Annotated in this window: 46 protein-coding genes; 32 read left to right on the forward strand and 14 right to left on the reverse strand. The window is 44.2% G+C overall.

The features are described 5' to 3' along the window. The first annotated feature begins 746 nt into the window (after nt 1-746). The 21 genes from sdhC to RTR63_RS04265 all read left to right on the forward strand — a co-directional run bounded on the left by sdhC (nt 747) and on the right by RTR63_RS04265 (nt 27,987). Entirely contained in the window at nt 747-1,136 is a 390-nt protein-coding gene (sdhC, locus tag RTR63_RS04165; RefSeq protein WP_100274133.1) for a succinate dehydrogenase, cytochrome b556 subunit, read from the forward strand. Then, nucleotides 1,136-1,471 carry a succinate dehydrogenase, hydrophobic membrane anchor protein gene (sdhD, locus tag RTR63_RS04170; RefSeq protein ID WP_036594948.1) on the forward strand — a complete coding sequence of 112 codons (336 nt, stop codon included), beginning with the start codon at nt 1,136-1,138 and terminating at the stop codon, nt 1,469-1,471. Before sdhC ends, sdhD begins: the two co-directional genes overlap by 1 nt. Before the next feature lie 98 nt (nt 1,472-1,569). Further along, complete coding sequence (sdhA, locus tag RTR63_RS04175) at nt 1,570-3,432, forward strand: succinate dehydrogenase flavoprotein subunit (protein WP_312522873.1); 1,863 nt, start codon at nt 1,570-1,572, stop codon at nt 3,430-3,432. A 76-nt stretch (nt 3,433-3,508) separates the two neighbouring features. Further along, the gene (locus RTR63_RS04180; protein ID WP_007115066.1) at nt 3,509-4,219 is read left to right on the forward strand and encodes a succinate dehydrogenase iron-sulfur subunit; all 711 of its coding nucleotides are present in this window, start codon (nt 3,509-3,511) and stop codon (nt 4,217-4,219) included. A 427-nt stretch (nt 4,220-4,646) separates the two neighbouring features. Then, complete coding sequence (locus tag RTR63_RS04185; protein ID WP_312522820.1) at nt 4,647-7,589, forward strand: 2-oxoglutarate dehydrogenase E1 component; 2,943 nt, start codon at nt 4,647-4,649, stop codon at nt 7,587-7,589. Nucleotides 7,590-7,729: 140 nt separating this feature from the next. Further along, a complete protein-coding gene (odhB, locus tag RTR63_RS04190) occupies nt 7,730-8,965 on the forward strand; it encodes a 2-oxoglutarate dehydrogenase complex dihydrolipoyllysine-residue succinyltransferase (protein WP_312522821.1) in 1,236 nt (411 codons plus the stop codon). An 87-nt stretch (nt 8,966-9,052) separates the two neighbouring features. Next, the gene (gene lpdA, locus RTR63_RS04195) at nt 9,053-10,501 is read left to right on the forward strand and encodes a dihydrolipoyl dehydrogenase (RefSeq protein ID WP_312522822.1); all 1,449 of its coding nucleotides are present in this window, start codon (nt 9,053-9,055) and stop codon (nt 10,499-10,501) included. A 157-nt stretch (nt 10,502-10,658) separates the two neighbouring features. Continuing rightward, the gene (gene sucC, locus RTR63_RS04200) at nt 10,659-11,834 is read left to right on the forward strand and encodes an ADP-forming succinate--CoA ligase subunit beta (protein WP_007115062.1); all 1,176 of its coding nucleotides are present in this window, start codon (nt 10,659-10,661) and stop codon (nt 11,832-11,834) included. 87 nt (nt 11,835-11,921) lie between these two features. Beyond that, complete coding sequence (gene sucD, locus RTR63_RS04205) at nt 11,922-12,824, forward strand: succinate--CoA ligase subunit alpha (RefSeq protein ID WP_065253792.1); 903 nt, start codon at nt 11,922-11,924, stop codon at nt 12,822-12,824. Between the two features lie 213 nt (nt 12,825-13,037). Next, nucleotides 13,038-13,925 carry a UTP--glucose-1-phosphate uridylyltransferase gene (locus tag RTR63_RS04210; RefSeq protein WP_312522825.1) on the forward strand — a complete coding sequence of 296 codons (888 nt, stop codon included), beginning with the start codon at nt 13,038-13,040 and terminating at the stop codon, nt 13,923-13,925. 17 nt (nt 13,926-13,942) lie between these two features. After that, nucleotides 13,943-15,589 carry a glucose-6-phosphate isomerase gene (gene pgi / locus RTR63_RS04215; RefSeq protein WP_312522827.1) on the forward strand — a complete coding sequence of 549 codons (1,647 nt, stop codon included), beginning with the start codon at nt 13,943-13,945 and terminating at the stop codon, nt 15,587-15,589. Nucleotides 15,590-15,629: 40 nt separating this feature from the next. Continuing rightward, nucleotides 15,630-16,892, forward strand: a complete 1,263-nt coding sequence (locus RTR63_RS04220; protein WP_312522829.1) for a UDP-glucose 6-dehydrogenase — start codon at nt 15,630-15,632, stop codon at nt 16,890-16,892. 8 nt (nt 16,893-16,900) lie between these two features. Next, complete coding sequence (galE, locus tag RTR63_RS04225; RefSeq protein WP_312522831.1) at nt 16,901-17,935, forward strand: UDP-glucose 4-epimerase GalE; 1,035 nt, start codon at nt 16,901-16,903, stop codon at nt 17,933-17,935. 256 nt (nt 17,936-18,191) lie between these two features. Further along, nucleotides 18,192-19,151: a 16S rRNA (cytosine(1402)-N(4))-methyltransferase RsmH gene (gene rsmH / locus RTR63_RS04230; protein ID WP_312522834.1), complete on the forward strand. Its 960-nt coding sequence runs from the start codon at nt 18,192-18,194 to the stop codon at nt 19,149-19,151. 141 nt (nt 19,152-19,292) lie between these two features. Next, on the forward strand, nt 19,293-19,841 hold the full coding sequence (ftsL, locus tag RTR63_RS04235) for a cell division protein FtsL (RefSeq protein ID WP_312522836.1): 549 nt from the start codon (nt 19,293-19,295) through the stop codon (nt 19,839-19,841). A 12-nt stretch (nt 19,842-19,853) separates the two neighbouring features. Beyond that, nucleotides 19,854-21,923, forward strand: a complete 2,070-nt coding sequence (locus tag RTR63_RS04240; RefSeq protein ID WP_312522838.1) for a peptidoglycan D,D-transpeptidase FtsI family protein — start codon at nt 19,854-19,856, stop codon at nt 21,921-21,923. Between the two features lie 19 nt (nt 21,924-21,942). Continuing rightward, on the forward strand, nt 21,943-23,505 hold the full coding sequence (locus RTR63_RS04245) for a UDP-N-acetylmuramoyl-L-alanyl-D-glutamate--2,6-diaminopimelate ligase (RefSeq protein WP_312522840.1): 1,563 nt from the start codon (nt 21,943-21,945) through the stop codon (nt 23,503-23,505). Nucleotides 23,506-23,519: 14 nt separating this feature from the next. Continuing rightward, the gene (locus tag RTR63_RS04250; protein ID WP_312522842.1) at nt 23,520-24,164 is read left to right on the forward strand and encodes a histidine phosphatase family protein; all 645 of its coding nucleotides are present in this window, start codon (nt 23,520-23,522) and stop codon (nt 24,162-24,164) included. Nucleotides 24,165-24,215: 51 nt separating this feature from the next. Next, nucleotides 24,216-25,697 carry a UDP-N-acetylmuramoyl-tripeptide--D-alanyl-D-alanine ligase gene (locus RTR63_RS04255; RefSeq protein WP_312522844.1) on the forward strand — a complete coding sequence of 494 codons (1,482 nt, stop codon included), beginning with the start codon at nt 24,216-24,218 and terminating at the stop codon, nt 25,695-25,697. Nucleotides 25,698-25,904: 207 nt separating this feature from the next. Next, nucleotides 25,905-27,023: a phospho-N-acetylmuramoyl-pentapeptide-transferase gene (gene mraY, locus RTR63_RS04260; RefSeq protein WP_050324892.1), complete on the forward strand. Its 1,119-nt coding sequence runs from the start codon at nt 25,905-25,907 to the stop codon at nt 27,021-27,023. 67 nt (nt 27,024-27,090) lie between these two features. After that, nucleotides 27,091-27,987: a putative RNA methyltransferase gene (locus tag RTR63_RS04265; RefSeq protein WP_312522845.1), complete on the forward strand. Its 897-nt coding sequence runs from the start codon at nt 27,091-27,093 to the stop codon at nt 27,985-27,987. A gap of 10 nt (nt 27,988-27,997) precedes the next feature. On the opposite strand, the gene xerD is transcribed toward RTR63_RS04265, so the two are convergent. The 6 genes from xerD to recN all read right to left on the reverse strand — a co-directional run bounded on the left by xerD (nt 27,998) and on the right by recN (nt 32,542). Next, the gene (gene xerD / locus RTR63_RS04270; RefSeq protein ID WP_312522846.1) at nt 27,998-28,942 is read right to left on the reverse strand and encodes a site-specific tyrosine recombinase XerD; all 945 of its coding nucleotides are present in this window, start codon (nt 28,940-28,942) and stop codon (nt 27,998-28,000) included. A 36-nt stretch (nt 28,943-28,978) separates the two neighbouring features. After that, nucleotides 28,979-29,251, reverse strand: a complete 273-nt coding sequence (gene tusA / locus RTR63_RS04275; RefSeq protein WP_050324895.1) for a sulfurtransferase TusA — start codon at nt 29,249-29,251, stop codon at nt 28,979-28,981. Continuing rightward, the gene (locus RTR63_RS04280; RefSeq protein ID WP_239743366.1) at nt 29,244-29,711 is read right to left on the reverse strand and encodes a hypothetical protein; all 468 of its coding nucleotides are present in this window, start codon (nt 29,709-29,711) and stop codon (nt 29,244-29,246) included. The genes tusA and RTR63_RS04280 overlap by 8 nt, the downstream gene beginning before the upstream one ends. Beyond that, a complete protein-coding gene (ruvX, locus tag RTR63_RS04285; protein ID WP_312522847.1) occupies nt 29,708-30,193 on the reverse strand; it encodes a Holliday junction resolvase RuvX in 486 nt (161 codons plus the stop codon). Before ruvX ends, RTR63_RS04280 begins: the two co-directional genes overlap by 4 nt. Further along, nucleotides 30,186-30,752 (reverse strand): YqgE/AlgH family protein, encoded by a 567-nt coding sequence (locus RTR63_RS04290; RefSeq protein WP_312115431.1) that lies wholly within the window; start codon nt 30,750-30,752, stop codon nt 30,186-30,188. The genes ruvX and RTR63_RS04290 overlap by 8 nt, the downstream gene beginning before the upstream one ends. An 83-nt stretch (nt 30,753-30,835) precedes the next feature. Next, nucleotides 30,836-32,542, reverse strand: a complete 1,707-nt coding sequence (gene recN, locus RTR63_RS04295; RefSeq protein WP_065253778.1) for a DNA repair protein RecN — start codon at nt 32,540-32,542, stop codon at nt 30,836-30,838. Between the two features lie 587 nt (nt 32,543-33,129). Here recN and ppnP point away from each other — a divergent pair. The 5 genes from ppnP to RTR63_RS04320 all read left to right on the forward strand — a co-directional run bounded on the left by ppnP (nt 33,130) and on the right by RTR63_RS04320 (nt 37,417). Beyond that, on the forward strand, nt 33,130-33,468 hold the full coding sequence (ppnP, locus tag RTR63_RS04300) for a pyrimidine/purine nucleoside phosphorylase (protein ID WP_007115041.1): 339 nt from the start codon (nt 33,130-33,132) through the stop codon (nt 33,466-33,468). Between the two features lie 60 nt (nt 33,469-33,528). Beyond that, nucleotides 33,529-34,305, forward strand: coding sequence for a 23S rRNA (guanosine(2251)-2'-O)-methyltransferase RlmB (gene rlmB, locus RTR63_RS04305; protein ID WP_312522849.1), 777 nt, complete (start codon nt 33,529-33,531; stop codon nt 34,303-34,305). Nucleotides 34,306-34,380: 75 nt separating this feature from the next. Next, nucleotides 34,381-35,040, forward strand: coding sequence for a potassium channel family protein (locus tag RTR63_RS04310; RefSeq protein ID WP_312522850.1), 660 nt, complete (start codon nt 34,381-34,383; stop codon nt 35,038-35,040). A 37-nt stretch (nt 35,041-35,077) separates the two neighbouring features. Further along, nucleotides 35,078-36,475 carry a TrkH family potassium uptake protein gene (locus RTR63_RS04315; protein ID WP_312522852.1) on the forward strand — a complete coding sequence of 466 codons (1,398 nt, stop codon included), beginning with the start codon at nt 35,078-35,080 and terminating at the stop codon, nt 36,473-36,475. 231 nt (nt 36,476-36,706) lie between these two features. Continuing rightward, on the forward strand, nt 36,707-37,417 hold the full coding sequence (locus RTR63_RS04320) for an exonuclease domain-containing protein (RefSeq protein WP_312522854.1): 711 nt from the start codon (nt 36,707-36,709) through the stop codon (nt 37,415-37,417). A gap of 44 nt (nt 37,418-37,461) precedes the next feature. Here the strand turns inward: RTR63_RS04320 and hemJ are convergent, their stop codons facing one another. From hemJ to aciT, 5 genes are all read right to left on the reverse strand, one after another. Continuing rightward, a complete protein-coding gene (hemJ, locus tag RTR63_RS04325) occupies nt 37,462-37,905 on the reverse strand; it encodes a protoporphyrinogen oxidase HemJ (RefSeq protein ID WP_312522856.1) in 444 nt (147 codons plus the stop codon). Nucleotides 37,906-37,996: 91 nt separating this feature from the next. Then, nucleotides 37,997-39,148: an aminotransferase class I/II-fold pyridoxal phosphate-dependent enzyme gene (locus RTR63_RS04330; protein ID WP_312522858.1), complete on the reverse strand. Its 1,152-nt coding sequence runs from the start codon at nt 39,146-39,148 to the stop codon at nt 37,997-37,999. Between the two features lie 72 nt (nt 39,149-39,220). After that, entirely contained in the window at nt 39,221-40,291 is a 1,071-nt protein-coding gene (gene bioB, locus RTR63_RS04335; RefSeq protein ID WP_065253771.1) for a biotin synthase BioB, read from the reverse strand. A gap of 112 nt (nt 40,292-40,403) precedes the next feature. Further along, nucleotides 40,404-41,807: a hypothetical protein gene (locus tag RTR63_RS04340; protein WP_065252165.1), complete on the reverse strand. Its 1,404-nt coding sequence runs from the start codon at nt 41,805-41,807 to the stop codon at nt 40,404-40,406. A gap of 343 nt (nt 41,808-42,150) precedes the next feature. After that, on the reverse strand, nt 42,151-42,585 hold the full coding sequence (gene aciT, locus RTR63_RS04345; RefSeq protein WP_062332289.1) for an AciT family ciprofloxacin tolerance protein: 435 nt from the start codon (nt 42,583-42,585) through the stop codon (nt 42,151-42,153). Nucleotides 42,586-43,167: 582 nt separating this feature from the next. Here aciT and glyQ point away from each other — a divergent pair. The 5 genes from glyQ to RTR63_RS04370 all read left to right on the forward strand — a co-directional run bounded on the left by glyQ (nt 43,168) and on the right by RTR63_RS04370 (nt 50,773). Beyond that, complete coding sequence (glyQ, locus tag RTR63_RS04350; RefSeq protein WP_062334805.1) at nt 43,168-44,106, forward strand: glycine--tRNA ligase subunit alpha; 939 nt, start codon at nt 43,168-43,170, stop codon at nt 44,104-44,106. Nucleotides 44,107-44,375: 269 nt separating this feature from the next. After that, nucleotides 44,376-45,245 carry a sulfite exporter TauE/SafE family protein gene (locus RTR63_RS04355; RefSeq protein WP_312522863.1) on the forward strand — a complete coding sequence of 290 codons (870 nt, stop codon included), beginning with the start codon at nt 44,376-44,378 and terminating at the stop codon, nt 45,243-45,245. A 122-nt stretch (nt 45,246-45,367) separates the two neighbouring features. Further along, nucleotides 45,368-47,470, forward strand: a complete 2,103-nt coding sequence (glyS, locus tag RTR63_RS04360; RefSeq protein ID WP_219332520.1) for a glycine--tRNA ligase subunit beta — start codon at nt 45,368-45,370, stop codon at nt 47,468-47,470. Nucleotides 47,471-47,819: 349 nt separating this feature from the next. Continuing rightward, the gene (locus RTR63_RS04365; RefSeq protein ID WP_312522867.1) at nt 47,820-49,265 is read left to right on the forward strand and encodes a hypothetical protein; all 1,446 of its coding nucleotides are present in this window, start codon (nt 47,820-47,822) and stop codon (nt 49,263-49,265) included. Nucleotides 49,266-49,486: 221 nt separating this feature from the next. After that, the gene (locus RTR63_RS04370; RefSeq protein WP_312522869.1) at nt 49,487-50,773 is read left to right on the forward strand and encodes an O-acetylhomoserine aminocarboxypropyltransferase/cysteine synthase family protein; all 1,287 of its coding nucleotides are present in this window, start codon (nt 49,487-49,489) and stop codon (nt 50,771-50,773) included. Between the two features lie 144 nt (nt 50,774-50,917). Here RTR63_RS04370 and tsf read toward each other — a convergent pair whose 3' ends face one another. From tsf to msrB, 3 genes are all read right to left on the reverse strand, one after another. Then, entirely contained in the window at nt 50,918-51,796 is an 879-nt protein-coding gene (gene tsf, locus RTR63_RS04375) for a translation elongation factor Ts (RefSeq protein ID WP_007115804.1), read from the reverse strand. 229 nt (nt 51,797-52,025) lie between these two features. Continuing rightward, a complete protein-coding gene (gene rpsB / locus RTR63_RS04380; RefSeq protein ID WP_007115803.1) occupies nt 52,026-52,796 on the reverse strand; it encodes a 30S ribosomal protein S2 in 771 nt (256 codons plus the stop codon). 271 nt (nt 52,797-53,067) lie between these two features. Then, entirely contained in the window at nt 53,068-53,538 is a 471-nt protein-coding gene (gene msrB / locus RTR63_RS04385) for a peptide-methionine (R)-S-oxide reductase MsrB (protein WP_312522871.1), read from the reverse strand. A 160-nt stretch (nt 53,539-53,698) separates the two neighbouring features. Here msrB and map point away from each other — a divergent pair, with 160 nt between their 5' ends. Next, nucleotides 53,699-54,484 carry a type I methionyl aminopeptidase gene (map, locus tag RTR63_RS04390; protein WP_050324912.1) on the forward strand — a complete coding sequence of 262 codons (786 nt, stop codon included), beginning with the start codon at nt 53,699-53,701 and terminating at the stop codon, nt 54,482-54,484. Nucleotides 54,485-54,644: the final 160 nt, after the last annotated feature.

Below are 54,644 nucleotides of genomic sequence, written 5' to 3' on the forward strand. Positions count from 1 at the left end.
TATACTTGCTCAAATACATTGGCGCAATGACAAGGATAGGTGAATGCCCAGCCACACAGAGACGTGCAGGGCGACTTTATTAATAGCGAAAAAATAGCGAAAACCCAAAACTAAAACATATCTATATTAACAGCATTTTTGCCAAAAATGAAAGTAAATTTACGCCTTACGCGTACAAACAGTTAGTTATAATTAACAGGAGTTAGCTAAAACTATGCTCTATACTACTGACATTCTATCAACCCTTGATACGGTTAACTATCTAGAAGAGTGGGTGGCAAAACGCTGAATCTTATCAAATTATTTCTGAATTTTAATAGTGCGCTACAGGGGTTTGATAAAAGATGGTTTTTTTTCTGTTTTTGTTTGTATTTGTAATCAAAGACTCTTATAATTATAAAAATTTTACTGGTGGCTAGCTTTGTATTATTAATATTTGCTAAACATAATTTACTTTTTAGCTTTGTAATTTAACAAAATTAAAAAGTAAATTGTGGGTGGCTTTTTGTCGATTATTAGTTGGTAATTTATTAGTTTTTAATTGTGAGATACGATTAGGTTTGCGGCTAATAACTATCTATTATTTAAATAATCCAAAGTACGCTAGCTATTCCTTATCTTCGATTTACCTGTTTTTTGACAGGCTATGTGATTCATCAAATCCTGCAAGTGATTTGAAGTTCGTGCTTGATATTTTGGATATTGGCATAGCGATAACACAGGTAAGTTATAACTGCGAATAAAGGATGCCCGCTGTGAAAAGCAACCGACCGATTGACCTTCCTTTAAGCCAAGTAATTAATGTTAATTCAAAAAACCCAATTGCTTTGGCTTCAATTACCCACCGTGTTTCTGGTGTGGTGCTATTTCTCCTAATTCCTGTGATGTTATGGATTTTTCAAACGTCGCTTGCCAGTGCTGAAGGCTTTGCAGATATTTTTACGAGCCCATTGGTGAAGTTTTTGGCTTGGATTTTTGTGGCTGCATTAGGCTACCATTTTGTGATGGGCTTCAAACATTTATTTGCCGACATGGGCATGAATGAAGAATTAAACAGTGGTCGCACTGCGACATTCATTGGTTTTGTGCTTGCAGCGCTTTGGGTTGTGGGTTCATTTGTATGGGTGATGTTCTAATGAAAAGTGCAACAGGTTTAACAGGCTCAGGCTCTCGCGATTGGGTGGTACAACGTATTAGTGCGGTTGTATTGGCAGTTTATTCATTGGTGATGTTGGGTTGGTTCTTAACCCACCAACCAACGTTTGAATTATGGCAAGGCTTTATGCTAAGCCTACCGATGCGCTTATTTACGCTATTGATGATACTAGCATTAGTGGGTCATGCGTGGGTAGGGATGTGGACTGTATTAACAGACTACGTTAAGTCAAATGGTTTACGTTTTGTGCTGCAATCTGCCATGATTCTTGCAGTCCTGGTTTATTTATTTTGGGGCGTGATGATTTTCTTCTAAACATCCTGTTAGATAAATTTTGTTAACGTATTTATCGATTTTGACATCCATGGCTTTTCAAGTATGTGTATGGATAGAATCGAACCATCATTTAGGAAATTAAAGCAATGGCAACAAAACAAGACAACACCATTAGCAATATTCAAACCTTAACCTTCGATGCGGTTATCGTTGGCGGCGGTGGCTCTGGTATGCGTGCGTCGCTACAATTGGCGCGTGGCGGTATGAATGTTGCGGTATTAACCAAAGTGTTCCCAACGCGTTCTCACACGGTTGCTGCGCAAGGTGGTATTGGCGCAAGTTTGGGTAACATGAGTGATGATAACTGGCACTTTCACTTTTATGACACCATCAAAGGTTCTGACTGGTTAGGTGACCAAGACGCCATCGAGTATATGTGTCGTGAAGCACCAAAAGTGGTATATGAACTTGAGCATATGGGCATGCCATTTGACCGTAACGCGGACGGTACGATTTATCAGCGTCCCTTTGGCGGACATACTGCCAACTACGGTGAAAAAGCGGTACAACGTGCGTGTGCGGCAGCTGACCGTACGGGTCATGCATTGTTGCATACGCTATATCAAAAAAATCTTGAGCAAGGCACAGAGTTTTTTATCGAGTGGATTGCGCTAGATTTGGTCAAAGATAGCAAAGGTGACATTAACGGTGTTATCGCGCTGGAGCAAGAAACAGGTCGTGTTGCCGTATTCCAAGCAAAAACAACTGTGCTAGCAACGGGGGGTGCAGGTCGTATTTTCGCTGCGTCTACTAATGCCTTTATTAACACCGGTGACGGCCTAGGTATGGCAGTGCGTGCCGGTATTCCACTACAAGATATGGAATTTTGGCAATTTCACCCAACAGGCGTCGCAGGTGCGGGCGTATTATTGACCGAAGGTTGTCGTGGTGAAGGTGCGTTACTTCGTAATAAAGATGGCGAAGCCTTTATGGAGCGTTATGCGCCAACCCTAAAAGACTTGGCACCGCGTGACTTTGTATCACGCTCAATGGACCAAGAGATCAAAGAAGGTCGTGGTTGTGGTCCACAGGGCGATTACGTGGTACTTGATATGACCCACTTAGGTGTGGATACCATCATGAAGCGTTTACCATCGGTTTATGAAATTGGTAAAAACTTCGCAAACGTTGACATTACCAAAGAGCCAATTCCAGTTGTACCGACGATCCATTACCAAATGGGCGGTATCCCGACCAATATCCATGGTCAGGTTGTCATGCCAGATCTTGAGGCAGGTACGAATGCGGAAGGTTTATACGCCGAGCAAAAAATCGTGAAAGGCTTATATGCAATCGGCGAATGTTCATGTGTATCGGTTCACGGTGCCAACCGTCTAGGTACAAACTCACTACTTGATTTGGTAGTATTTGGTCGTGCAGCGGGTCAACATATCATCGATGAGTTCCATGCCGCTGACCGTCATGACTATGAGCCACTATCACCGCGTGTCCTTGACAAAACTTTGGCGCGTTTGAATGTGTTACAGCAATCTACGCAAGGCCTCAATGCGCAAGATGTGGCTGACGAAATCCGCCGTACCATGCAGCAACATGCAGGTGTATTCCGTACCCAAGCGTCAATGAATGAAGGCGTACAAAAAATCTTGGCACTTGAAAGCCAGGTCAATAGTCTTCACCTAGCTGATAAATCACAAGTGTTTAATACCGCACGTATTGAAGCGCTTGAAGTGGCTAACCTCTATGAAGTTGCCAAAGCGACAATGATTTCAGCTTCCCTGCGTCAAGAATGTCGTGGCGCGCACACCGTCGTTGACTACGAACGTGCGGCAGATGATGCGTATGCCCCGCTTGGTCGTAATGACCACGAATGGATGAAACATACCCTTTGGTTCTCTGAAGGTAACCGTGTTATCTATAAACCTGTTCGTAAGAGTCCACTGACTGTAGACTATGTTGAGCCAAAAGTACGTACATTCTAATTAATATTTTTTGGTCTTTGCAAACTATTGTAAAGACCCTATAAACCAATACCATAAACGTGTGGAGTTTAGCATTATGAGCAGAGGTACTCGCACCATCGAGATTTTCCGCTACGATCCAGATAAAGACGCAGCACCCCGTATGCAGACATACCAAATTGAGCTTTTAGACTCTGACCGTATGTTATTAGACGTACTTGTCCGTTTGAAAAAAATGGACGAAACCATCAGTTTCCGCCGTTCGTGCCGTGAAGGTATTTGTGGCTCTGACGGTATGAACATCAATGGTAAAAACGGTCTATCATGTCTTATCAACATGAACACGCTACCACAAAAAATTACTTTACGTCCGCTACCTGGTTTACCTGTCGTGCGCGACTTAGTGGTAGATATGAACCAATTTTATGAGCAATATGAAAAAGTTCATCCGTACTTGATTAATGACCAGCCAGCGCCACCGACTGAACGTCTACAATCACCTGAAGACCGCGAAAAGTTAAACGGTCTATATGAATGTATTCTATGTGCGTGTTGCTCAACCAGCTGTCCATCATTTTGGTGGAACCCAGATAAGTTCTTAGGTCCATCTGCGTTGTTGAATGGCTACCGCTTTGTGGCAGATAGCCGTGATACTAGCACACAGGAGCGTTTGGCACGTTTAGACGACCCATTTAGCTTGTTCCGTTGCCGTGGCATCATGAACTGTGTGTCGGTTTGTCCAAAAGGCTTGAATCCTACCAAAGCGATTGGTCACTTACGTAATATGCTGTTAGACCAAGCAGGTTAGTACCACAGTTTAGTGACAAAAAAGCTCTGCATCGACAGGGCTTTTTTTATTGGGATGTGATAAATTCATAGTAACTGGCTATCTATTAATTAAAGTAATAAATCATATCCCAATATCATAATATTTTTTATACCTTTTCAGCCTAATGAATGAGATAAATTATCATTAATTTTGTATAATATACGATAGGTATCTATAGGGAATATTCATTTAGGTTTTCTAAGGAAGGAGAAAACTAACTTTCACATTACTCTTCTTTTACTGCCATTTGATAGCCATTTATATACACGCCAAGCGGCGTGAGTCGCTATATTTAGTAAATGAATGGTAACTATTACCTTAACAAAATTTTTTGTTAATTATAAAAATGCTAGGCTATTCCCTAAAATTTTTATTTCCACCTTTAAATACTACAGTAGAAAGAATCATGGCTAACCAAAACCAAACTTCTGTCTCATCTGCTCAGTTTACCGAACTGTCAGCAGATAACGCAGTCTATCTTGAATCACTCTATGAACAGTATCTTCAAGATCCACAAAGCGTTGATGAAAAATACATTCCTTACTTTGCGCAGTTTGCCAAAGATGATGATAAAAACGCCCTTCACCATACTATCCAAGACCAATTTTTGCTATTAGCTCGCAATACCACTGCCCACAAAGTTACTGGTCAATCAGCTGCAGGCGCTGTCAGCCCTTCTGAAATTCGCGAATTTGCGGACAACCAAATGGGCGTGCAAAAACTGATTACCAGTTACCGCCGTCGTGGTCATCGTATTGCTAATCTAGATCCCCTAGGACTGATGCCACGTCCAGAAGTTGAAGAATTGACTTTGGCGTATTATGGTCTTTCTGAAGCGGATTTAGACACGGTATACCCTGTCAGTGACCTAAATATCGGTAAAGACAAAGCCACACTGCGTGAAATCATCCAAGTGTTAGAGCGAGTTTATTGTAGCAGCATTGGTGCAGAATATTTCCATGTGACCACTGCCAAAGAAAAACGCTGGATTGAAAAATACCTAGAGCAAAATCTTGGCTATGTCAAATTTGACAATGAAAAACGTAAATCTATCCTTGAGCGTTTGACAGCAGCGGAAGGATTAGAAAAATACTTAGCGCGTAAATATACCGGTGTGAAACGTTTTGGTCTTGAGGGTGGTGAAAGCTTTATCCCGATGGTCAATGAGATAATTCAGCGTGCGGGTGAAAACGGTACCAAAGAAATGGTTATCGGTATGGCGCACCGTGGACGTTTAAACTTATTAGTAAATATCTTAGGTAAAAACCCTAAAGATTTGTTTGATGAGTTTGATGGTAAAAAACAACCGACCGTGGGTTCAGGTGACGTAAAATACCACAATGGTTATTCATCTAACGTAATGACACCGGGCGGCGAAGCACACTTAGCCTTGGCATTTAACCCCTCGCATCTTGAGATTGTATCGCCTGTATTGATTGGTTCAGTGCGTGCCCGCCAAGTACGCCGTCAAGATAAAACCGGTGATGCCGTTTTGCCAATCGTGGTACACGGTGATGCTGCGTTCGCCGGTCAAGGTGTCAACCAAGAAACTTTCCAAATGTCACAAACCCGTGCCTACTCAACAGGTGGTACGCTGCATATTATTATCAATAACCAAGTCGGTTTTACCACCAGCCGCTTAGAAGATGCGCGTTCAACTGAATACTGTACCGACATTGCTAAAATGGTACACGCACCGATTTTTCATGTAAACGGTGACGATCCAGAAGCGGTAGTATTTATGGCGCAGCTTGCCCACGACTATCGCCAAACTTTCCATAAAGATATCGTGATTGATATGTACTGTTACCGTCGTAACGGTCACAATGAAGCCGATGAACCTTCCGCCACTCAGCCACTTATGTATTCGGTCATCAAAAAACTGCCAAGTACTCGTGAGCTATTTGCCAATAAATTGGTTGCTGAAGGCGTTATTAGCAAAGCTGAAAGTGTGGCATTTGAAGATGACTACCGTGAGTCGCTCGATAAAGGCGAATATGTTGCTAGCGCCCTGGTGCGTGAGCCAAATAAAACGCTGTATGTAGATTGGACACCTTATATTGGTCATAAGCTTGAAGACAATTGGGATACGGGCGTTGATATCAATCAATTAAAAGCTTATGGTGAAAAAATGGCGCAAATGCCAGAAGGCTATGAGCTACAACGCCAAGTGCAAAAAGTGGTAGAACAGCGCAAAGCCATGCAAACCGGTCAAGAGCCATTGAACTGGGGCGCGGCAGAAACCTTGGCTTATGCGTCACTGGTAGAAGAAGGCTACCCTGTCCGTATTACGGGTGAAGACGTGGGTCGTGGTACTTTCTCGCACCGCCATTCAGAACTGTTCAACATGAAAGACGGCAGCATGTATGTACCGCTTGCCAACATGAGCCCTAACCAAGCACGCTTTGATACCTTTAACTCATTGTTGTCAGAAGAAGCAGTATTAGCGTTTGAATATGGTTACGCAACGACAGTACCCAATGCGCTAGTGATTTGGGAAGCGCAGTTTGGTGACTTTGCCAATGGCGCACAAGTAGTTATTGACCAATTTATTTCATCAGGTGAAACCAAATGGCAACGTCTTTGTGGTTTGACCATGCTATTACCACACGGCTATGAAGGTCAAGGTCCTGAGCACTCATCAGCGCGCCTAGAGCGTTTCTTACAGCTATGTGCTGAAGACAACATGCAAGTGATGACCCCAACTACACCTGCACAGATTTTCCATGCCCTGCGTCGTCAAGTGGTTCGCCCAGCGCGTAAACCGCTGATTGTGATGTCACCAAAATCATTGCTACGTCATAAATTGGCAGTGTCAACGCTTGAAGAGCTTGCGCAAGGTCAGTTCCAAACCGTGATTCCAGAGATTGACCAACTTGATAATAACCAAGTGACGCGTTTAGTGTTGTGTGGCGGTAAAGTATATTATGACTTGCTTGAAAAACGTCGTGAATTGGGTCTTAACCATGTGGCGATTGTGCGTATCGAGCAGCTTTATCCATTACCTGAAGCACGTATTTTGGAAGAAGTGGCAAAATATCCAAACCTTGAAGGTATTGTTTGGACACAAGAAGAGCCACGTAACCAAGGTGCTTGGTACTATCTAGCACCGCACTTATTCCGTTTGATTGCACCACCAAAACCCGCGACTCGTCCGACTAAAGCCTACTTGCTTGAGCCAGTGGCTCGCCCTTCATCGGCAGCACCTGCCGCAGGTTCGATGCAAATGCACGTTGCCCAACAACAAAAAGTTATCAACGAAGCATTGGGTTTGCCAAAGAATGAAGATTCAACCGAAGATAAGCTAGAAGCTAAAGCGGAGATCGCAGAAAAACAAGCGACTGACTAAGCGTTTTAAAGGATTAGTACTCACTAGATGTGTACTAATCCTTCTTGGTTTTTGGTATAGGCAATTGTGCCGAGTGCTAAGACACAAATGAATTTAACCCATTAAAAATGAAAGAATGTGAAATTAACTAGGAGTTTTCCATGAGTGAGATTAAAGTCCCCGTTTTCCCAGAGTCCGTTGCTGACGGTACAATTGTTGCTTGGAATTTTAATGAAGGCGACCAAGTAAGCCGTGACGCTGTATTGTGTGAAATCGAAACTGATAAAGTTGTGATGGAAGTGGTAGCACAAGCTGACGGTGTGCTTAGCAAAATTCTCAAACAAGTTGATGACACAGTGCTTTCTGCTGAAGTCATCGGTGAGCTGACTGAAGGCGCAACCGCGGCTGCACCAGCAAGCCAACCTGCTGAAACCCTAGCACCGACTGCCCAAGCTGAAGCCGCGCCTGCAGCTGCACAACAAGCGCCTACCGCTCAAGCGACTTCTGAAGCAGATTATAAAGACCAAAGCCCAGCAGTTCGTAAAGCAGCGAATACCACAGGCGTCAATCCTGCAGACGTTGAAGGTTCAGGTCGTGGCGGCCGTGTGACCAAAGAAGACATGGCAAACCCAACCTTAAAAGCCAACAATGCGATTAAAGCAGACAACGGTCAAGTGGTTGCCAATGCCGTCGGTCAACGTGCAGACAAACGTGTGCCAATGACACGTTTACGCGCCCGTGTTGCTGAGCGTCTGTTAGCCGCTACCCAAGAAACTGCGATGTTGACGACGTTTAACGAAGTGAACATGAAACCTATCATGGACTTACGTGGTGAGTTCAAAGAGCGTTTTGAAAAACGTCACGGTGTAAAACTAGGCTTCATGTCATTGTTTGTAAAAGCTGCCACGGAAGCGTTAAAACGTTTCCCAGCGGTAAATGCCTCTATTGATGGTAGCGATATCGTTTATCATGGTTATTATGATGTAGGTGTTGCGGTATCGAGCGACCGTGGTCTTGTGGTTCCGGTATTACGTGACACTGACCAAATGGGTATGGCAGATATCGAACGTGCAATTGGTAACTATGCGTCAAAAGCGCGTGAAGGCAAATTAGGCATTGAAGACATGACGGGTGGTACCTTCACCATTACCAACGGTGGTGTATTTGGTTCATTGATGTCAACCCCAATCATCAATCCACCACAAACAGCGATTTTGGGTATGCATGCTACCAAAGAACGCCCAATGGCGGTTAATGGCGAAGTGGTAATTCTACCTATGATGTACTTGGCATTGTCGTATGACCACCGTTTAATCGACGGTAAAGAAGCCGTACAATTCTTGGTCACTATCAAAGAATTGGTTGAAAACCCAGCGATGCTACTTCTCGATTTATAATAAAGAAAGCCTGTATTGGCAGAGGTTGATACAGGCTTTTTTGTTTAACAACTTTAACAATAACAATTCAAATTTTTGGTGAAGATTATGAAAGAAAGCTATGATTTGGTAATTATCGGTGGTGGCCCTGGTGGCTATGAAGCAGCTATCCGTGCAGGCCAATTAGGTATGAGCGTGGCTTGTATCGAAAAACGTATTAATAAGGGCGAGCCAGCGTTAGGCGGTACCTGTTTGAACGTCGGTTGTATTCCTTCAAAAGCATTGCTAGACAGCTCACATCGTTATGAAGCAACCAAGCATGACTTAGCCGACCACGGTATCACCACAGGTGAGGTGGCGATTGACATCAGCAAAATGTTAAGTCGTAAAGACGCTATTGTTAAGCAATTAACCGGTGGCGTGGCTGCATTGTTAAAAGGTAACGGTGCTGACTGGCTACAAGGTACAGGTAAATTACTTGATGGTAAAGGTGCGGATAAACAAGTGGAATTCACCCCATTAGATGGTTCTGCGCCTACCACTATTACCGCTAAAAATGTGATTTTAGCCTCTGGTTCTGTGCCCATTGATATCCCTGTTGCCCCGATTGATAACGAATATATCGTTGATTCAACCGGTGCGTTAGACTTTACCGAAGTGCCTACGCGTCTAGGCGTTATTGGTGGTGGTGTGATTGGTCTTGAACTGGGTTCGGTATGGCGTCGTTTGGGTAGTGAAGTGGTAGTATTTGAAGCCATGCCAGAATTTTTAGCAGCGGCGGACAAAGCCGTGAGCAAAGAAGCGGCAAAACTACTAAAAGCCCAAGGCATGGATATTCGTATTGATACCAAAGTCACTCAGGCTCAAGTAGAAAACGGTCAGGTACTTGTATCGTTCGACGCCAAAGGTCAAGCAGGACAAGAAACCTTCGATAAACTCATCGTTTGTGTGGGTCGTCGTGCTTATAAAGAAAACCTACTTGGCGAAAATTCAGGGGTAGAGCTCACTGAACGTGGTTTGGTAGCGGTAAATGACTTCTGTCAAACCAACCTTGATGGCGTCTATGCAATCGGTGACTTGGTGCGTGGTCCAATGTTGGCACACAAAGCGATGGAAGAAGGCATGATGGCAGTTGAACGTATTCATGGTGAAAAAGTTCAAGTCAATTATGACACCATTATTAGCGTGATTTACACACACCCAGAAATTGCATGGGTGGGCTTGACTGAAGAACAAGCCAAAGAGCAAGGTCATGAAGTCAAAACAGGTCAATTCAGCTTAGCTGCCAATGGCCGTGCGTTAGCCGCTGGTGAAGGCCAAGGCTTCATTAAAGTGGTTGCCGATGCCAAAACTGACCGTTTACTGGGTATGCATGTCGTGTCAGCGGGTGCAGGCGATATCGTTCATCAAGGCATGATTGCAATGGAATTCGTATCCAGTATTGAAGACTTACAATTGATGACGTTTGCTCACCCAACCATTTCTGAAGCAGTACACGAGGCGGTGCTATCAGCGGATGGTCGTGCGATTCATGCGATTCAACGTAAACGCAAGTAACCTAGTTCACAAGCAACTGGGCTAATTAGTTTATGCATCAATAGTTTGAATAAGGCAAGTGAGCTAACCACATTATCAACTAGGCTAGCTCACTGTTGACCACACTATTCAAAAATAATTTTAAAACAATGTAAACCAAAACCGAGAGGATAAATTCATGAATTTACATGAGTATCAAGCCAAAGAATTATTAAAAAGCTATGGATTGCCAGTACAAGAAGGTATCATCGCTAAAAATGGCGACGAAGCCGCAGCAGCGTTTGACAAAATGGCAGGCAACGCCGGTGCAGTGGTTGTTAAAGCCCAAGTACATGCCGGTGGCCGTGGTAAAGCGGGCGGCGTAAAAATCGCTAAAACGCGTGAAGAAGCCAAACAAATTGCTGAAGAATTAATTGGTAAAAACTTGGTAACTTACCAAACTGACGCCAACGGTCAACCTGTTAACAGCGTACTTATCGCCGAAGACATGTACCCAATCGCAACTGAATTGTATTTAGGTGCGGTCGTAGACCGTTCAGCCCGCCGTGTGGTATTTATGGCGTCAACTGAAGGCGGTGTTGAAATTGAAAAAGTTGCCGAAGAAACCCCAGAAAAAATCTTGAAAGTAGAAGTTGACCCATTGGTAGGCTTACAACCTAGCCAAGCTCGTGAAGTCGCTTTCAAACTGGGTCTAAAAGACAAACAAATCAACGAATTTGCCAAATTGATGACAGGGGCGTATAAAGCCTTTACGGAAAATGACTTCGCCTTATTTGAAATCAATCCATTAGCGGTTCGTAAATCTGGCGAATTAGCCTGTGTGGACGCCAAAATCGGCATCGACTCAAATGCGCTTTATCGCCTACCAAAAGTCGCTGAACAACGCGATAAATCACAAGAAAATGAGCGTGAATTAAAAGCCTCAGAATTTGACTTAAACTATGTTGCGCTTGAAGGTAACATCGGCTGTATGGTGAATGGTGCCGGTCTTGCGATGGCAACCATGGACATCATCAAACTATACGGCGGTCAACCCGCTAACTTCCTAGACGTAGGCGGTGGTGCGACCAAAGAACGTGTGGTTGAAGCATTCAAATTAATTCTTGAAGACAAATCAGTCCAAGGCGTACTCATCAACATCTTTGGTGGTATCGTACGTTGTGACATGATTGCCGAAGCGATTATCGAAGCGGTGAAAGAAGTCAACGTCACCGTGCCTGTGGTTGTTCGCCTTGAAGGTAATAACGCTGAAAAAGGTGCGCAAATCCTACGTGATTCAGGTCTTAAATTAATTCCTGCTGAAGGTCTTTCTGAAGCCGGTCAAAAAATTGTTGATGCGGTTAATAATGCCTAATGAAGAAAGTATAGGTATGAGCGAGTAGGGCTATGTGCCCTACTGGTTAATCGTTTAAATCAAACATAAAAAGTAAAAGGAAAAACAATGAGCGTATTAGTTGGAAAAGACACTAAAGTATTAGTGCAAGGTTTCACAGGTAAAAACGGTACTCTACACTCAGAGCAATCAATTGCTTATGGTACCAACATCGTTGGCGGTGTGACCCCGGGTAAAGGCGGTACAACCCACCTTGACCGTCCAGTATTTGATACTATGGATGAGGCAGTAACAGCAACGGGTGCTAATGCCTCTGTTATCTTTGTACCAGCACCATTCGTATTGGACTCAATCGTTGAAGCGATTAACTCTGGCGTAAAATTGATTGTGGTCATCACCGAAGGCGTACCTACCCTAGATATGCTAAAAGCCAAACGTTACTTAGAAAACGTCAACGCTGACCTACAAGCCAACGGCGAAGAAATCATCCGTATGGTAGGTCCAAACTGTCCAGGCGTCATCAGCCCAGGTAAATGCAAAATCGGTATCATGCCAGGTCACATTCACCAAGAAGGTAAAGTCGGTATCATCTCACGTTCTGGTACACTGACTTATGAAGCGGTTGCCCAAACTACTAAACTTGGCTTTGGTCAATCAACCTGTATCGGTATCGGTGGTGACCCAATCCCAGGTATGAACCAAATCGATGCATTGAAATTGCTTCAAGACGACCCACAAACCGAAGCGATTGTATTGATCGGTGAAATCGGTGGTACGGCTGAAGAGGAAGCGGCTGCATACGTTAAAGACCACGTGACTAAACCCGTCATTGGTTATATCGCAGGTGTCACAGCACCAAAAGGTAAACGTATGGGACATGCCGGTGCGATTATCTCAGGTGGTAAAGGTACAGCGGAAGAAAAATTCAAAGCCTTTGAAGATGCTGGTATTGCTTATACCCGTGACCCTTCAAAAATCGGTGAAAAAGTAAAAGAAGTCACTGGTTGGTAATCATCCGCTATTTTGACTAATCAAGAGCAGATAATCATTGGGTTATCTGCTTTTTTATTATCCGCTGGTGTTAGCAAACGCTGGTGTTAGTAAAATACCCTCAATCAATTTTAATAATGCCTTTAAAATATTCGGGCAGATAAAATATTTGCCATAAAAATATGTTAAGCTTGATGTAAACTATTTGAAAAACTTGTCTTATTAAGAGTCACTATGTCGACAAAAATCACTCACGCTGTTATCCCTGTGGCAGGGTTCGGCACGCGTATGTTACCACTATCAAAAGCCGTGCCAAAAGAGTTACTACCACTTGGCAATAAACCAGCCATTCAATACGTCGTTGAAGAAGCGATTGCCGCAGGTTTAACCAATATTGTCTTGGTCAATCATGCGCAAAAAACCGCCATTGAAAACTATTTTGACATCAATAGCGAGCTTGATACCCAGTTACGCGGTAAAGGCAAAGCGGCGCTAGCCGATAGTTTAAACTGGCTACCTGCAGGGGTCACAGTTACCAGTGTGCGCCAAGGCAAACCGTTAGGATTAGGGCATGCCGTCTTGCAAGCCCGTGCCATTGTAGGTGATGAACCCTTTGCTGTGCTGTTACCGGATGTGATTTTAAACCCCTATAACACTGACTATACTCAGCAGAATTTAGCCTACATGCTACAGCAGTTTTCTAAGCAGCAGCATTCACAGATATTGGTTGATCCAGTGAAAGAAAGTGATATTTCTAAATATGGCATTGCCAAGTTAGCCAGCACACAAATGGTAGCAAAGTCTGAACAAAACCAGTCGTTTGCTGTGACGGGGTTTGTGGAAAAACCCAAAGCTGAGGATGCGCCTTCTAACTTGGCCGTCGTTGGGCGCTATGTATTTAATAATGCTATTTTTGATTATCTAGCCAACACGCAGCCAAGTGTGGGTGGGGAAATTCAGCTGACCGATGCCATTGATGCGCTCATTAGCACGCAAGGGGTAGACGTGGTTAGCATGGTGGGTAATAGCTTTGATGCAGGTGACATGAATAGCTACTTACAAGCCGTGGGTTACTTTGCCAACCAATTGGGTATTGAAGCGTTTCAACATACAGCAAATTAATATAGGGTCATAGGCAAATGTCAACCGATACAAGTGCGAATCGTACATGGCAAACACTGTCTACCCAGGCAGATAGTATGCCCACGCTTAATCAATTGTTTAGCCAACAATCCAATCGCGGCTTACAGTACCGCGTTGCCGCGTGCGACATGATCATGGATTTTAGTAAACAAAAAATTGATGAAGCGGTGCTCAGCAATTTAATTAAACTGGCAAATGAGCGTGAGTTAGCGCAAGAAATCCATCGGCTGATGACAGGCGAAATTGTGAATGATACTGAGCATCGTCCTGCATTGCATACCGCACTAAGACAGCCCCAAGGCGAGCAAGTTTGGGTCGAAGGTATCAATGTCATTGAGCAGGTGCATACCAGCTTACAAAAAGCGGAAAAGTTGGTTGAGCGGATTCGTAATGGGGTCTGGCGTGGTTATTCTGGTCAGGCAATCACCGATGTGGTGAATATCGGCGTCGGCGGCTCAGATCTAGGGCCAGTGATGGCAACAACGGCACTAAAAGAATGGACAGATACCCCTATCAATGTGCATTTTGTCTCCAATATGGATGGCACCCAGCTCGATAGTTTGCTTAAGGTATTAAATCCGCAAACCACGCTGTTTATTATTTCATCGAAATCATTTTCTACCATTGATACGCTGTCCAATGCTAAGACGGCGATGTCATGGTTGTTAGCCAGTCATGATAACAAAGCCACTATTTTGCGTCGTCATTTCATTGGGATTTCTACCAAAGCAGATAAGATGTCAGAATGGGGGATTCATGTCGATAACCAACTCATGCTCTGGGATTGGGTTGGGGGTCGATTCTCCATGTGGTCGGTGATTGGACTGGCGATTGCCATAAAAATTGGCATGCACAATTTCTATGAGCTGCTAGCAGGAGCCTATGAGATGGATCGGCATTTTGCCACCGCCGATTTTTCTCAAAATATGCCTGTGTTGTTAGGGCTACTCGGTGTTTGGAACAGTACGTTTTTACATATTAACGCCCATACGGTGTTACCTTATGATGGTCGGTTATCTTTTTTTCCCAACTACTTAACCCAGCTTGAGATGGAGAGTAACGGTAAATCTGTCAATCGCCAAGGTGAGGCAGTGACTTTCAGTACTTGTCCGATTTTGTGGGGCGATATTGGCTCCAATGCTCAGCATGCGTTTTATCAGTTGCTGCATCAAGGCACACAGGCAGTCAGTTGTGATTTTATTGCCCCCATCAAACGCTACGCAGATGCCCAAACAATCAATAAAAACTTGCTTGAACAGCATGGACTTTCGCTTGCCAACTGTCTAGCGCAAAGCCAAGTGCTGGCGTTTGGCAATGCCGCCATCAAAGACAGCAATAATGGTATGGATAAATTCAAGCATTATCGCGGCAATCAGCCGTCAACGACCATTCTACTCAAACAGCTGACCCCAAGAACGTTAGGGTCATTGATTGCGCTGTATGAGCACAAAGTATTTGTTATGTCAGTCATTTGGCAGATTAACCCATTTGACCAGTGGGGGGTCGAAGTGGGTAAAGTGATGGCTAATGCAGTCTTTGATGCCTTGGTATCAACGCAAGAATTATCGCCGCAACAAGCGCAGCCATTTGATAGCTCAACCAATCAGTTGCTAAATACCATTAAAACAACCTTTGCAAGCTGATGAAAGATAGGGATAAAAGAAGAAAACGATGACAAAAACAATGACAAAAACTGTATATGTAATTGGCAGTACCAATGAATCAATCAATGCTTGTATTTTGCTTGCTACCCTTGAATACCAAGTCAGGCTATTGACCGATGACGATAGCCTTCAGCAGGTCATGAATGATTACCAGTTTGATCGGCAGATGGTGCTGCTGTGGCAGTTGTACCAATCTCAAGGCAACATCATTACCCAGCCTGTGCCAACCCATGATTTTTCAGCGTATGTCAGCGCAGATGATATTTGGTTGTTTGTTGATGGTGTGTCAGCGCAGGCACTTGACCAATTTGGCTCATTTCATTTCAACCCCACCACCCAGATTATCATTAGCGGTGTCAAAGCCATTGGTGAGATTGAGCAATTCGCGCGCAAATTGACGACTACTTGGGTGTATTATCTTCCCTTTATTTTTATGAAAGATGGGGCGAATTTTAGTTCTTTTTTCCAAGCCGATTTGGCACTGATTGGTGAAAAAACGCAAGGCAGTAGCGCGCACAACAACATTTTGCTGTTTTTTATTGAAAAAAGTGACAAGCACTTTATTACTGATATCAAAACGGCAGAATTTGCGCGCAGTAGTATCATGGGAATGCTGGCAACACGCTTGTCATTCATGAATGAAATGGCACGTCTCGCCGCCAGTGAACAGGTCAATATCAAACAAGTCGAGCAAATCCTTGGGCTTGATAAACGCATTGGTAAAGATTATCTCAAAGCAGGTTGGGGATTTGGTGGCAAGTCATTACCGTTAGAATTGGATTTTTTGATTGATGGTTTTAAGCACAATCAAGTAGAGACGTCGTTGTTAGAGGCGGTAAAATCCATTAATGAAGACCAAAAAGAACTGATTTTCCGTGAATTTTGGCAATATTTTGATGGCTTTATCGAAAATAAAACGGTGATGATTTGGGGCTCAGGCTATCGTAATGGTACCGGACGCACCACCCATTCAGCGTTTCATCCACTGATTAAATTATTATGGTCATACAATATCAAGACGATTGTGTATGCCAACAATACCAAAGAAGAATTGTTAGAGTTATACGGTAATCAGCCGCTGTTTTCATTGACCGATGATGCCTATGCGCCGCTCACGCAAGTGCAAGCGTTGTTTATTGTCAATTGGTCGCTACCAATCAAGCCGGATATCAATCGTTTAAATAACATTGCATTACCCATTTTTGATGCAAAAAATACGTTAACCGAACCACAAATTCAGCAGCTCGTGGGTTTTTATACGGGTATAGGCTGTAAAAAATAGGCAAAACAATGATAAATCAAAGCAAAAAAATCTTAGTCACTGGCGGCGCAGGCTATATCGGCTCACATACATTAATTGAGCTAATTGCCGCAGGATTCACCCCTGTGGTGTATGATAATTTATCCAATAGTAGCCAGACTTCGCTGGTACGCGTCCAACAAATTGTAGGGCAGTCTATTGAATTTATCGAAGGCGATATTTTGGACACACAGCTGCTTGCCAAAACCTTTGCCGCGCATGACTTCACTGCGGTGATTCATTTTGCAGGGCTAAAGGCGGTCGGTGAATCGGTTGCCAAGCCACTTTGGTATTATCAAAACAATGTCGCAGGCACGCTCAATCTACTCGATGCGATGACCAACGCCCAAGTAAAAAACTTGATTTTCTCGTCATCCGCAACCGTGTATGGCGACCCACAAGCCTTGCCGATTGTCGAATCCTCACCCCGTTCTGCGACCAATCCGTATGGGCAAAGCAAGCTGATGATTGAATATATGCTCGAAGACTTGGCAAAATCAGATAACCACTGGCAATTAATTTCACTGCGCTATTTTAATCCCATTGGTGCCTACCATACCGGAACCATAGGTGAAAATCCAAATGGCATTCCAAACAATTTGATGCCGTATGTTAGCCAAGTGGCAGTGGGTAAGCTGCCGCAGTTAAGCGTGTTTGGCAATGATTATGATACTGTGGATGGGACAGGCGTGCGAGATTACATCCATGTGGTTGATTTGGCAAAAGGGCATGTCGCCGCTTTACAGTATTTGGAAAATCAAACCCAGCTTGGATTTGAGCCGATTAACTTAGGTACAGGTAAAGGGACATCTGTCTTAGAATTGGTCAATGCCTTTATCAAAACTACCGGTCAACCCGTGCCTTATAGCGTAGCACCAAGACGACCTGGCGACATTGCCAGTTGTTATGCCAGTAGTGATAAAGCCAAGAAGCTGTTGGGCTGGCAAGCTGAGTTTGATATCGAGCGTATGTGTACCGACACTTGGCGTTGGCAAAGCCAAAACCCTAATGGCTATGACGATTAAGCGCCCCTTTAATATTATTGAATATTAACGAATATTAACGAATATTAACGACGGTTTTATAACCGTCTTTTTTATCGGTAGGTTTTATCAAAGATGAGCATTTTTATCATAAAAACCTCGTCAAGGTTATGATTTTACTTGACCCTAGGCTTGCTTCAGCGATAATAGAGGATTAGATAAATTATGATTTTTATTTATTTTACCCTAGCGATTGTTTAGCGAATTTCTTTTTTCTTATTGTCCCATTGAGCCTGTTATGACTGTTAGCGCACCTGAATTTATCCATGAAACCGTTTTATTAAAGGAAACGGTAGCAAGTGTGCTCAATTTAACTGTAGCGGCGCTAGAAACAGGAATCATCAAAAAAACGGGCACCTTTGTCGATGCGACATTTGGGCGCGGTGGGCACAGCCGATTGCTGTTAACTTATTTGGATAAAGACAGTCGTCTGCTGGTTTTTGATAAAGACCCCCAAGCCATACAAACGGCGCAAGCATTGGCAGCCAGTGATGCGCGCGTGATAGTGATTCATGATAGTTTTGCCAAACTGCAAGACAATCTGCAGCGATTAGGGATTGAACAGGTCGATGGGATTATGGCAGATTTGGGCGTGTCCTCGCCGCAGCTGGATGACGGTAGCCGCGGCTTTAGCTTTATGCGCGATGGGGCAGTTGATATGCGCATGGATACCACTCGTGGCGAATCGGTCGCCCAATGGTTAAAACGCGTGGATGAAACCGTGCTTGCCGATGTGCTGTATAACTACGGCGAAGAACGACACAGCCGCCGTATTGCGAGGGCAATCAAACAAATGGAACACTACGATTCTACCCTAGCGCTGGCAGAAACCATCAAACAGGCGCATCCCAATTGGCAAAAAGGCAAGCACCCTGCCACCCAAAGTTTTCAAGCCATGCGTATTTTTATCAATAATGAACTCGGTGATATTGACAGCTTTTTGGATCAATCGCTCATGGCGCTCAACGTAGGGGGACGCTTGGCGGTGATTAGTTTTCATTCGCTAGAAGACCGCATCATCAAGCAGTTTTTGCAAAAACACAGTAAAGGTCAATATCCTGAAGATGCCAATTTGCCGATGCCACCCAAACGCCCAAAACTGCTATCTAAACCTGAGCGTGTCGCCCCGTTGGATAGTGAAATAAAAACCAACCCGCGCGCCAGAAGTGCTTGGCTTCGGTCAGCAACCCGACTGTAGAAATAGCCGTTTTTGTAACATGATATTTATAACAAACAATAAAAAGCGATTGCATTAACCAAACTTAGATGGCTTGCGTTATAATGACTTGTTTTATCTTGATACCCTGCTCTTTGATATAAAAAGCTCTTTGATATAAAAATGCCAAAATCTCAGCCCCTGCCTCCCATGACGAGTAACCCCATGCCGAATGGCCGCGATAACCAAAATTCGCCGAAAAAAACTCGTCTTTTCTCCGCCAAAAATAACGACACAACGGTAAAAAATAACACGACGATGAAGAAAAGCAGTGAAGGCTTAGGTACCAGCATTAGCGAGATGCTCGATACCGAGTATCGCGGCGTTAGTATCTATACGGTTGCGATGATGCTATTAGTGATTGCGATTTTGTGGACAGGGGTGAGCGTCGTCGAGCAAATCCAAACTTATCACCAACAATATGGCGAGCTGCAAAAACTCAAAAAACAATTTCGCCAGCTGCAAATGGAACACCAACGTATGCTGATTGAGCAGCAAACTTTCAGCGCTACCCCGCAAGTGACCAATCGCGCGGTAACTGAACTCAATATGTTTTACCCTAACTTGTCCGATCGTATGATTATTCACGACAACAAAGTCACGGTATTTACCAGTGACGCCAGCAGCAACGAGTCAAACACTCCAGCTATCAATCCAGAAACGCAGCATTGATGAGGCAACCGCGTGAATACTCGCAATAAAAAATCGATAACCACCAAAGTTGCCAATGCCATGTCAGGGCGACCCACCAAAGTGCCTGTGCTCAAAGTCACTGCCCCTAAAATTAATGCGTCAAAGCGTCGTAGTGGTGCATCACGCCAAGGCAGCATTGAAGAAGATGCCATTCGCTTTAAGTCCATTTGGATAGCGATGGGGCTGGTATTTGTGGCGATTTTTGGGCGATTGGCATACATCCAAGTCATTAATAAATCCTACTATCAAGACAAAGGTAATTCGCTCATTACCACCGTAAAAAAAGAGCCTTCTTACCGGGGTATGATCACCGACCGTAATAACATGCCGCTTGCGATTTCAGCCCCGTTAACCTCGGCGTACTTTAGTCCGCATGATTATGCGGTGGAATACTACGAGCTCAAAGCGCGCCAGCAAGAATTGCAAAAGTCTAAACCGAGTAAATCGGTCAATCGTGAGCTTGAGCGCGTTGCAAAACGCTTGCAGAACATGGATTTAGCCAAACTTTCGGCATTGACAGGCATTAGCGTCAGCGAATTTAAAAATGCGGTACGTATCAATGACAACATCAATCTTGCCGATAAAGAGGCGGTAAAAGCTGTATTGCCCACAGGCGCAGGGTCGCATTATTTTCCATTGATGAAAAATGTGCAACCTGAAGCGGCACAGCCGCTCATCGATGCCAATTTTGCTGGGGTCAGTACCGACACGTTTTATCAGCGCTACTATCCACAGCCACAGCCCAATGCCCAGTTATTGGGCTTTATGGCGCGTACTAACATGACAGATGGCACGCATTACCAAGGGCAAGCTGGGGTAGAGCGCGTATTTAATGACATGCTATCGGGCAAAGATGGCGAAGTCATGGTCATGCGTGATGCCAAAAACAACAGCATTAAAGAAATCGAACAAGTCAAACCTGAAGTCGCTGGCAAGGATTTACAATTAACCGTTGATTCACGGCTACAATATATCTTGTACCAAGAACTTGAAAAAGTCGGGCGTGTGCAGCAGGCGCGTTGGGCAGCGGGCATGATTGTCGATGTTAACTCGGGCGAAGTGATGGCGATGTCCAACTGGCCGTCGTTTAACGCCAATGACTTAAATAGTTTATCCAATGAAAACCAGCGTAACCATGCCTTGATGGATGTATTTGAACCAGGTTCGGTGATGAAACCCATCACCGTTGCCACGGGCTTAAAATCAGGACAGTACAATGCCAACTCACTGGTTAATACCAGTCCAGGGAGTATGGTGGTGCAAGGGCATACTATTCGTGACCATGGCAATTTAGGTACCATTAGTCTGCGTACCCTACTGCAAAAATCGAGTAATATCGGCTCAGCAAAAATTGCCCTTTCTTTGCCTGCCACCGCGATGAGTGATACGCAAAAAGCCTTTGGGTTTGGTGCAAAAACCAACCTAAAATTACCCGGTGAATCTGCAGGCCTAGTGCCAACGCCTGAGCAAAATGAAATCGCACGCCGCGCAACTGTATCTTACGGTTACGGTCTGCAAGTCACGCTAGCGCAGCTTGCGCAAGCTTACAGTGTGTTAGGGGCAGGGGGCGTGATGCATCCGTTGACGCTCCTTAAAAGTACCCGTGATAACGCGCTCAATAGCAGTAGTACCAATAATGTCTCCGTCCCTTTTGCCAAACCGGCTGCCAAGCAAGTCATCAAAACCAGCGATGCCCTTACCATTGTCGATATGATGACGTCAGTCACTGAGCCTGGCGGTACGGCAACCTTAGCCGCTATCGATGGCTATCGTGTGGCGGGTAAAACCGGTACGGCAAGACGCACCAATCCCAAAGGCGGTTATTACAACGACCAATACCGCACCGCGTTTGTCGGTATTGCCCCTGCTTCCAACCCACGTTTTGTGGTCGCCATCATGGTTGAAGACCCGCGTGTTTACAAATTTGGTGGTTTGGTTGCAGCACCCGTGTTCCGCAGTGTGATGAAAGAAGCCTTGCGTTTGTACAATGTGCCGTTTGACAAGCCGCTATCGGGTAAAGAAACCACTACCACCAGCATCGAAAGTGTCAATGACTTATAACAACCCTATGGAAAAAGCTATGATTACGTTGCAACCGATGATGTCTGCGCTATCGCTACCAGAAAGCGTGCGACAACTGTTAAACCCTGTCATGAATCAACCATTTGGGCAGTTTGTGGTCGATAGCCGTCAAGTGGGTCAGGGCGATGTATTTGTATTGCTAAAGAGTCAAAACGCGACCGACAGCCTTGATTTGGAAAAAGTTACAGGTTATCTTGCCCAAGTCACAGACAAAGCGGCGTTTGTATTGTCAGAAATTGATGTATCCGCGATCCAGTCGCAGTTTACGTTACCGATTATTTATTTACCCACCATTCGTGATTTTTTAGGTTCTCTGATTCAAACCAGTTTACAACAGCAACATTCCACCAAGTTACCGGCGGTCATCGCGGTGACAGGCACCAATGGCAAGACCACCGTAAGCCAACTGGTCGCCCAACTCATCAGTCAATCGGGCATCAAAACTGCGGTGATGGGTACGGCAGGTAATGGGGTTTTGCCAAATTTAACCCCAAGTACCCACACCACCCTAGAAGTCTTTAATCTGCAACATGCGATTGATGATTTTGCCAAGCAAGGCGTACAAGCCTTAGCCATTGAAGCCAGCTCTCACGGGTTACACCAACAGCGGCTGCAAGGCATCCCCATCAATGTGGCGATATTTACCAATTTAAGTCGTGATCATCTCGACTATCATACTGACATGGACGATTATGCGCAGGCGAAAGCGCGACTGTTTGATAAAGCACATTTTCCCACGCTCACTCACGCGATTATTAATTTAGATGATGAATTTAGTGAATTGATGATTAAGGCAGCCAACGCATCCCATTTAACCGTGTGGACGTATAGTTTGACCAATGACCAAGCCGATTTTTTTGCCAAAACCATCCTGCCTAGCTTGCAAGGGGGTGATTTGACCATTGCGCTTTCAAAAGCTGTCACGCCACAAGGTGAATTAACGGTGAACAGTCCATTGTTAGGGCGATTTAATGTGGCCAATTTGCTGGCGAGTATCGCAGGCGCCTTCGCGTTATCGCAAAGTGCCGCCATGGGATTGAGTGTGGCGCAAATCCAAGCGGCAGTGCCAAAGCTTCGTGGCGCCACAGGTCGTATGGATCGGGTGCCATCGACCAGCAGCTGTTTTATCGTGGATTATGCGCATACGCCAGATGCGCTAGAGCAGGTGTTGACCAGTTTAAAATCGCACTGTACAGGTGAGCTGTGGGCGGTATTTGGCTGTGGTGGCGACCGTGATAAGGGTAAACGTCCACTGATGGCGCAAGCAGGACTTCGCCTAGCTGACAAAGTGATTTTGACTGCCGATAACCCACGCAGTGAAGACCCTAATGCGATTTTGAACGATATGCAAGCGGGCATGACTTGTGAGCAGCACTATCAAGCCATTATCGAGCCAGACCGTCAAAAGGCCATTGAATATGCGGTGCAGCATGCCAAGCCTAGCGATATCGTGGTGATTGCAGGCAAAGGGCATGAAACCTATCAAGAAATCAAAGGGGTACGCTACGATTTTGATGATAAAGTGGTGGTAAAAAACGCCATTGACAAATTTGGCAAATAACTTAGCCTAGCATCATGAAAAAAATCTACCTAATCCGTCATGCCCACAGCGAGTCCAATGCAGGGCAAGCGGTGCGACCAAATCATGCTATAAATCTTACTGACGTTGGCAAGACGCAAGCGCAAGCATTGGCGGATTGGCTTACTGACCATATTAGCGAGCCAGTCGCCGAGATTTTTGTATCCCAGTATCTTCGCACCCAGCAAACGGCTCAGCCTTATCTACAAAGCACTAAGCGCACAGCCACTGTCATCGACGAATTACACGAATTTAACTTTTTAGATTTTGACACCATCAAGGATTTGTCATTTGATGACATCCGTGTGATTGCCGATGATTTTTGGCAACAGCATTCTGCGCACCGAGCCAGTGAGGTGACGGACAGTTTTGAGCATTTCGTAGCGCGGGTACAAAAAGTGCGCGCGTATTTTGATGCCTTGCCCGATGGCACCTATCTAGTATTTACCCATGGCATGTGGATTGGCATGCTTATCTGGCAGATGCTACTTGGCGATAGCCCGCGTCTATATAACATGAAAAAATTCCGTGAGTTTGAACTGGCAACGCGCCCCAAAAATTGCGAAGTGTTGTTGCTCGCTCCTGCAGGAATCAAGAAAGTATGGGTGCGCAATGATGGCCAAGATGACGAGATTCGCTAGTAATAAACTATAAAGAGACCCCAATAAAGAGACCTCAATAAAGAGAAGACAATGACTGCATATATTTGGCAATCTGCCAACTTAACCGAAGCGGTGAAAGACCTAAACCCAACCTTTCACAGTGATTTTACCCAAACATCCACAAGAATTATCACCGACACCCGCAAAATCGAACAAGGTGATATTTTTCTAGCCATCCAAGGTGACAACTTTGACGGACATGATTATGTAAAAACTGCCAAAGATAAAGGCGCAGTCTTAGCGATTGTCAGCCGTGCAGTCGAAAGTGACTTGCCGCAACTCGTAGTGACTGACACAAAATTGGCACTCGGCAAATTAGGTGCTTACCGCCGTGACCAACATCCCAATCTAAAAGTCGTTGCGATTACAGGCTCTAGCGGTAAAACCACCGCCAAAGAAATGCTTGGCAGTATTTTAAACCGTATTGCGCCTACCTTAATCACTCGCGGCAATCTCAACAATGATTTGGGCGTGCCGATGATGCTACTAGAGCTGACCGATGACCATCGCTATGCCGTTATGGAGCTTGGTGCCAATCATGTCGGAGAGATTGCTTATACCACCCACCTTGTCAAGCCCGATGTCGCTTGTGTGCTCAATATCGGCACGGCGCATTTGGGGGAATTTGGCGGGCGTGATAATATCGCCAAAACCAAATCTGAGATTTATCAAGGATTAAGTAACACAGGTACAGCGATTGTGCCATTTGGTGATGATTATTTTGATACGCTACTCAATCATGCCCAACAATTTACCCAAAATATTCTAACCTTTGGCGAGCGTGACGTGTCCTTGGCGGATGCTGGCGTGGATATGCAACAAGCCAAAGAAATTGGTTTAACAGATGAAGACACGGTGCTACTGATGGGCGATGTGTTTGCCGATGATGTGGAAGTCGGTAATACCAGTACCTTTAGCCTAAATTTCAATTTTGAAATTGATGAAATCGAGAGTCAAAACGTCACTTTAAACTTTGCAGGTGAACACAACATCAGCAATGCCTTAGCCGCCGCGGCCTGTGCGCAAGCCTTGGGGCTGTCGATTGTTGATATTGCCAAAGGACTCGATACCGCCAAACCTGCCAAAGGTCGACTCAATTTTATTGAGTTTGGCAAACATACTTTAATTGATGACACTTATAATGCCAATCCCAGTGCCGTCGTTGCTGCTACGCAAGTATTGGCTAGCCAAGGTGCGCCTACCATGTTGGTGTTGGGCGATATTGGTGAGTTGGGTGACGCCGCGCAAGAGGAGCATCGCAAGCTCGGTGAGACTATCGCCGCCTCTGGCGTGACTGTGCTGTATACGGTGGGGGAGCTAACGACTTTTACCGTCGCGCAAGCGCAAGCATCCGGCATGCAAGCACAGGTATATCCAGACAAAGCCTCTCTACTTGCGGCGATCAAAGATAAGCTGGCGAGTAGTGATGACGCCTGGCATATCTTGTTTAAAGGCTCGCGCTATATGATGATGGAGCAGGTAATTGACGAGTTAACCCGTCAGCCATCCTAGCTAAAAACAGAACTTTCATCAGCCATTCGATAAAAATTGGCTGATTTTTTATGAATTTTTACTTAAAATAGTCAACTTTTCATGATGGGTTTTTGCTGATGAGACCAAGTGATACGGTTTTCACAGATAGTTTTCATTTATTTCATCATGATCATAATAGGGACATTGCATCCCTGTTTTACCCGACATTCCCTAAGGAGTCCACTCGTGCTATTGTGGTTATTTGAATGGCTAAGCCAATTTTATTCCCCATTTTCGGCTGTGTCATCGCTGACCTTACGCGTTTTATTAGCGGTGCTGACTGCGCTGGGTATCAGTATGGTATTTGGTGGCCGCGTCATTGAACGGCTGCGTGCGCTCAAATATGGACAAGCCATTCGTAACGATGGTCCACAGAGTCACCTTGCCAAAACAGGCACACCCACCATGGGCGGGATTTTAATTTTAGGCAGTATTTTGGTGACCACGCTACTGTGGGCGAATCTAACCAACCCTTACGTATGGATTTTGATGGTGGTGTTGGTGATTTTTGGCGCGGTGGGCTGGGCAGATGACTGGCTAAAAATCAAATATAAAGACCCAAAAGGCTTGATTGCGCGCAAAAAATATTTTTGGTTGTCGGTTGGCGCTTTATTTGTTGGTGTATCCTTATACTGGATTGCCAGTCAGCAGCCGCATGTGGCGACAGCTCACGCCATGCAAGATTTACTGATTCCGTTATTTAAAAACGTGTCGATTCCTTTCTCCGCTGTACCATTGGGTTTGGCGTTTATTATCTTTACTTATTTTGTGATTAATGGCACCTCAAATGCGGTCAACTTAACCGATGGTTTGGATGGTCTTGCCATTTTTCCTGTGGTGTTGGTCGCCGCAGGCTTAGGGGTGTTTGCTTATGTGTCAGGGGATTTTCGCTTTGCTGAATATCTCCACGTGCCCTATATTGCTTATAATAGCGATGTGACAGTTGTGTGTGGTGCCATGGTTGGGGCAGGCTTAGGGTTTTTATGGTTTAATGCCCATCCCGCCCAAGTGTTTATGGGCGATGTTGGTGCATTAGCCTTGGGCGCGATGCTTGGCACCATTGCTGTGATGACGCGCCAAGAGATTGTGCTGTTCATCATGGGTGGTTTATTTGTGGCAGAAGCCGTATCGGTCATGCTACAAGTAGGCTCTTACAAACTGCGTAAAAAACGCATCTTTCGCATGGCGCCGCTGCATCACCATTTTGAAGAAGGTGGCTGGAAAGAAACCCAAGTGGTTACCCGTTTTTGGATTATTACCATTGTCTTGGTTATTTTAGGGCTGATGACGTTGAAACTTCGCTAATTTTGCTACGTTCGCTAACGGCGCTTTGCATCAATTGGGTTTTTAACAGCTTTTTTGAGATATCTTTATGGTGGCATTGCCTTCGACATTTTCTGCAAATTTTCGCTGCCCGATTTGCCAAAGTCCGCTAAAGGTGGGTGAAAAAGTTTGGCAATGCACCGGTGAAAATGCGCAGCAGCGGCAACATAGCTTTGATGTCGCCAAACAAGGGTATGTGAATCTACTGCCGGTGCAAAATAAGCATAGCAAAAACCCTGGCGATAGTGATGAGTCGATTATGGCGCGGCGTCGTTTTCTACAAGCGGGGTTTTATCAGTCGCTGCAAGATGGGCTGTATGACTTTTGCAAAGGGCTATTATCCTCCCAACCATCGGTAAATTGGCTAGACATTGGCTGTGGCGAGGGGTATTACACTGAGCGATTTTTACAGCTTAACCCAAGTAAGTTAGTCGCGCTTGATATCAGCAAACCTGCCGTACTCGCCACTGCCAAACGACTTAAACCAATTAGCACGACCACACAAAAATATTGCTTAGTGGCATCTGCTTCGCAAGTACCATTGGCCAATCAGGCGGTGAGTATATTGACCAGTATTTTTAGCCCGATTTTGGCGGATGAATTTCATCGGTTGGTCAGTGATCAGGGCTTTTTAGTGATTGCCAAGCCTGCCGTCAATCACTTGATTGAGATGCGTGACGGGTTATTTGAACAAATCGTAGCGCACGACTCAGACAAATTTATCGATGAATTAGCACCGTATTTTGCGTTGGTTAAGCAAACGCGGGTGGAAACCACGATTTCGCTTACCGCTACGCAGTTACAAGATTTATTGACGATGACGCCCTATGCGTTTCGGGCGCAGCCAGCCAGACGTGAAGCATTAATCGACCGCTGCCAGCAGGCAGGGTCAATGCGCTTTACGACCGATTTTATGCTTTATGGGTTTCAAAAAATTTGTCTATAAACAAACAGCCCTAAGCGCGTGGATGGTGCTGCTGATGCAGCTGTTGCAGTCTTGCCGTAGCCACATGGGTATAGATTTGGGTGGTTGATAAATCGCTGTGACCCAATAACATCTGTACACTGCGCAAGTCAGCGCCGTGATTGAGCAAATGAGTAGCAAAGGCATGACGTAAGGTATGCGGAGAAATTTCGCTGTCGATGCCGGCTTGCTTGGCGTAGCGTTTAATGACATACCAAAAGTTTTGGCGGGTCATATAGCCGCCTTGTTGGGTCAAAAATACCGCTTGGCAGCGACTTTCTCGGCCATTTTTCATGATACATAATTGCGGTCGCGCTACGCTCAAATAATCGGTCAATACATCAATCGCCACTTCGCCAAGGGGTACCAGCCGAGTCTTATCACCTTTACCGGTAACCTGTAACCAGCCTGCATTGAGATTGACTTCACTTAACGATAAATGAATAAGCTCAGAGACACGCAGCCCGCACGCATAGAGCACTTCAAACATGGCTTGGTCACGCATGCCCAATGGGGTCGATGTATCTGGGCTGGCGAGTAGGGCATCGACATCACTTTCGGATAAATCTTTGGGTAGCGCGCGCCCAAGTTTTGGGGTCTTGATATGCTCACACGGGTTGTCATCACGCTGATTAGCGTTGATTTGCCATAAAAAAAACTGTTTGAGCGATGATAAGGCACGCGCTTGGCTGCGCGCTGTTTTGCCTTGTTTATAGAGCGCCGCTAGGCAAGCTAACACGTCACTGGCATCCCAACGGGTGATGGCTTTGCTACAGGTGGCTTCACACAGCACCAAGTCACGAATATAAGCATTGCGCGTATTGGTGGCAAGTCCCCGCGTCAGCAATTCTTGGCGAAACTGCTGAATATAACTGGGCTCATCATCAAGGTGTAAGGCTTTGACTTGGCGAGGTTGGCGCGCGGCGACTTGGGACATAAATGACTTGAAATCTCGGGATAAGGGGGCGTTTTTTTAACCAGCTTTTTTCTTAATCCAGTAATGATACACATTGGCATACGGATCAGGATTTTGGTGTTGTTGCGGGTTGATGATGTCTTGCTGCTCGATAAGTTCATGCCCCAGATGACGACAAAAATTGGGGATATCGCGCGTGGTCGCAGGGTCAGTGGCGATGACATGAATCACCTCTCCCGACTGCGCTTTACGAACGGTTTTATGCAGTAGCATAATCGGCTCTGGACAAATCAGCCCTTGGGTATCGAGTTGGTAATTGGCATCAGGCATGTTGAGTCTCTGTTTTTTGAGTTTCTGTTTGTCGACTTTCTTGGATAAAATTAAAAAAACGGGTTAAATTGGCTTTAAACATAAACGCCACCCCAATCCAGGCGGCTAGGGCGACATAGCTACTGATAACAAACAAGCCAAATCCCATACCGATACACAGCGCAAGCATGCTCGGCTGGCTTAAACGGTAACGGTATAAAATAAACGCCACATAGCAGGATAGCGGTATGGTGAGTCCAACAAGTCCATAAGGCACCCAATGAAATAAAGTATAAATCGTTTGACTGTCCTTAAACTGTGACAAGCTCTTTAGGGTACCAAATAATAAAAATAGCGCAATTGCCAAATAAACCAGATAAATTGACCATTTGTTGAGTCGCTGTGCGTGTTCAATCAAACCAAGAATAGGGGCAGAAAAGCCTTTGGTCGTTGGCGTAGCAGGCACATTTAATTGAGTCATGATAACAGCGCTCCTTCGCCACTTCTAAGCCAACTGCCAAGCATAATTGCCGAGGCGATACTATCAATCGGCTCTTTGTCACTTTTGATTAACCCATATTCCCAAGCCAAATTTTTGGCTTCACGGCTAGTTAAGCGCTCATCCGCCAAAATAATCGGCCGTGGTCGATGCGCTTCCTCGAGCTGGTGCTTGAGCCTACGAGCAAATTTTTTGGCACGATTGCCAAGCTCAGATGCAGTGCCATCCATATTTAGCGGCAAACCGATGATGATGGTACTCACTTGCCATGACTCGATAATTTTTAGCAATTCATCCCAATTGGGTTTGCCATTATCCATTTTAAACTGCATCAACGGGCTTGCGGTTTGGGTTAAGGTATTGCCCAAGGCGATACCCATTTTTGCGATGCCAAAATCAAGCCCCATCACCGTTTCGATAGTTTGGGTGTGATGGGTATCTTGCGGCATATTTAGGTTAAGCATGCCCGATATCCGTACTCAGTTTGTTAAAATCAACACCCAACTGCTGAGCGGCGACTTGCCAGCGAGTCTGATGGTCGATATCAAACAATAGCCCCATTGATGCCGGCAAAACAAACCAATCGCCTTGGTTGATTTCTTCTTCTAGCTGCCCTTTTCCCCAGCTGGCATGACCCAAACAAAGCTCAAAATGCTCAACGCCTTGACCACCCGCGATACTTTGTAAAATATCCTTGCTAGTGGTGATACAGACGTTTTCGGTGATGGCAAACGAAGATACCCAATCGGGCTGTCCCGTATGGAGCACAAACCCAACTTCCGGGTTCATAGGACCCCCATCTAAGGGTAATTTTCGGTGCAAGTCGGTGATGGTCACATCAATATTTAATTCTTCAAACAGTTTGGCAACGTTGCTGGTTTCGATGGGTTTGTTAATGACTAGCCCTAACGTGCCTTGTTGGTCTTGACGGCAAATATACACCAAAGATTGATAGAAAATCCCGCCGTCAATATTGGGCGAGGCTATCAAAAAATGGTTGGTAAGATTTTGGTTTTTTGACATTCAGTGGCATACCTAATTAAAAGCGACTTAAAAGCGGCAAACATTAAAAACAATAAACATTAAAAGCGACAAGCGATATTAAATTAACTGACACGGCGACTTGCTAGCAAGCTACGCGCGTGTTTGAGCGTGTCTTCGGTGATATTGACCCCGCCCGACATGCGCGCTAATTCCTGCACTTGGTCATCGCCCGACAGGATTTTTAAGTGAGACTGGGCTTTCTCTTGCTGGGTTTTGTACACCAAAATATGCTGATGGGCTTGTGCCGCGACTTGCGATTGGTGAGTGATCGCAATGATTTGTTGTTCTTCACCCAGCTCACGCAGTAATTCGCCCACCACTTGCGCCGTGCCACCACTGATACCTACATCTACTTCATCAAATACCAATAACTGACGGGTGGTGGTTGCCATATCGGTCATCGTATTACGGCAAACCCCTTGCGCATCAATGACTTGCATGATAAGGGCTAGCCGTGATAATTCACCGCCTGAGGCGATTTTGTGAATCGGTTGCATCGGCATGCCGACATTGGCACTAAATAGCAAATCGATTTGCGATAACCCGATACTTTGTGGTTTATCAAGTGGGGTAAATTCAAATGCCGCTTGCACATTGGGCAATGCCAATGCTTTTAACCGTGCAACTAGGGCTTCAGCTAACGTCGTGGCATTGGCTTGGCGACTGTCATCCAACGCTTGGGCTTTTTGCAAGTAGGCTTGATAAGCTTGTTCAATTTGCTCTGCCATTGCTTCAGGCGACATCACCGATTGCAAATCATCTAATTGCTGTTGCCAGGCTTGGCTGTCTTCAACAAGGCTTTCAGGGGTGGTGTGATATTTACGCGCGAGTCGGTGGAACGTCGATAACTGCTCATCAAGTAACGCTAACCGCTTGGGGTCAAGGCTTTGTCCTTCGGCATAATTGCTCAAAGTGCTAGCCACTTCAGCGATTTGGGTATGTGCTGAGTACAACTGTTCAACGCAATCCGCATAGGTTTGGCTAAGCTCGGTTTGCGCTTCACACAGTTTAATCGCCCGATTAAGCAGGCTTACCACATCGGGCTCATCACTGTCATTATCCAGTAATTGCACCGACAAGGCGGCTTGCTGCATGAGGTTTTCAAGGTTAGATAATTCATCGTATTCAGCTTCAAGTTCACTGTATAAGACAGTGGCAATTGGCTCAATATCGGCTAATTGATTGCTCAATAGCTGAATTTGCTGCTGGCGCAATTGCTCATCTTTGGCGTGCTGGGCGGCTTGTGATTTAAGGCGTTCGTACTGCAAAAAAGCCTGTTTTACGTCGTTTGCTTGGCTATTTAAGCCCGTGGCGCTATCAAGCCATTCCATCACAAACTGCGGACGCAGCAAACTTTGCTGGGCATGTTGGCTGTGAATATTGACCAGTAACCCACCCAAGGTTTTAAGCTCATTCATACTAATGGGCATGCCATTGAGCCAAGCTTTACTACGAAGCGCACCGTTTTGGTTAGCAAGTTGCCGGCGAATCAGCAGCGTATCGTCTTCAAATGGGTAATTTTGCTCACTAAGCCATGCCATGACTTCGGGTAATTGACCGATATTAAATTCTGCAAAAGCGTCTGCCGTGGTCTGTCCATGCCGAATCAAACCTGCGTCACTACGACCACCCACGCACAAGGTCAAGGCGTCAAGCAACAGTGATTTACCAGCACCTGTCTCGCCAGTGATAATGTTAAATCCAGCATTCATCTCAATCTCAGCATTGGTGACGAGTGCTAAATTTTGTAAGGTTAACTGTGTCAGCATATCAATCCTATCATTGACGTTAAGAGTGGCACATTGGCGGTCAAATTTGCAAAAACTTTATTGTAACCTTGTCATGAAAAGCTCACAATAATCCTAGACAAGTCTTCAAAAATCAGTAAAAATTCCATCTAGCTGTTTCACACTAAACAATAGCATAATTGGGACAATTACAAAATAAGCAACGCAAAAATCCAAATTTCCGTCAGCTGGCTATCTTTGATGGGTATCTGTGTCTAGCAATCTTCGCCTAGTCAAGTTGAGGGCGGTTTCATCGATTGTCATAAAACATAGGTTGTTATAATAGATTGTCATAAAAGTTGACTAAATTTGATGATATTCTATTGCTCTAAACAACGTCTGCACAAGGATAACGGAACATAATTTTTTATCAACCGTTAACAATCTATCGGCAATACCATTGGCTGATTGCGACAAGTCACGGACTGCGTTTGATTATAAAACCCATTTGTCGATTAAAAAAAGCGGGTTGCCGCAAAACGACTTGCCCATCTTTATAATTCTTTATAATTTTTTATAACAAGGCAGCGTTATCAAGTCAACTGACTGTGTATTTTAAGGAGAATCTCATGACGTCACCTAATCGTTTCGACCATGTATCGGTAGAAAAAATAGCGAATGTTTACTATGAAGGTCGTACTTTTAGTCGGACCGTTTGGTTTGAAGATGGACGCAAAAAAATGCTAGGAATCGTGCTACCTTGTGATGCCGATGTACCCGCCTATGAATTTAAAACCGACTCATCTGAACGTATCGAAATCTTGGCAGGCGAGTGTGAAGTCAAACTGGCAGGCGAGGAAGAATTTACTTATTACCGTGCCGGTCAAGCGTTTTTGGTCGAAGGGCATAGCAGTTATGAGCTACGTAATGAAGCAGTCGTGCAGTACATTTGCCACCTAGAAGGCTAGCGGATAATATACAAGGCTAGGGGCAAGGCAAATATAAAATCGAAAAAAGGGTCATCAATCATGGCAAAACCGAGTTATTTTTATGGCATTCATGCCGTGCAATCCATCTTGCAACACCGCGGTATCGATGGGTTAACACTCTTTATTCAAGACGGTAAAAAACAAGATGATGCCACGGTAGCCAACATCACTGAGCTTGCCCAAACCTACGGGATTGCGATACAAATCAGCGGCAAAGACAAACTCACCAAACTTGCAGAAAGTCCGCAGCATCAAGGCGTGGTATTGCAAGCCCGTCCTGCTGAACTCCAAGATGAGGCAGATCTCAAATACCTCGTCGACAAACACCAAGCCGAGCGAAAACCGCTATTACTACTGGTGCTTGACCAAATCACCGACCCGAACAACCTTGGCGCGTGTTTGCGTACCGCCGTGGCAATGGGCGTCTCAGCCGTCATTATTCCCAAAAATCATAGCTCAAGCATCACCCCAGCCGTGGCAAAAGTCGCCGTCGGTGCGGTGGAATTAATTCCTTTTATCCAAGTCACTAATCTTGCGCGTACGCTCACTGACATCAAAAAACAAGGGGTGTTTGTGTTTGGTACGGCACTTGATGATACGGCAAAGCCCGTGCAAGACTGTGATTTGACAGGTGATGTGGCGATTGTGATGGGCTCAGAAGGTGACGGTATTCGCCGTTTGACCGCAGATACCTGCGACCAGCTGGTTTATATCCCGATGCCCGGCAATGAACATGGGCAAATCCAAAGTTTAAATGTCAGTGTCGCCACTGGCATGGTGCTGTACGAAGCCAGTCGCCAGCGCGCTAAAAAATAATGAGAAAATATGTTATCTGTATTGATGATTTAAAAAAAATTGCTCAGGAAGTGGGCTAAGAAAGGAAAAATCAAAATGCAATTTGCCATTATCGGACTGGGTGTTTTTGGTATTACCTGTGCTAAAGAGCTTGAAAAATTGGGCAACCAAGTCCTAGCGATTGATATTGATGAAAAACTGGTCGATGACATCAGTGAACATGTCACCCGTGCCGTGATTGCTGATGCCACCGACAAAGACACCATAGAAGAGCTTGACCTTGCAAGTTTCGACGGCGTGCTCGTGAGCATTGGTGATAACCTTGAAGCCAGCTTGCTATGTACACTCAACCTACTAAGCCTAAACGTACAAAACCTATGGGTGAAAGCCAAAACCGACTCCCATCACCAAATCCTAAAAAGCTTAGGCGTGAATAATATTATTCACCCCGAACAAGACATGGGGATTCGTATTGCCCAAAAAATGAACTATCCGATGGTCAAACAATACATGGCATTGGGTGACGAGCAGTTTTTGGTTCGTCTAGACCCGCCTGAGCAGTGGCGAGGGCACCCGTGGTCGGATGTCCAACACAACCATCCCGATATTATCTTTATCATGCTAAAACGCAACCAGCAAATCTTTAACCAATTACCCGATGGCTTTTTCTTTCAAGGTGGGGATAAATTGGTGGTGGGTGGTGATACCCAAGCGCTGCGTCGCCTTGCCAAAGCCATTCGCCAAACGGCTATTTAGCTCACCACTCACGCAAAAAAGGTAATTAGGTGTAGATATGCCGTTTCGTGAAGTCAAAAAAGGCGAAAAACCAAAAATTGTTGATAAATCAAAACCCAGCACTCACGACCTAGAGCCGCCTACCAAACAGGGACTGCAGTTGTCCTCGCCTGCGATTTTGTCCTTGGGGTTTTTAGCGTTAATTGTGATGGGGACGGTTTTGCTGTCATTGCCAATCGCAACAATTCAACCGATTAGTCTGTTAGCAGCAGCCTTTACCGCGACGTCTGCGGTGACGGTCACGGGACTAAATGTCGTAGATACCGCTAACTATACCACGTTTGGACAACTGGTGATTGCCGCGCTGATTCAATTTGGCGGGCTAGGTTTTATGACCTTTGCGATTTTGGTATTGACCAGTTTGCAAGGTAAAATGGGATTATCCGGCTCAATCACGGCGCAGGAAGCGTTGGGTACCCATAGCAACCAAATTGGTAGTACAGCCAAAGCGGTAATCAAAATTGCCTTTATCACCGAGAGCTTGGGTTTTTTAGGATTAACGCTATTGTTAGCACCGCTAAAAGGGCTAAAAGATGCGATGTATGAAGCATTTTTTCTGTGTATCTCAGCGTTTAACAATGCAGGTTTTGCGCTAAATGGCAACAATATGACTGCCTATGTGCACCAGCCGATGATTAGTTTTATCATAAGTTTGCTTATTATCACGGGTGGTATCGGATTTTTGGTGATTTTAGATATCATCAAACACAAGCGCTGGCAAAAATTTACCCTGCACACCAAAGTCATGGTTTTGGGCACGTTAGCGCTCAATATCATTGGTTGTATACTGTATTGGTTACTTGAGCGTCATAACGACAAAACGATTGGCGGATTGAGCGAAGCTGGGCAGTGGTTTGCATCTTGGTTTATGGCGGTGGCGTCACGTACTGCAGGTTTTAATAATGTTGATTATAGCCAAGTGACAGATGCCAGTACGTTATTGACCTTTATATTGATGTTTATTGGCGCAGGCTCAATGTCCACAGGTGGCGGTATCAAAATCGGTACCTTTGTGGTTATCCTAGCATCGACTAGGGCATATTTGCGTCAGCACCCGCAAGTGACGATTTTTCATCGTGCTATCTCTGATCACTTGGTAAAAAAATCGTTTGCGGTGATGAGCACCTCGATTTTGATGATTGCTTTAGCGGCGTTTATTTTAACCATATGTGAGCCAGAAGGGCACTTGGTTGATATTTTATTTGAAGTGATATCGGCATCGGCAACGGTCGGGTTATCGCGAAATTTCACTCCGACCTTGAGTGAGCCTGGGCAATGGGTGATTATGTTTATGATGTATATGGGGCGTCTTGGGCCGTTAACTTTGGCGTATTTTATCGCCACCCCTAAACCGACCCGTATTCGTTATCCTGAGACCCATACCCTTGTTGGTTGAGTTGGCGCCCTTATTGGCTAAGTTGGCTATTTTAACAGGGTTAGTAAAGCAAAAAAATCTCAAGCAAAAATTTTACCCAGCGGTTGGTACACCCAAGATGCTGAAAATAAGATACTTAAATCTAAGATAGCGAAAACTCAAGATACTGAAAACCTAACGAAGCTATCGCCAAATCGTGTATGATGATTGTCTACAACTGGTGAATTGAGCGATTTAGTAAGTTTTAAGGTTATGAGTAGTTATATTTTAGATACAGAAGCGCATGGATTGGTTGAGCCACATGCGACCGAAATTGCCTACATTGGCGTGGTGTTTAGTCCAGCAGGCGAGCTGATACTACAGACTCACAACGCTTTTGAGCAGCGCTTTAACCCACACAAAAAAATTACTTTGGGCAGCCAAGCCATCACAGGGATTTTTGACGAAGATGTGGCAGACAAGCCGCCGCATACTGATTTTGAGTTACCAGAAGACTGCGAGTATCTGATTGGGCACAATATCGACTTTGATGCTAACGTGCTGACTAATGCCAACTGTGATTTATCAAACATTAAGCGTATTTGCACTTTGGCACTGGCGCGGCATTTTTTCCCGCAGTTAGATAGCCATAGTTTGGGTGCGCTACTATGTTCTTTTGAGCCGCAGGTTGCCAAAAAAAATATCAAATTCGCGCATGGTGCCAAATACGATATTTGGTTTACTTTTTTGGTATTAAAAGCTATCTGCTATCAGCATCGCATCACCGATATGGCACAGCTGTATCAAGCCAGTGAACATGCCCGAAAACCCACGGTAATGCGCTTTGGCAAACATAAAGGGGTTGCCATTAAAGACTTGCCGGCTGATTATGTCGATTGGCTGCTCAAACAAGCTGACCTTGACCCGTATTTACACCTTGCACTCACCGAAAATAGCGCAGGCAATCATGGCAACCTTCTATGATTGAACCCTTGCGCTATGATTGAAGCCCTGAAGTGCCAAAATGATTACGCGCCAAATTGCGGTTTAACAATCACCAAAATCACCACGGCGACCAAAATAAACACAGGCACCTCATTAAACCACCGCCAAAAAACATGGGTTTTATAGTTAGGGTTATCAATCAGTTTTAAGCGAAATCGACCACAAGCTACATGATATACCGTCAACGCAATGACGTAGGCTAGCTTGATATGTAGCCAAACTTGGGTTTTATAACTGTCCCAATTAGGTAGCAGCATACACAAGCCAAAAATCCAAGTGGCAATCATCGCAGGTGTCATGATGCCGCGATACAGTTTACGCTCCATCAATGCAAATCGCTCTTGACTGATTTTATCGGTACTCATGGCATGATAGACAAACAAGCGTGGTAGATAAAAAATCGCGGCAAACCAACACACCAATGAAATCACATGCCAGGCTTTAAACCATAAAAAATATTCTGTCATTGCTTACCCCGATGATGATGCAACTAAACAAGCTTACCCTAAATCAGCTTATTCTAAATAAACTTGCCCTAAAAAAGTCTGCAAATAGCTGTTATTTTAAAGTCTGCATGACAGCAAGTAAATCCGAGATTTGTTGTTCACTATGACGAGCGCTTACGCAAAAGCGTAGCCGTGCTGTGCCTACCGGCACCGTAGGTGGGCGGATTGCCGAGACCCAAAAACCGCGAGATTTTAACGCATTGGCAAGCTGCAGGGTTCTGTCATTATTGCCAATGACCACAGGAATAATGGCGGTGGTCGGTATTTGATTATCAATACCTACTTGCCAATTTTGCTGCACTAGCCCTTGACTGAGCTGTTTGATATTGGCAAGTAATTGATCGCTGCGCAAAGTATCGGTGTGCGACATGGCTATGCTAGTTTTAGTCACGCTGGCAAGCACAGGGGGCATCGCCGTGGTATAAATAAATGAACGGGCAAAATTGATCACATAGTCAATCAACTGACTCGAACCTGCGACAAATGCGCCACTGGTACCTATCGCTTTACCAAAGGTACCGATATAGATATCCGCTTGCGGTTGGGCTTTTTTATAAGCCTGATAGGGCAAACCAAAACCGTGGGCATCATCTACCATCAAGGCGCATTCATAACGAGTAGCTAACGTATGCAGCGCAGCCAAATCGGCAATGGTACCATCCATACTAAAAATATGATCGGTGACAATCAGTTTTTGCTTAGCGCTACTTTGCGAGAGCAGCTGTTCTAATTGGCTATAATTGCGATGCCCAAAACGCATGACTTTGGCACGGCTAAGGATTGCCCCATCGACAATGGAGGCATGATTGAGCTTATCGCTAAAAATCACGCTGTCTTTACCACACAACGCTTGAATCACACCGACATTTGCCATATACCCTGTGCTAAAAGTTAAGGCCCGTTCATAGCCTGTCACTTGGGCAAGGGTGGTATCCAACTGTTCATGCCAAAGCGTATGCCCCGTAATCAGGTGCGACGCGCCACTACCGACTTGCTGGATAGTTTTTGCAGCTTGGCTAAACGCTTGTATGAGTTGTGGGTCGGTGGCAAGTCCCAAATAATCGTTGCTGGCAAAGTTGACGTAGGTTTTGCCATCTATGTCAATGGTGGGCGTCACGCCATGGCTAATGGGTGTCAGTTGACGATACAAGTCTTTTTGGCGCTGTTCATCAAGGGCTGATTGAAGGGCAAAATTGGCTAACATACTGTTGAACTCTGTTAAAGCATCGTTAAAGCATCTAAGAAAAAACCGCCACTTCGGCGGTTTCTTGGCATATCAAACGACAGCCAAACTGCCGATGCGACCATTCATCGCATTGGTCACCGGGATTTGTCTAGGCTCGGCTTTTTCAACCGTCAACCCTAAATCGGCAATCAACTGATCATCATGGTTGGTGGTAGCATTATCGGTAGTCAATAAACGATTCCCATAAAAGAAAGAATTGGCACCTGCCATAAACAACATGGCTTGCTCTGCATCGGTTAGGCCTTCACGACCTGCGGCAATACGCACATAGCTGGTTGGGCAAGCAAGGCGCGTAACAGCAATGGTACGAATCCACTCAAGCACAGGCAAGCGCGTGCCTTGCAGCTGATCTGCAATCGGCGTGCCTTCAATGGGTACTAGCATATTGATTGGGACTGATTCAGGGGGTTTTGGCAAATTAGCCAGTTCTGTCAGCAGGTTGATGCGGTCATCACGACTTTCACCCATACCGATGATACCACCTGAGCAAATATTAATGCCTGCTTGACGCACATGGTCAAGGGTAGTTAAACGGTCATCATAACTACGGGTGGAGACGATATGGTTGTAGTACTCGCGTGAGGTATCAAGGTTATGGTTATAGTAATCTAATCCCGCTTCAGCAAGTACTTGCGCTTGGTTACCGGATAACATGCCAAGCGTCATGCAGGTTTCTAAGCCTAATGCTTTGACTTCTTTAATCAGCTCAACCACATAGGGGATATCTTTATCGTTTGGGTGCTTCCATGCTGCACCCATACAAAAACGGCTAGAGCCAGCGGCTTTGGCTTTTTTGGCCTCGATAATCGCTTTTTGTACTTCGATTTTCTTTTCAGGTTGTAAGTCGGTGCTATGGTGTCCTGACTGTGAGCAATAGCCACAATCTTCAGGACAATTGCCTGTTTTTATTGATAGCAGGGTACTGACTTGTACCGCATTGGGTGGAAAGTGTTCGCGAAGTTTGTTTTGCGCGAGCAATAGTAAATCCATCAAAGGTAATTCAAACCAAGCTTGGATTTGCTCGCGAGTTGGGCGGCTTTGGGGGGTCAGTGTGGTGCCAATCGGTTGCTCTGATTGTTGAATTGCTAATAAGTCTGCCATGACAGCTATAATCCTAATTAAAACAAAGCTAAAAATGATAAAAGGTGTCTCATCATACCAAAAAAAAACAACCACCTAAAGTGATTGTTTTTTATCATTTAATGACAATGGCTTACTTGTCTTGAGAGCTATCACCACGGGTAATGGAAATATTGGTGATAGGTGATTTATCATCAGTGACTGCGCTAGTTTTGACATTGTCGGCAATGACCTCATCAGACGCATGCTTTGCCTCAATTTCAGCAGATTTACGCAGCGCAGGCGTTAAGTTGTCATTATCGGCTGATTTGGCAAACACGTTGTCAGGACGGATACTATCATCATCTGCCGTACTATCTTGAGCATTAGTAGTATTTTTAGCCGCTTCATACTTCTCTTCGATGGCTTTATTATCGGATGCATCAGAATCACTCGTCGTTTCATCGGTCAGCTTTTGCTTAGCTTGTTCGACTTTATCTTTTGCCTCGCTGACTTTTTCTTTGGCTTCATCGTTTAGCGCATCTAGTTTGTCATCGGCTTGGGTTTTTAATTCCTCAACCTTTGATTTAGCATCATCTAGTTTTTCACCCGCCAAGCTTTTAACATCGGCTAATTTTTCAGCTGCTTGGTCTTTGACGTCTTCAAGCTTGGTTTTAGCATCCGCAAGTTTATCATCTTTGGCTGCTTTTGCTTCATCAAGCTTTTCAGTGGCAGTTTCTTTAGCGTCATCAATTTTATCAGCCGCTTGCGCTTTAACCTCATCCAACTTTTCTTTGGTTTCGCCAAGTTTTTCGTTAGCGGTGTCTTTAATATCCGCTAATTTTCCGCTCGCATCTTCTTTGAGTGCATCGATTTTTTCTTTGGCTTCGGTTTTTAGCTCATCAAATTTTTCCACCGCATCATCTTTAATTTCAGCCGCTTTCGCCTTAAGGGTGTCTAATTTGCTCGTAGCTTCAGAATCACTGTCAGCATTGACATCTTTGGTGTTGGCTTCATTAAAGTATTTGCTGCTACCAGATGCTTTACCCGCGCTCGCGCCCCCAATCATTGCTAGGGCTTTGCTGCAAAGTTCTTTAGCAAAAGGTGTGGCTTTTTCAATCAAGGGTTTTGCTTGTTCAACCACAGGTTTAAGTGGCTCAGGTACTTTTGGCACAATAAATTTTGCGATTTGGTTAAACCACATCAGCAGTGAATAATCACCGGACATTTTTAAGTCACCATTTTGGATGCCCGTCATAAATGCCGTCGCCTCACCTTTAGTGAGCAATTTCACACCCGTCATTGAGTCTTTAAAGGTAATCGTCAATGTTGGCTCTTTGGCTGGACCTGCATGTTGGCTAAAAGTACCGTTATTAATCTCATAATAGCGTGACGTTTGTTCCGCGTCGCTGCCGAGTTGAATGGTAAAATTACGGTTTTCTAATAAGCCTTTAAATTTGTCATCGCCCATTTTGGCAAGTTGGGTTAGACGCAAGCCAACGGCAAACAATAATACGTCAAGGGGATCTGATTTGATTTGGGTTAATTGAGATAACATACGTGTCCTCCAAAATTATAGATTTTATAGATATTGCAATACGCAAGGTCTTGAAATAAATGACGATACTTAAGTCACTCATTTCAAAGAAATTATAATTCGCTACTACAAACGATTTAATAGCTTTGTTATACAATATATTATAAGGGCATCCATGCCAAGTTACAGTAATGTTTAACATATCAGTATCATTTTTTGTAATCAAAGCGTTTGATTTGTGTATTTAAGCAGCGTTAGACAGTGAATATTTTAGCTTCTATCAAGCTAAAGCGCATAAAAAACCCATCAACATGATGGGTTAAATAACTTGCTACTAATTAGCAATAAGGGGATAGGGTTGTTATTAGTGTTTTGAGTCAAACACGGAGGCATGACGAACAAAGTTTTGATGAAAATCGGTATCTTTTTCTAACACCACAGGGCGATGACCGGCGCTCATTTGAACACTACTTTTTAACATGGTTTGGTTAGTAGCAGGTTGATTTGCGGCTTTGTTAAACTTGGGTTTTCCATTTAACGCTATCACAATGGGAATCATCGATAAGCCAATTGCCGCTACATACGCATCCGTACCAGTCAATGATGACAGCGTGACGACTGCCCAATGCAGCCCTTCCACCGAAATCCAGTACACCATGCCCAACATAAAATAGCCCAATACAAAACGGTAAGGGGTAAACGCAATCGCTAGCATACCGACAGTCACTAGAACGATTAAAAACAACCAATTAGAAGTTAACGACGTAGCAGCTAATAATAGACTTGCCGAAATAAGCATGGTTGACCTCACGAAAAGTTATTAAAAACAAATACTTAATCTAAATTAAGTAAAAGCTTGTACGGGGTATTATGGCGGTAAAAAATGAAAATTAAAAGTCAAAACCCAACTAAAACGACAATGGATGACGTATCAAATTTGGCTGATTTATCTTAAAAAAAGCGATTAAAAAGGCTAAAACCGGCTAAAAAAGGCAATAATCAATCGTCGAAATCACTTGTTCAAGGGTAACAGGAATTTTCGTAAATCTAGTAAAAAAGTGCTAAAATGCGGTAACTGATTTGTCGCGAAATGTATATTGTTTTAATACTTTGTAGTTTTGCCCACCCCTTAATTTGCGCAATAATCATGGCTATACCTGTAGCTGAAAAATTGGATAAGTTTGCTATTTTGGGCGTTTTAAGTAAAAATATCGTTCGGCAATTGTACCGCCTATTTTAAGGGCTATTTGCGACGCAAAAAAATTTAAATTTTTAATGTGACTAATTAAAAAAACTGACGCTTTATCAAAATCACGTGGACAACTATTTTGATAAACACAGTTTGCCTAATCACCGACTATATAGTGGTAATTCTCGTATGATGACGTTTCAACAATTGATTTTAACTTTGCAAAATTATTGGGCAGAAAAAGGCTGTGTGGTGTTACAGCCTTACGATATGGAAATGGGTGCAGGCACGTTTCATACCGCCACTTTCTTACGAGCATTAGGTCCAGAGCGTTGGCATGCCGCCTATGTACAGCCATCACGCCGTCCTACGGATGGTCGCTATGGCGACAACCCAAACCGGTTACAACATTATTATCAGTTCCAAGTGGTACTCAAACCCAATCCACCTGATATTCAAGAATTGTACTTGGGGTCACTCAAAGCGATTGGCATCGATACGCTAACCCATGACGTCCGCTTTGTAGAAGACAACTGGGAATCACCAACGCTTGGCGCATGGGGACTTGGTTGGGAAGTTTGGCTCAATGGTATGGAAGTTACCCAGTTTACTTACTTCCAGCAAGTCGGTGGTATTGAGTGTTTCCCAGTGACAGGAGAAATCACCTACGGTCTTGAGCGCCTTGCCATGTATATCCAAGGCGTGGACAGTGTGTATGACTTGGTATGGACGGATGGTGAATTTGGTCGTGTCACTTATGGTGATGTATTTCACCAGAATGAAGTGGAACAATCGACCTACAATTTTGAACATGCCGATGTGGCAAAAATGTTTGAATTATTTGATTTTTATGAAAGCCAAGCTGACAAATTGGTCGGTCTTAATCTGCCGCTGCCTGCGTATGAAATGGTGCTCAAAGCGTCACATACCTTTAACTTGTTGGATGCGCGTGGGGCGATTTCGGTGACAGAGCGTCAGCGCTTTATCTTGCGTGTGCGCACCTTGGCGCGTAAGGTCGCACAAAGCTATGTAGAAACGCGCGCCAAATTGGGCTTCCCATTGGCGGATGACGCACATAAAGCGGATGCGTTAGAAAAATATCTACCAAAAGAAGCTATTTCAAAACAATAGATGAAAGAAGCGGATAAATCACAATAGTTTCACCACATCGACGAAAAAATTTTTTTGAACAGCAAAATTGAAAAAGGCAATAGATAGTTTCTATTGCCTTTTTTCTTGCCTTATTTTATTGATTATTTTGTTATCAACGCTAATAAAAAATATCAAATTATCAGAATATTCTAATCTCGCATATTTATATCAAAAATCGCCACAGGGCAACGACGCGCTATTCTACTACAATAGCCGCAGCAAGTAAGCCAGGTAACAAGGGGCGGTGAGTGGAACTTTATTTTATTTTAGCGGGTATTTTTGTCGGATTTTGCGTGGGTGTGACCGGCGTGGGCGGTGGGTCACTGATGACGCCGATTTTGATTTTACTGCTAAAAGTAGAGCCGCATATTGCTGTCGGCACCGATTTGCTATACGCCGCTATTTCCAAGTTTTTTGGTGGGGTGGTACATTTTAAAAAATCGAATGTCGTTTGGCCAATCGTGCTATGGCTAGCGATTGGTAGTATTCCAGCCTCCATTGTCACCAATTATCTCGTCGCTACTTACTTGGGTAATATCAACGCCATCAAACTAATCATGACCTTGATATTGGGCGTGATGTTGACCATTACTGGGATTTCGCTGATTTTTCGCAACCGTATCGAAGCGTTTTTTGACAAATACCGCAAAACTGACCAAACTGACAGTCTCACCGCCCAAATCCCAAAATATAAATTGGTGCTGATGGGCATATTGCTCGGGGTAGTAGTGACCTTATCCTCAGTTGGGGCAGGAGCATTTGGCGTCATGGCGTTGGTGCTGATTTTTCCCCAATTGCCCCTCATTCGTATCATCGGCTCGGATGTGGTACATGCGGTGCTATTAACCTTGGTCGCAGGTCTCGGACATTTGCTGTCAGGCAGTGTGGATTTTCACATGCTGACCTTTTTGCTCATTGGCGCGATTCCTGCCATTATTGTAGGCACATTATTGAGCAGTAAATTACCTGAGAAAAAATTGCGCCCGATTTTAGGGGTGACGCTGTTGCTGTTAGGCATTAACTTTGTGGTCAATCCTGCCAAAGCCAAACCAAAAGCGGCGGTCAATACACCAGTCGCTACAACCGCTGTAACGACTTCGGCAAGCGCCAGCCAATAAGTTTAATTTTCGTTTTGCGCTGACGGTTTTCTTGATTTGCCCCGCTGATGGGGCATTTTTATGGCTTAAATTTCTGCTATAATCGCCTATATTTACCTTATTTGAATCAACAAGGCTTTAGCATGTCTACTATTTTATTTGAACTTGGCACCGAAGAATTGCCCCCAAAAAATCTAAAAACATTGCGCGATGCACTTAACGACCATGTCACCCAATCGCTAAAAGATGCCAATATTCGCTATGATACCATTAAAAGCTTTGCCGCCCCGCGTCGCCTTGCCTTGCAGATTCAAGGAATTAGTGAAAAACAGCCCGATAAAATCGAACAAAAACGCGGTCCTGCAGTCAAAGCTGCCTATGACAAGGACGGTAACCCAACCAAAGCGGCACAAGGGTTTGCCCAAGGCTTGGGTATTGACGTCAAGGATTTGATTACCATCAAAGGTGATAAAGGCGATTATATCGGCTACGAAATGAATGTCATCGGTCAGCCAGTGGCTGAGTTACTGCCGAATATTTTTCAAAAAGCCTTAGATGAGTTACCGATTGCCAAACGCATGCGCAGTGGCGCAGAGCGTTCTGAGTTTGTTCGCCCTGTCAAATGGTTGGTGCTACTCAAAGACGACCAAGTACTGCCAGCGACGATTCAAGGATTAACGTCGGGTGAGACAGGGTCGCAGGGCGTTGAATTGGGTCGTTATAGTCTTGGACATCGTTTCCATCATCCTGATAAGGTTAGAATTGACACGGCGGACAGCTATGAGCAAAACCTTGCCGAGGCGCACGTTATCGCTGATTTTGACAAACGCCAACAACAGATTAAAACGCAAGTCCAACAGCTTGCCGATGAAGTAGGCGCGACTGCTATCGTACCACAAGATTTGCTTGATGAAGTTACTGCGCTGGTCGATTATCCAGTAGCGCTACGCGCAAGCTTTGAGCCACGATTTTTACAAGTGCCACAAGAGGCCTTGATTAGCACCATGCAGGCGGATCAAAAATATTTTTGTTTGACTGACAGCCAAGGTAAATTACAGCCTTATTTTATCTTTATCAGTAACATCGACAGTAAAGATAAAGCGCAAGTGATTGCCGGTAACGAAAAAGTGGTACGTCCACGCCTTGCTGATGCTGAGTTTTTCTTTTTACAAGACCAAAAACAGCCATTGTTTGCGCTGACTGAAAATCTTAAAACCCGCGTATTCCAAGATAAGTTAGGGACAATTTGGGAAAAATCTGAGCGTATTGCCAAGCTAGCTGCCTTTATTGCTACCCAAATTGGCGAAGACGTTGAGCAAACGGCACGGGCAGGCTTGCTGTCAAAAGCAGACCTTGCCAGTACCTTGGTGGGTGAATTTCCAGAATTACAAGGCGTGGCAGGGACTTACTATGCGCGTTTAAACCAAGAGCCAGAAGCGGTGGCGGCGGCAATCGAAGAGCAATATCTGCCAAAATTTAGCGGTGATAAATTACCGGCGACCAACATTGGAACGGCACTGGCATTAGCAGACCGTTTGGATACGCTGGTCGGTATTTTTGGCATTGACCAAGCGCCAACGGGTTCAAAAGACCCGTTTAGTCTGCGCCGCGCGGCGATTGGGGTACTGCGTATTTTGATTGAGAAACAACTGCCACTAAATCTAGTAGTATTGCTTGAGCAAGCTTTATTGGGTTATGTAGGCAAAATTGATGACTTACCAAAAACTTTTAAACAAGTGATGGAGTTTATCAATTCACGCTACCGTGCCATGTATGAAGACCAAGGCGTGAGCGTGGATACAATTATGGCGGTACAGGCGCTACAACCGCAAGTGCCAATGGATTTTGACCATCGTATCAAAGCCGTCCAAGCTTTCCGTGATTTGCCACCCGCCAAACAACTTGCCGAGGCCAATAAACGTGTTGCCAATATTTTAGCCAAGGCTGAGGGTGAGATTGCAAGCCAAATACAAACGGCTTATTTACAAGAACCTGCCGAAAAAGCATTGTACCAAGCGGTGCAAACTGCAGCGCAAAGTATTGAGCCGCATCAACACACTGACAACGCCAACTACACCCAGATTTTACAATCGCTAGCCACACTGCAGCAGCCATTGGATGACTTCTTTGAACGGGTGATGGTGAATAGTGAAGATGCTAACCTCAAAGCCAATCGGTTGGCGTTGCTAAAAAAAGTGCGTGGGTTATTTTTAACGGTTGCAGATATCAGTGAGTTACAGCTATAAGCTAATTTAGACACGAGTTAACGCTTTAATCATATGGCTTCGATACTATTGCTTTAATACGCCTGCTTTAATATCATTGGGTAAACCCATACTGACAACGGTCATTATGGGTTTTTTTACAAGCCAAAGATACTTTTACGCTTGTTTTCACTAAATTGGCAGACGAGTTTACGCGTATTTGATACTATTTTAAGGGTGTTTTTGTCTGAATCGCTTTCTAGGGTTTATGATGGTATAAGCAGTATAACCAATATAACCAGATTCAAAGCTTTTGGTAGATTGTGTATTTAACGGTGGGGTTTTATCTATTATTTATTTTTTCTAATTTATCTTCGTCTAGGGTAGTTACGTGAAAGTCGGCAATAACGATAGCTTGTTTCAATATATGGTGCGTACCAAAAGGTATCGGCTTCTTTTACAAAGCTTAGTGGTGCTGTGTTTGTTTGTGCTAGCTTTTGTGGCTATCAATGTATATATTGCGCGTTTCTTAACCCAGTCTACCCAACATATGGATATCATCGGCAACATCAGTGATTTGACGCTTGAGATAGCAACCGGTGCGCAGCATCTGACGGTAACGTCTCAAAACGATAGCCAACAAATTATTCAGACCTTACAAAAACAGGCGGCTGAGTTAGACGGTTATATGGCACAGTTGTCCCGCTATCCAAAGCAAGAAACGGCGATGGATGAATTTGCCATTATTTGGCAAGACTATCGCCAAAGAATCGCGCAAGTCTCTGAGCAAGATGAAAAAGGCAAAGTTGAATTGGCTGAGTTTGCTTATCATAACCAAGCCAAAATTTGGTCGTTGATGAATATTGGCTATGACACTTATCTCAATGACACCTACCGTACCGCAGATTATTCGCGCTATTTGACCTATTGCAGTTTTTTTGCTTTGATAGCCTATATCATCTTTTTTATCCATTACACCATCAGACACATGTATCACGATGATGTGGCGATTGATAAAGCTCAGACCGATATGCGCGATATCATGAACACAGTCAAAAAAGGCTTGTTTCTCATCGATGATAAAATGGTCATTGGTGAGCATTATTCCAAAAAACTAGAGCAGTTATTGGGGCGCAAGCAGTTAGCTGGGCTGACATTACCCCAGCTGTTACAAAATATGGTCAGTGAAAAAGATATCAGAGCGACACAGCATTTTATCAATTACCTTTACCAATCCAACGTGGATGAAGAGTTGATTCAAGATATCAATCCACTTAAAACAGTCGAGTTGATTTTTTTAGATGAAACAGGCGTTATCAACAAGAAATACCTGCATTTTGAATTTTTACGGGTGGTTAAGAGCGAGAATAAAAAATCCATTCATCTATTTGTCAGCGTGGTAGATATTACCGAAACGGTGCTTTTAACAAAGCAAATCGATAAGGTAAAAGATGAATACCATAAATTTATCAGCCGTGCCGTCTATCTATTAAGTTTAGATACGCAAACAGTTGATGATTTTATTGCCACCAAAAGAGCCACTGTCGCGGCTATAACCGATATCTTATATGGGCAGGTATTGGACAAAGCGCAGTTAGTGACAAAAGCCAAGACCTTGCTAACAGTGACACAAACACTAGCAGATGATACCCAAGTTTTACGTCTCAAACAATATGATGATGTTGTCAATAGTTTGGTGTATGAGCTAAAACGTTTAACGCGGTTATCTCATATTCAAACCAATGATTTTACTAGCTTTATCCTTAAGCTTGATTCCTATCAAGAGATGTTAAATTTAACTGAATATTTAATTAATGAACAAGCCGAGCAAGCCTGATGGGTTATCTACAAAAAATTAAAACCTCCATTAGCTATAGTTTGTGCGGTATTTCTGTGTTAAACGCGCGCTTTTAGACGCCAATTCACCATGAATCGATATTCCAAAACACGGCATTAATGTTCTAATAATGCTCTATTGTGAATTTGCAAAACTGATTAGCAACTCGTTACAATCAAAAGAGATTTTTTTGCTAATTAAACTAAATTAAAGGAATATGTATGAGCCCACCGCATCGCCCAGAAACGCTTGCCATTCATGCAGGCTATGAACCAGAACCGACCACCAAAGCTGTCGCTGTCCCTATCTACCACACCAGTTCGTATGCCTTTGATAACACCCAACACGGTGCTGACCTTTTTGATCTTAAAGTTGCTGGTAATATCTATACCCGTATCATGAACCCAACCAACGCGGTACTTGAAGCACGTATGGCAGCGTTAGAAGGCGGCATCGGTGCATTGACGGTGGCATCCGGAATGGCGGCGATTACTTATACCATCCAAACGCTATGTGAGGCAGGCGATAACATCGTCTCAGTATCAACTTTGTATGGCGGTACTTACAACTTATTTGCCCATGCGTTGCCACGTCAAGGTATCGAAGTGCGTTTCTTTGATTATACCAAACCTGAGACCTTGGTTGATTTGATTGATGAACGTACTAAATTGGTATTTGGCGAAAGTATCGGTAATCCATTGGGTAACGTACTGGATATCGCAAAAATTAGCGAATTTGCTCATAGTAAAGGCGTACCTGTGGTCATTGATAACACTGTCGCCACGCCAACATTGTGTCGTCCATTTGAGCATGGTGCTGATATTGTGATTCATTCATTGACCAAATATGTGAGTGGTTCGGGCACGTCGGTGGGTGGTGTGATTATCGATAGTGGCAAATTTGATTGGGGCGCTCACAAAGAACGTTTCGCGATTTTAAATACCCCAGATGCCAGCTATCATGGTGTCAATTTTGTCGAAGCCATGGGTGCTGCGGCGTTTATTGCACGTGCACGCGTTGCGCCCTTACGTAATACCGGTGCGGCACTAAGCCCAATGAATGCTTGGCAAATTATGCTTGGGCTAGAGACGTTAGCCTTGCGTATGGAGCGACATTGCCAAAATGCCCAAGCCGTGGCAGAATTTTTAAACCATCATCCACAAGTGGCTTGGGTCAAGTACGCAGGATTAACCGACCATCCAGAGCATAAGCTTGCGCAAACATACTTTGGTGGTAAGCCATCAGCGATTCTAACCTTTGGGTTAAAAGGCGGCCGTGAAGCAGGGGCGAAATTCATTGATGCGCTACAATTAATTACCCGTCTGGTCAATATTGGTGATGCCAAGTCACTTGCTTGCCATCCCGCCACTACCACGCACCGCCAGTTAAATGCTGAAGAGTTGCAAAAAGCAGGTGTCAGCGAAGACATGATTCGTTTATCCATTGGTATTGAGCATATTGAGGACATCAAAGCTGACCTTGAGCAAGCGTTAGCCGCAGCCAATTAATCGCTTCATCTACAAATAATCGCTTCACATAAAAAAGCGAGCCTTCAACTCGCTTTTTTGAATTTAAAAAAAAAATTAGACAAAAAAATACCCCAAATTTATGGGGTATTTTTAATAAGTCTACAACCTAGCGGTTGTCGCTTATTATTTAGCTGCTGCTGCTTGAGCTGCTGCCACTTCTTCAGCGAAGTTTTCTTGTTTTTTCTCGATGCCTTCACCCACTTCTAAGCGTTTGAATGCTTTAACCGTCATACCTTCAGATTTTAATATATCGCCAACTTTTTTCTCGTTGTCGATAACGTAAGGTTGGTTCAACAAAGTCACTTCGTTCAAGTATTTTTGTAGACCACCGGTGATCATTTTTTCAATCACGGCGTCTGGTTTGCCAGATTCTTTCGCTTTCGCTTCGATGATGTCTTTTTCACGCGCTAGCGTATCAGCAGGTACATTCGCTTCATCAACCGCGATTGGGTTGAAGGCCGCAACTTGCATCGCTACGTGTTTTGCGGTGTCTGCATTACCGCCTTCAACAGAAACCACTACACCAATACGAATACCGTGACGGTAAGAGGCTAGGTTGTCACCTTCAATCACTTCTGCACGACGTACTTGGATGTTTTCACCGATTTTTTGTACGAGCTCAACACGGGCTTCTTCAACCGTTTGACCATCGCCATATGGCAATGCAGAGATAGCCGCTACATCAGTGGTATTATTGGCAAGCGCAAGTTCAGCTACTTTGTTTGCAAATGCGGTGAAGTTGGCATCTTTTGCCACGAAGTCAGTTTGACAGTTTACTTCAAGTAGTAAGGCTTTGTTACCTTCTTGGGCAATAATGATAGCGCCATCAGCAGCAATGTTACCTGCTTTTTTAGCAGCTTTTGCTTGACCTGATTTACGCAGGTTGTCGATTGCGGTTTCGATGTCGCCGTCTGCTTCTTGCAGGGCTTTTTTACATTCCATCATACCAAGACCTGTACGGTCACGTAATTCTTTTACCAGTTTTGCACTAATTTCTGCCATGAGATACCTCAATTGATTATCATTATAGATGAGAATTGGGTTGTTTATTGTCTAAACAGTTGGAGATTAAAGGACAAAAATTGGTGATTTTTGCCCTTTTAATATTACGCTACAAATTCGAATTTTTATAAACTAATTTTGTGTTTACCCATCAAAGTTAGTTTATAAAATTTTGATGACAGTATCATAACAACTTAAGCAATGCGCTGCTATGATACTGCGGTAACCCTTATTCTGCCGCAGCTTCTGCTGGTGCTTCAGTTACTTCTTCTTGATTTGCTGCTTTGCCGCCTTGAGTTTTCGCGTATTCTTTACCAGCGATAATTGCATCGGCAACCGCTGATACGTATAGCGTTACCGCACGAATCGCATCGTCATTGGCAGGAATGACATAATCTACGTCATCTGGGTTTGAGTTTGTATCAACGATACCAATGACAGGAATACCTAAGTTTTTTGCTTCTTTGATTGCAATCGCTTCATGGTCAACGTCAACCACAAAAATTGCATCAGGTAAACCGTTCATGTTTTTGATACCGCCTAACGCACGCTCAAGTTTTTCCATTTCACGAGTACGCTCTAACGCTTCACGTTTGGTTAACTTAGCAAACGTACCATCTTCAGCTTGTTTTTCGTATTCTTTCAAACGAGTAATTGACTGACGGATGGTTTTCCAGTTGGTTAACATACCACCTAACCAGCGATGGTCAACATACGGCATACCAGCGCGAGCCGCTTGTTCGCTAATAACGTTGCTTGCCGCACGTTTAGTACCAACAAATAGTACTTTGTTGCCACGCGCTGCTTCACGGTTAACGAAGTTTAGCGCTTCGTTCATCGCTTTAACTGTATGCTCAAGGTTGATGATGTGGATTTTGTTACGTGCACCAAAAATAAATTTGCCCATTTTTGGATTCCAAAAACGAGTTTGGTGACCAAAGTGTGCACCGGCTTCTAAAAGATCACGCATTGAAACTTGGGTAGGATTAGCTGACGCCATGAGATTTCCTTAAGTAAAGTTGGGTTATGCCTCCACACTACCGATTAAGCCGATTTGCAAACACGCATCAAAATCTACAGGACTTTAATTAATCAAATTTGCAAACACCCAGCTTAACTCTTATCAAGCTTGTTAGCTTGAAAATAGCAATGTGTGTGTCATGTTAGTAAATAAAAAAAGCAATTTGCCATTTCAAGATAAAATGACAAACTGCTATTTTAACATATTTTTATGTGGTTAAGCCATATGTTTTAGCAAAATCACATGGCAATTATTCAACCAATCCGATTAAGTCACCATAACCTTCTTGTTCCATCTCATTTAAAGGGATAAAACGTAGCGACGCGCCATTGATGCAATAACGCATGCCGCCAAGCTCAGGAAGACCATCATTAAATACATGACCTAAATGTGAATCACCCACACGGCTACGCACTTCAGTACGTCGCATACCGTGACTATCATCAAATAATTCATTGATTACTGCGGTATCAATCGGTTTACTAAAGGCGGGCCAACCACAACCTGAGTCATACTTGTCCGATGAGCTAAAAAGCGGCTCACCACTCACAATATCCACATAGATACCACGTTCAAATTGGTGATCATATTCATGACTAAAAGGACGTTCGGTGCCGTTTTGCTGTGTCACATAATATTGCTCATCATTCAGATTTGCCTTAATTTCAGCTTCAGACGGTCTTACATACTTCTGTGTATCGATATTAATTGAATTAGCCATAGACGTTCCTAACCCTTGTTGTCATTGTAGAACATCACAATAGTTACAACCCGTCCAAAATTCAAGTAACAACTGTTTAAACAAATAGTAGTTTTGTGAAAAAGGCGAAAAGGGCTATAATACGTCTTCTTAAATTTTTGCAAAATCAGATAATTATTGTATGAAAACACTATTAAATAACCCTGAAGCTGTTGAAAAAATGCGCGTCGCTGGTAAATTAGCCGCCGATGTTTTAGTGATGTTAGATGAATATGTCAAAGAAGGTGTAACGACAGGGGCATTAGACAAGCTTGCCCACGACTATATTGTCGATGTCCAAAAAGCCATTCCTGCCAATGTCGGCTATCATGGCTACCAGCACACGCTTTGTACTTCAATCAACCATGTGGTTTGTCATGGTATTCCAGATGACAGCCGTATCCTAAAAGAGGGCGATATCGTCAATATCGATGTTACAGTGATAAAAGACGGTTATCATGGCGACACTTCAAAAATGTGGATTATCGGTGAAGGCTCAATCATGGCGCAGCGTATCTGCAAAATTGCCCAAGACGCACTATATGCAGGGATGAAAGCCGTTCGCAATGGCGCCTATGTAGGGGATATTGGCGCAGCAATTCAAGCGGTGGCTGAACCCGAGCGTTTTAGCGTAGTAAGAGAATATTGCGGACATGGGATTAGTGACGTATACCATGATGAACCACAAATTCTGCACTATGGTAAAAAAAATACCGGTCTACAACTGAGCACAGGCATGACATTTACCATTGAACCAATGATTAACCAAGGTGTATGGCAAACCAAAACCTTGCCCGATAAATGGACGGTAATTACTAAAGACCGTAAATTGTCTGCCCAATGGGAACACACACTGATGGTTACCGAGAACGGCTGTGAAGTATTTACCCAGCGTCCAGAAGAAGATTTGAGTTTTTTAAACAGTTAAAATATGAATGAAATCATCGGTATAAAAGAAAGTTAGCCATTATTTTAAAATTATTTATATTTTCCTGTTGACACCCATTCTAATTCACGTATAATACGCCACCACTGAGCGACGAAGAGTTTACAAATAAGTAAAACAAGTTACGAAGCTTAGAAAGAAT

This window comes from Moraxella sp. CTOTU47724 (assembly GCF_032014955.1).
GTDB classification, from domain to species: domain Bacteria; phylum Pseudomonadota; class Gammaproteobacteria; order Pseudomonadales; family Moraxellaceae; genus Faucicola; species Faucicola tetraodonis.

Coding starts and splice junctions, on each gene's coding strand:
- RTR63_RS04250 (WP_312522842.1), top strand. CDS start 23,520: ATGAAAAAAATCTACCTAATCCGTCATGCCCACAGCGAGTCCAATGCA.
- RTR63_RS04290 (WP_312115431.1), bottom strand. CDS start 30,752: ATGTCAAAAAACCAAAATCTTACCAACCATTTTTTGATAGCCTCGCCC.
- ppnP (WP_007115041.1), top strand. CDS start 33,130: ATGACGTCACCTAATCGTTTCGACCATGTATCGGTAGAAAAAATAGCG.
- rsmH (WP_312522834.1), top strand. CDS start 18,192: ATGACTGTTAGCGCACCTGAATTTATCCATGAAACCGTTTTATTAAAG.
- sdhC (WP_100274133.1), top strand. CDS start 747: ATGCCCGCTGTGAAAAGCAACCGACCGATTGACCTTCCTTTAAGCCAA.
- tusA (WP_050324895.1), bottom strand. CDS start 29,251: ATGCCTGATGCCAATTACCAACTCGATACCCAAGGGCTGATTTGTCCA.
- RTR63_RS04330 (WP_312522858.1), bottom strand. CDS start 39,148: ATGTTAGCCAATTTTGCCCTTCAATCAGCCCTTGATGAACAGCGCCAA.
- glyQ (WP_062334805.1), top strand. CDS start 43,168: ATGACGTTTCAACAATTGATTTTAACTTTGCAAAATTATTGGGCAGAA.
- map (WP_050324912.1), top strand. CDS start 53,699: ATGAAAACACTATTAAATAACCCTGAAGCTGTTGAAAAAATGCGCGTC.
- RTR63_RS04280 (WP_239743366.1), bottom strand. CDS start 29,711: ATGACTCAATTAAATGTGCCTGCTACGCCAACGACCAAAGGCTTTTCT.
- ftsL (WP_312522836.1), top strand. CDS start 19,293: ATGCCAAAATCTCAGCCCCTGCCTCCCATGACGAGTAACCCCATGCCG.
- glyS (WP_219332520.1), top strand. CDS start 45,368: ATGTCTACTATTTTATTTGAACTTGGCACCGAAGAATTGCCCCCAAAA.
- RTR63_RS04210 (WP_312522825.1), top strand. CDS start 13,038: ATGTCGACAAAAATCACTCACGCTGTTATCCCTGTGGCAGGGTTCGGC.
- lpdA (WP_312522822.1), top strand. CDS start 9,053: ATGAAAGAAAGCTATGATTTGGTAATTATCGGTGGTGGCCCTGGTGGC.
- rpsB (WP_007115803.1), bottom strand. CDS start 52,796: ATGGCGTCAGCTAATCCTACCCAAGTTTCAATGCGTGATCTTTTAGAA.
- RTR63_RS04315 (WP_312522852.1), top strand. CDS start 35,078: ATGCCGTTTCGTGAAGTCAAAAAAGGCGAAAAACCAAAAATTGTTGAT.
- RTR63_RS04320 (WP_312522854.1), top strand. CDS start 36,707: ATGAGTAGTTATATTTTAGATACAGAAGCGCATGGATTGGTTGAGCCA.
- RTR63_RS04180 (WP_007115066.1), top strand. CDS start 3,509: ATGAGCAGAGGTACTCGCACCATCGAGATTTTCCGCTACGATCCAGAT.
- sucD (WP_065253792.1), top strand. CDS start 11,922: ATGAGCGTATTAGTTGGAAAAGACACTAAAGTATTAGTGCAAGGTTTC.
- RTR63_RS04245 (WP_312522840.1), top strand. CDS start 21,943: ATGATTACGTTGCAACCGATGATGTCTGCGCTATCGCTACCAGAAAGC.
- ruvX (WP_312522847.1), bottom strand. CDS start 30,193: ATGCTTAACCTAAATATGCCGCAAGATACCCATCACACCCAAACTATC.
- xerD (WP_312522846.1), bottom strand. CDS start 28,942: ATGTCCCAAGTCGCCGCGCGCCAACCTCGCCAAGTCAAAGCCTTACAC.
- bioB (WP_065253771.1), bottom strand. CDS start 40,291: ATGGCAGACTTATTAGCAATTCAACAATCAGAGCAACCGATTGGCACC.
- hemJ (WP_312522856.1), bottom strand. CDS start 37,905: ATGACAGAATATTTTTTATGGTTTAAAGCCTGGCATGTGATTTCATTG.
- RTR63_RS04265 (WP_312522845.1), top strand. CDS start 27,091: ATGGTGGCATTGCCTTCGACATTTTCTGCAAATTTTCGCTGCCCGATT.
- RTR63_RS04340 (WP_065252165.1), bottom strand. CDS start 41,807: ATGTTATCTCAATTAACCCAAATCAAATCAGATCCCCTTGACGTATTA.
- RTR63_RS04310 (WP_312522850.1), top strand. CDS start 34,381: ATGCAATTTGCCATTATCGGACTGGGTGTTTTTGGTATTACCTGTGCT.
- RTR63_RS04255 (WP_312522844.1), top strand. CDS start 24,216: ATGACTGCATATATTTGGCAATCTGCCAACTTAACCGAAGCGGTGAAA.
- rlmB (WP_312522849.1), top strand. CDS start 33,529: ATGGCAAAACCGAGTTATTTTTATGGCATTCATGCCGTGCAATCCATC.
- RTR63_RS04185 (WP_312522820.1), top strand. CDS start 4,647: ATGGCTAACCAAAACCAAACTTCTGTCTCATCTGCTCAGTTTACCGAA.
- aciT (WP_062332289.1), bottom strand. CDS start 42,585: ATGCTTATTTCGGCAAGTCTATTATTAGCTGCTACGTCGTTAACTTCT.
- recN (WP_065253778.1), bottom strand. CDS start 32,542: ATGCTGACACAGTTAACCTTACAAAATTTAGCACTCGTCACCAATGCT.
- msrB (WP_312522871.1), bottom strand. CDS start 53,538: ATGGCTAATTCAATTAATATCGATACACAGAAGTATGTAAGACCGTCT.
- sucC (WP_007115062.1), top strand. CDS start 10,659: ATGAATTTACATGAGTATCAAGCCAAAGAATTATTAAAAAGCTATGGA.
- odhB (WP_312522821.1), top strand. CDS start 7,730: ATGAGTGAGATTAAAGTCCCCGTTTTCCCAGAGTCCGTTGCTGACGGT.
- RTR63_RS04220 (WP_312522829.1), top strand. CDS start 15,630: ATGACAAAAACTGTATATGTAATTGGCAGTACCAATGAATCAATCAAT.
- tsf (WP_007115804.1), bottom strand. CDS start 51,796: ATGGCAGAAATTAGTGCAAAACTGGTAAAAGAATTACGTGACCGTACA.
- RTR63_RS04370 (WP_312522869.1), top strand. CDS start 49,487: ATGAGCCCACCGCATCGCCCAGAAACGCTTGCCATTCATGCAGGCTAT.
- sdhD (WP_036594948.1), top strand. CDS start 1,136: ATGAAAAGTGCAACAGGTTTAACAGGCTCAGGCTCTCGCGATTGGGTG.
- galE (WP_312522831.1), top strand. CDS start 16,901: ATGATAAATCAAAGCAAAAAAATCTTAGTCACTGGCGGCGCAGGCTAT.
- pgi (WP_312522827.1), top strand. CDS start 13,943: ATGTCAACCGATACAAGTGCGAATCGTACATGGCAAACACTGTCTACC.